Genomic DNA, 56,411 nt, shown 5'->3' on the forward strand with positions numbered 1-56,411 from the left:
TGAGAATATTGCGTTCGTCCGCTCGATAAATTCCCGTATTCCCACTTTTTAGGCGATAAGAAGGCTTATACTGGCAGGGTTGGATGGTCAAAGTATGGAAGATGGAAACCAACTGACAAATATCGTCACAATCATTGGCAAAGGAGTTCCAGCGAATTACGAAATCAGTGTTGATGGCAACATTGAAATGGTAGACGCTGATCCACTCGAGAAGACAACAATCGTCTCAGAGCATGCCGTAGAGGGAGCGATCGAAACCGGGGTACAACGATTCCGGTTTTCCGGCCAGATGGCGAACGTGCACCTTGTCGATTGGAACGGGGTCGCCGCGCCAAAGTCATCGAGTACACCGGAAGTCCACATCGATTACGGTGTATCTGGCCGGAAGAATAGCCGCTAGATCGGCAACGCGGTCTCGGTTCACTGACCTTCTGCAATCGCGGTGGTGAATCAGCTGCTATCGTTGGTTTCGAGTTTCGTCATCCGTGACCACCGGTCGATCCTCGGTCGAAGAGGACGTCATCACTGCATATTTACCCCGCTGTTCGATCGAACGGTGACGCTTCGGGAGAAGACAGTCTGAGAGACGGACCGGACGCCCACCGGGTGATGCGAACCCTGCTGAGCGACGCCGACCGCTACAGCGACAGCGCGTCGAACCGGTCGGGGACGACAATCCGGCCGTCGAATTCGGCTTCCGCCTGTCGTCGAAGCCGCTGGGGATCCTCGTACCGATCGGCGACATGAACGAGCCACAGTTCGTCGGCATCGGTTGCCGCCGCGAACACCCCTGCTTCGCGGGCAGTTCCGTGGCCAAGGTCGGCGGCAAGTTCGGCCCCGTCGTCGGCGTACATCGCCTCGTGGATCACGACGTCGCATGTCTCGACGTGGTCGCGGAGTGCGGGCATCGCCGTCGTGTCCGCGGTGTAAACGATCCGGCGACCGCCGTCGAAGACGAGCCCCTGCGTCGGTACCGTGTGCTCGGCGGGAGCGACCTCGACTGTTACATCTCCGACCGAGAATGTATCTCCAACGTCAGTTTCACGCACCTTGTCTTCCTCAGAGAGGACGTCCTCGAGCCCGGGCGTTACGATGTCCATGAGCGCCCGGAGGTCAGAAACGGTATCTTGACTTCCACGAATCGTCAACGGCTGGGTTGGCGGCGTTGCGCGGATCGCGCCGATCCGCGCGAAAAACCGGCCGAGGAGGACGTTCGGAACGCCGAGCAGGTGGTCGGCGTGGGAGTGCGTACAGAAGAGGTCGGTCACGTCGCCCGGCGAGTGGCCAAGCTCCTCAAGCGTCGCGGGAACGGCGGTGCCGGCGTCGACGAGCAGGCAGCCCTCGTCCGTTTCGAGCAGGAGGTGGACCGTTTCACCGATCCGCGGATACGCTGCGGTACCGAGCAGTCGAAGCGTCGCCATACCTCGCGTTTTTCGTCACCCCGGATTCGTGTTACGGATCGCGTCTGTCGGTCAGGCGGGCGGCTCAAACAGTGTCGGGTCGTCGTGCTCGAACGTCGCAACGGGTGTTCCGTCGAGCCGTTGCAGGTAAGTGGCGATCGTTCCTTCGCGGGCTGCCTCGTCGAAACAGTCCCGTGCGTGGTCGTATGCGACGGCGCTGGCGATCAGTACGGCCCTACACTCGCCTGGGTCTTTGAGGACCGTCACGGCGTACTCGGTGTCGCCGGCGACGGCGACGTACGCCTCCGATGTGGAGAACGAGCCGTCCTCGACGAGCGGGTCGAGGCGGTCGGCGTCATCGCCCTGGATCACGTGGACAAGCCCGAGCCGGTTGTCGGAGTCGGTTCCGGCGTCGCGGGTGACGGCTCCGGTATCGCCTGCGACGACCGTGAGCGTCTCCCAGCCGCCGCTCGCGAGGTCGTCGGCCATCATGTGCATGTCCTCGAGCGTCGCTTCCCACGGTGTTCCGTCGGCCATACCCGAGTGATGCCACTGCAGGCACGAAAACATCCCGAACTACCGGTCGGATTCGCGGCGGGACTATCGGTCGAAATCGTGTTCAGACGCCGACGCCAAAGATGGCTTCGAGCAGGTACGAGACGAGCAGGACTCCCAGTCCCGCGACGCCGAGTTTCGTCGCGTCGGAACAGCGGTCATTCGGTGGGAGGAGCCACGGATCCGGCAGCAGCCGTTCGAGGAGCGGACGCAGGTGCGAGGTGCGTTCGTCGGGTGGCGACATCGTCTGCCGGTCCTCCTTGTCCGGATGACGGGTGACGGCCGTTCTGAGCTGAACGGCGGCGGTGCCCGTTACGAGCAACCCAAGAACGAACAGCGCATGTTTGACCGCGACGAACCCATACCCGAGTCCGAACGCCGCGACCGTCGTCGTTCCGACGGCGAGAATAACAAGGATCGCGGCGGCGACGACCAGATCGAGGGCGACGAGCGCGAGTCGCATTCTACCGGTCGGGACGGGCTGAGGTGGGTTCGTCCAGTCCTGCGACGTCCTCGCGGTGGTGATGACAGCGACTCGTTCGGCCGCTGTCGTCGACGACGTGGGCTGCGGGGAGGTTGGTGTCGCAGTCGCTGCCGAACCGGTCCTGTAGATATGCGAGTGCGGCGGGTTCGCCGCCGTCGGCCAGTCGTCGCTCCGTCTCGTCGACTTCAACTGCAACCGCTTCGGGAACGGTCACGTCCCCGAACGTCGACTCGCGAATCTCCTCGAAGTCGGCGGCCGGGTCGTCGAGTCCGATCGTCCGGCGAACCCGGGTTCCGAGGGTATCCGCGCCGCGAGCGCGTTCGCGGAGCACGGTCCGAAAGAGATCGATCCGATCCCAGAGTTCCTCGGAGAGGTCGTCCCACTCTTCGGGGCGAACAGTCATCGGACAGCGCGTCGAGAACGGACAGCCGCTGGGCGGATCCTGCGGACTCGGCGGCGAGCCCCGAAGCGGGATCCGCTCGCGGTCGGCCGTTGGATCCGGCGTTGGGATCGCTGATAGCAGCGTTCGCGTGTAGGGGTTCGCGGGGTCGGTGAACAGCCGCTCGGTGTCACCGATCTCCATGATGTTGCCGAGGTACATCACGGCGATGCGGTCGCAGGCGTGACGAACTACTGAAAGGTCGTGGGCGATCAGCAGGTAGGTGAGCCCGAGTTCGTCCTGAAGGTCCTCGAGCAAGTTGAGGATCTTTGCCTGCACCGAGACGTCAAGTGCGCTCGTGGGCTCGTCGAGGACGACGAAGTCGGGGTTCAGCGCGAGCGCCCGGGCAATCCCGATGCGTTGGCGCTGCCCGCCGGAAAACTGGTGGGGGTAGCGGTAATAATGCTCCGATCGGAGCCCGACGAGATCGAGCAGTTCTCGGACGCGAGCCCGACGCTCTCGCGGCGTTTTCCACTCGTAGGAGTCGAGCGGTTCCCGAATGATTTTCCCGACCGTCAGTCGGTCGTTCATGCTCGATTCAGGGTCTTGAAACACGATCTGTGCGTTCTGGCGCCATGCTTTGAGATCGTCGCCCGACAGCGTCGAGACGTCGGTACCGTCGAACGAAACCTGCCCGTCGGTCGGCGTCTCGAGTCGGACGAGCGTTCGTCCGAGCGTCGTCTTTCCACAGCCGCTCTCGCCGACCAGCCCGAGCGTCTCGCCGCGTTCGATCTCGAAACTGACGCCGTCGACGGCCTTGACGGGGTCGTTTGAGCGGAGGCCGTCGGTTTCGTAGTACGTCTTTAGGTTCTCGACGGCGATCAGCGTCTCGTCGTCCGTTGCGGCGCCGGCCGTCGGGGCCTCGGTTGCGCCGGTTTGTGAGTGTGCTTGCTCGCTCATTCGTCAGTCACCTCGGTCGGTTTGTCCCCGTCCGCGGGCTCGTTCTCGTGGCCGCCATCGGTTCGCGGCTCGTTGTTCGCGTCATCGATGGTCTCCTGGCTTTCGTGGGCGTCGAGACGCCACTCCTCGGAACGGTTCTCGGGGTACAGTAGACAGGAGACGACGTGGTTGCCATCGTCGCCCTCGTTGACCGGTACCGCCGCGGGTCGGATCCGTTCGCAGCCTCCGAGCGCTTTCGGACACCGGGGTGCGAACCGACAGGACCGAGCCGGGCCGGTCGCCGTTGGGACGTTGCCTTCGATCGTGTGCAGGCGCGCTGCGTGCGGGTTGCGTCCAGGAATGCTCTCGAGTAAGCCCCGCGTGTACGGGTGTTTCGGGTCGGCGAACAGTGGTTCGACGGGCGCTCGCTCGATGATTTCGCCGGCGTACATGACGGCGACGCGGTCGGCGATTTCGGCTATCACGCCCATGTCGTGGGTGATGAAAATCATTGCGAGATCCCGCTCGCGCTGGATCTCCTCGAGGAGGTCCAGGATCTGGGCCTGTGTCGTCACGTCGAGTGCGGTCGTCGGCTCGTCACAGATCAGGAGATCGGGATCACAGGCGAGTGCCATCGCGATCAGCGCGCGCTGGCGCATCCCGCCCGAGAACTCGTGCGGGTACGATTTGAGGCGACGGCGTGCGTCGGGGATGTTGACCGATTCGAGCAACTCCGCGGCCTCGTCGGTTGCTTCCGAACCGCTCAGATCCTGGTGTAGTTCCAGGGCTTCCTTGATCTGGTTGCCGACCGTATACACCGGGTTCAGGCTCGTCATTGGATCCTGGAAGATCATCGCGATGTCGCTACCACGGTATGCTCGGAGTTCGGCGTCGGACTTACCGACGAGGTTTTCGCCGCGATAGCGGACGCTACCGCCGACGATGTGGCCGGGAGATTTGATCAGTCCCATGATCGAGCGCGCGGTGACGCTCTTGCCTGATCCCGACTCGCCGACGATACCGAGTGTCTCGCCGGGGTACACCTCGAAGTCGATCCCGTCGACGGCGTGGATCTCTTCCTTATCGGTGTAGAATACCGTCCGGAGTTCCTCGACGGCTAGCAGGGGTTCGATATCGTCGTCGGCTCGCTTCGCTCGCGGGGCAGCCATAGCATCGCTCATGCGCCCGTCCCTCCGGCGGCAGCCTCGTCGGCGTCGCCGCCACCGTCACTCTGTGGGTCGATCGCGTCTCGGATGCCGTCGCCGAGCGCGTTGAACGCCGTGACGACGAGCACGATGAAGATACCTGGCATCAGGGAGATATGCCACGACGACGTCGTGACGTAGTCCTGGCCGGCGTTGATCGCTCTGCCCCACTCGGGCGTCGGTGAGTCGACGCCGAGTCCGAGGAACGAGAGCCCGGCGACGCCGACGATGATCCCGCCCAGCGTCATCGAGGCATAGATCAGCAGGTAGCCGAGGATATACGGGAGCATGTGCCGGCGCATCGTTGTCGTCGACGCCTGCCCGTAGCTGCGCGCGGCATCGATCCATTCGCGGTCGGCGACCTGAAGTGCGGGACCGCGGACCGCCCGCCAGAGCGCAGGCCACCCTGTCGCGCCGAAGATCAACGCGAGGACGACCGCGCCGCTGTACAGGCCTCCGATCCAAGTGTTCGCCAGCACCACCGACAGCAACACCAGTAAGAGTAGTCTGGGCATCGCCTGCACGGAGTCGCTGATGAGGACGAACGAGAGGTCGAGTTTCCCTTTGTAGTAGGCACCGAATAGGGCGAGGGCGGCGGCCGCAACGCTGCTAATCGCGAGGCTCAACAGTCCGATCAGTAGCGAGACGCGCGCCCCGAACACCATGAACGTAAACAGGTCCTGGCCGGATGGCATCGTTCCCAGTGGGTGGAACCGGTCGTAGTTGTCGTAGCTCATCGGGCCGACGTTGGAATCTCCGCCTCGGGAGGCCGACTCTCGGTTGGCATCGCCCGCGGTCGTCTCGACGACCTCGCCGGCGCCGTTGTCGTAGTATTCGATTGTATTCGAGTACGGATCGACGATGTTCTGCTCGAGCGGTGCGGTCGCGAGTACCGGTGCGAACAGCGCCATTACGACGAACGCGAGGACGATCACGAGCCCGAACTGGCCCCACCGGTGGGTTCGAAGCCGGGCGACGACGTCGTCTCGGGGTGTCCAGTCGGCGTAGCGGTAGTGGCGCCGGAACAGGACGTACGCATACCAGATCCACGCGACGAAGGCGGCGGCGTAGGCGTAGACGAGAACGACGCGGAACGCCCACGCAAGCGCCGGAGAGAGTCCGAGGAACGTCTCCTGCCAGCCCTCACCCGGAACGTAGTACCCTTCGTTCGGGACCAGTTCCCGCGAGAGCAGCGTCGGCAGGTCCGCGACCCACTGGCCGGCGGCGTTGACTGAGCCCGACCCGGGGATAGGCGGGAACGGTCCGAGGAGCGTACCCCACGGGATCGAGTTGACGAGGACACCAGCGATCGCGCCGAACTGGACGGCGACGAGCGCCGCAAAACCGAGCGCCCAGATCGCCGCCGGGCGCGGGTTCTCCGCGATCCGCTCGCGGATCGGGCGGTCCTCAAAGTCCTCAACGAGCACTGCGCCAGCGTCATCTGTATTGTCTGTCGACATTAAGCACCACCCTCCTCGAGTCCCACGCGGGGATCGATGATCGTATACAGGACGTCCTGCAGGATGTTCACGCCCACGAGCACGAGGATGAACACGTACATGAGCGAGGCGACGAGCGGCAGATCGCCGTTAATAACAGCCTGGAAGAACAGGTAGCCGAGTCCGTTGATTCCGAAGACGACCTCGACTAGCACTGCGCCGCCGATCAGCAGGAACGCCTCGCTCGTGATCACGGGCACCAACGGGATGAGCGCATTCCGGAAGACGTGCTTCCAGACGATCTTCTTTGCCGAGACGCCCTTGGCCTTGGCCGTCTCAACGTAGTTCGAGTTGATCGTCTCGAGGACGGCGGTGCGGCCGATTCGCACCTCGTTACCCATCGACGCTGAGCCGAGGACGAGCGCGGCCGGGAACACTCGCTTGAACTCGCGGACGAATCCGTCCCAGGTCGTAATGTCGCTGAAGTCGTAGGCGCCGGTGACTTCGCTCTCGACGAGAAACCCGCTCCAGTTGAAGCCGAAGAAGTACTGCTGGGACTGGGCGAACAGCGCGAGCAGGATAATCGCGAGCCAGAAGTTCGGCATCGCGCGCCAAACGATTCCGCCGAAAGAAACGAGGTAGTCCGCCCGCGTGTTCGGGTTGAGCCCGGCGTAGAAGCCGAGCGGGATACCGAGACAGACCGCGATCAGAATCGACCAGAAACCGAGCCAGAGCGTCCGCGGCGCGTACGTCAGAATCAGGTCGTACGTTCCAGCACCTGGACTCAACACCCACGACTGACCGAGGTTGAACAGGAGCAGATCGGTCATGAATTCGATGTACTGTTCCCACAGCGGTTGGGTGAGTCCGAGCTGTTCGCGGGTCTCCTCATACTGGGCCTGGGCCGACGGCGTGTCCGGTGAGCCGACGATCGCGGCCGCCGGGTCGATCGGGCCGAGCCGGATGATCAGGAACGTCAGCGAAGTGCCGAAGATGACGACCGGGATGGCGAGCAGTATCCGCCGGAGCAAGTAGCCGAGACGACTCATCGACTCGCCTCGTCCTGTCCGCTATCGATTCGGCGAAGACCCGTCCGGATCGCTCCCAGCGTGCGTCGCTCGCGCGAGGAGTTCGATTGCGGCTGCCGGTTCATATGGATGCACTCTGCATCGTCTCAGGGCTGGTCGTCGATTGAGACGGTGTTATACTGCTGGTACTCCATGACGCCGTGCATCGAGATATCGACCCAGTCGTAGATGAACCGGTGAACGCGTTCGTGGAGCAGCGGGAGCTGTGCGACCATCTCTAGATTCGCTGCCTCGATCCGCTCGAACGCCTCGTTCCGAGCCTCTTCTTCTTCGTCGGTCTCGCCGCGGTTTTCAAGGTACTGTTCCCACGCGTCCTCGGCCTCGTCGGCGTACTCCGCGTCGACGCCCTGGGAGATCCGGGTGAACTGGGGTGCATCGGGTGTCGGGTGGAGGAAGCGGTGGAAGATGTCTGGCCCGGGGTAGTCCATCCGGTCCCAGAGGGTAAACGCGTCCATCGTTCCCTCGATCGCGCGGTCGATAATCGTCGCGAACGGGGCCTCCTCGACGTCGATCTCGATGTGGGCCGCGCGAGCTTGCGAGGCCAGTAGCTCGCCGAAGTCCTGCCAGATGCTGTCGGGCATCACCGTAAGCGTCATTTCGTACCGGTCGTCCTCGCCGTAGCCGGCCTCTTCCATGATCGAGGCCGCCTCCTCGATCTGGCTTTCGGCGTATCCGTACGGGTACTCGTTCTCAGCCATCTCATGATACCGGTCCTCGCCACCTGGGAACGTCGACGGCGTGACGATGTGGTAGGCCGGGTCGTACATCTCGTTGAACTCGTTTTCGGCGAGACGGTGCTGGTCAATCACGTGAGCGATGGCGCGCCTCGCTGCCAGTTCGTCGACATTTGCCGTGTTGAACACGATATAGTGTGAGATGAGCACCTCCGAGGACTGGTACTGCACTGTCTCCTCGTTGTCGAGCGGGCCGTACGTTCCGATCTCCCGGCCCTCTTCGTCGGTGTCTTCGATCTCGAGCAGGTCGGGATCGAACTGCGAAGGCTCCATGGTGAACACGTCGAGGTTACGGTTCAGCGCACGGTTCAGCCGCGCGTTCGAGTCATCCATGATCGACCAGTGGACGCCGTCGATCTCGGCCACCTCACCGTGGTAATCATCGAAGCGTTCGATCGAGAGGTGACTCCCCTCTTGCCAGTCCTCGAACTGGAATGGACCGGTCCCGATCGGGTTCTCCGTACCGAACTCCGACTGGTCCATCTCGCCGTCGTAGCCCTCGATGTCGCCGACGACGCCCTCAGGCGTGGCGGCAAAGGAGATGTTCGCGAGCTGGTCTAGGGTCATGTAGAACGGCCGCGCGAGCTCGACCCTAAGCGTGTGGTCGTCGACGGCCTCAACCGCCAGCGAGTCTGGCACGAGTTCGCCCTCGTCGTCGCGCTCGTGAGCGATCTCGAACGTATCAAAGAGGTCGTCGGCGTTTCGCGTGTCTGGCGACTCTGCCATCCGCCGCCACGAGTAGACGAAGTCGTCGGCGGTCAGCTCGCTGCCGTCGTGAAACTGCACGCCCTCTTTGAGTTCGAACTCGTAGACCGCGCCGTCCTCCTCGGTCGTCCAGTCCTCGGCGAGCTGGCCCTCCGCCGGCAGTCGGCCGTCGGTGTGGGTCGTAAGCCGTTCGTAGATGTTGTATTCGCCGACGCTGTCGAGCTGGATGATGACCGGATCCATCGAACTGATCGAGTCGACCGCCATCCGGAGGTAGGTGCCGTCGACGTCACCATCGCCGCCCTCGCCGTTCTCATCGATCTCCTCGCCGCCCCCGCAGCCCGCGACCGTGGTCGCCGCCGCGACCCCACCCGCCGCGAGAAACGATCGGCGCGAGAAACGCTCGTCGGTACTGCTCCCGTCAGCCCCCCCTGAACTGGTCATGAAGTTACTCGATACAGTGTGTAAGCGAAGCAAAAGTGTTTCGAAATCTTTCATAAAATCGATGTATTGACACAATAGCGAGACGTTCCCGTACATATTGGTATGGCGTCTGGACAATTCGTGTGTCGAGGGGTCCGGTGTGCCGTCGTCCCAATCCACCGCGTCCTCGGAACGGCGGGTTAGAGGCCGTCGACGGTCCCCTTGAGCCGGTAGGCGTCGATCGCTGCGGCGACCGGCAGTTCGAGCGAGTCGCCGTCGTCCTCGTATCCGAACGCCTCGTCATCCGGTTCGTAGTCGCCGAAAATCCGCAGATCGGTATCGGGTCGGTTCGCCGCGCTCGTGAGCGCGCCGGTATCGGTCCGGTCGAACGCGACGCGGAGTTCCGCCGCCTCCTCGTCAAGCGCGACGTCCACCGCCTCGGCAACGACCCCCGTCTGCGTGACGGCGACAAACGTTTCCGGGACGACGTCGACCGCCGTCACCGGGGCGTCGAATACGAACGTCAGTTGGCCGCGGGTCCGATCGACATCTCTGCTCTCACCGACGTCCTCGTCGACCCGGAGCATCCGTTCGTCAGTCCGTGGCGAGACCTGACCCGCCTCCTCGAGGGCGTCGAGGACGATCTGGCCAACGAACTCATCGGACTCGGAGACGACTTCGGCATCCGCGAGGACATCGCGCGCTCCGAGGAGGAAATCGAGCGTGGCGAGTTCGTACGTTTCCTCGGGGTCGAGCGGTTCGTCGCCGACGTAGAAGTTCTCGGCGACGGCGTCGCCGTCGTGACCACGCCACTCGTACTGCACTCCCGAGACCTGTTTGCCCGGTTGGGCGCCGAAGCTCGACCAAGGGAGGGCCGAGACTTGACTGGAGAGGTACTCAATGATGGTCTCGCCGGTGACCTCGGCGACGACGAGTCGGTTCGGGAACGGCAGGATGTTGAGCACGTCGAGCCCGTCGATCTCGCCGGGGCCGTAGACGTCGTTCGTTCGGATGCCGCCTGGGTTCAAGATTGCGAGGTCGGCGTCCGCGTACTCGCGCATTGCGTCGGTTGCGAGGTTCCCGAACGCGCTCTCGGTACCGTAGTTCGTATCGACGCGAACGTCGAGGGGGACGTCGGTCTCGAAGAACGGGTGTCCGTACTCGTCCTCGAGGTCGCCGCGCCACTCCTCGACGATCGCTTCCATGCCGGCGTCGGGCTCGATGTCGGTCGTTACTTCGACCAGTTCGTAGTCGACCAGTTCGCCCGCCGCGTCGAAGGTCAACGCGCCGAGGTAGCCGAACTCCTTGCCGACTCGGCTGACGACCGAGCCGTCGATGATCGTCGGCGGTTCCGGTGTCTCGTCCACGACATCGTCCGGCAGGTCATCGATTCCATCGACGTCGCCCGAGGAGCCGACGAACGCGTCGACCCCGGCGACTTCGGTCGGCACGTCGAACTTATCACCCTGGGGCACGCGGCCGGCACAGACGATGAGGTCCGCACCCTCGTCGTCGAGCGCGGCGACGGCCTCCTCGGCGGCCTCGGTCTGGCCGAGCACCTGCCAATCATCGGGGTAGTCGGTCGTCGAGGTGAAGTCCTCTCGGGCGAGCGAAAAGAACCCAATCGTAAACTCGCCGACGTCGACGGTCGTCCAGCGTTCGGTACCGGGAACCGGCTCGCCGTCGTCGGTAAGCAACTGGGCGTTCACCCACGGGAACTCGCTGTCCTCGAAACGGTCGGCGGCGATGTCGGCACCGAAATCGAAGTCGTGATGGCTGACGCCGTTGACGACCGGGTCGAGTTTGTTGAGCGCCGGCACCATGTGCTCGCCCTCGTAGACGAGGCTGAGCACCGACGGCGAGAGGTCGTCGCCGCCGCCGACAAACACGGCATTGTCGTGTTCCTCGAGTAGGTCGCTCACGGCAGTCGCGTAGCGTGCGATGTTCGGCTCGTCGTCGTCGCCGAACCGGCCGTCAAAGTGCGTATCGTAGACGAGCGTGACCGTCTCGTCGTCGACTGCGGCGGTGGCTGAGGTCACGGCACCGGTAGTGCCGAGTACCGAAAGGCCAGCTGTCGTCTGCAGAAGTCGTCGTCGCGTTCCATCGACCCGTGTGTGATCTTCTGACATACAGATCCAGGGTAGGAGGGATAGGTGTTAACTCCTTATAATTCCGTTTCTCATGAAACAGCATCTCGCCCGACACTGTCTGCTTGAGTCAATTAAGGAACAAGGAGTGATGGGAATATAACATACTCTAGGGTGACTGAGGGTAATAGAGGCGCGTACCTTAGACCACAACCACCATGATATACCCTGTCGAAGGGAAATTCACCTCTCTTCGGTCTGAGTTACCTGCAAATTCTACTAGGTAGTCGCATTACTCGACGGTTCAAAACTGACAACCAATTACCCAGAGTGAAGGGTAGTCGACTAATCTTAGTTTGTCTGAGGAGTAGACTAAACGGGAAGACTGTTCTGATTCATACCCGATATTTTTGAGACTAGCCTCGGTCACTATCGTTCTCAATGTAATTCCCAGGCAGAGAACGTGGCTATTCGCAAACTTCTAGTGGCGAGTGTGAGTTACATTGTCTGATGGCCTACGAAAATCTCGACACAGATTTGATCAATGAACTTCTCGGTGATGGTCGCGCTAGTCTTCGAAGTCTAGCGGAGGAACTCGATGTGTCCGTGACGACGGTCTCGAATCACCTTTCTGATCTCGAGGAGAACGGCGTTATCCAAGGGTACACACCAGTCGTCGACTACGACGCTCTCGGTTACGATGTGACCGCTGTGATGCAGCTCAAAGCTGAAGGCGATGCACTCGCTGAAATCACGGAGACGCTGCAAGATCACGACCAGATGATATCTATCTACGAGGTCACTGGCGACTACGATATCGTCGTGATCGGTAAGTTCAGAGATACTGATGATATGAACGACCAGATCAAAGCCCTAATTACGGATCCCAATATCACACAGTCGAACACCAGTATCGTTCTTGAAAGCGTCGCTGAGAACGGGCAGTTCAAGCTCGAGAGCTGACAACCCCTCTTCTGAGGGATGAAGCGAGTCCAACGGTCGGATGCGAAGGCCGTCGAATTGTTCGATATGTTCGTCCAGCAGCATTCTTACATTCCGTTTCCCGAATTGCTCGACGGTGCGACGCTTCGCGTGCTCTACTATGGGATGAACAGGCGCAAAACCTCGCCGTTTACGGCGGGAATACGCGCCGTCACTGAACGACACAAACCACCGATGACAGCAGTGCTGGATATTCCACACCCCAATTCAAATAATTACAACATATCGTCTCATAACCAGTTATGGAAACGCTCCACGAATGCACGTCCACCGCACACAACGAGCGAGAATCCGCACCCACTCGCAAGTGGCGCGGATGCTCGACCTGCACGCGTGGAGTGCCAGTAAGATGTTGCGAACTATCACGGGCGTGCTCGACCAACGGGCACGGGACGAACCCTTCGGGGATTCGCGTTCACCACGTTGATGGTTCGTATATTGTCTTCCGAGAGACGAAGTCTCTCCTGATCACGAAAATCTCCGACTTTCGAACCACTGACCCCCAAGGCAGTTCACTCGTCTTCCGCGCCTGTGAGCCGTCTGAGAGCGACGTAGAGGACGACGAACATCACGGCGAAGACGATGAGACCCTGTACCGCCTTGGCAACTCCGCTCTTTTCGGTGCTATCGGCCGGGCCATCCGCCGCCGGTTCCTCGCTTTGATCGTCCGCCGTTCGGTCGTCCTCGGTCGTTTCGGCTGCGTCTTCGGTCGCCTCGGCGGTTGTTGTCTCCTCTGTCGTCTCGGGAGTCGCGACTCCGGTCGTCTCTTCGACCGCCTCGCGGATCGGATCGCGAAGCGGCGAAGACATGCCGGCGCGGACGGCCTCCTTGACGACCAGTTGGACCAGTTCGTGCTCGAGGTCGAGGTCCTCGAGCGTCGACGCTATCAATGGATCGCTGTTTTCAGTCTGAGACATGGCGATTCCGTAGCGGACGATACAATCTACAGTCGGATAACTCTTCTAGAAGAGCGATAGTGACCACGGGACGAGACACAGTCGTTCGGGTGATTGTTCCGGGAAGAGCGCGAGACCCAGCGGACCCGCGAAAGCGAACGCGCATCGGCTTCGGGTTCGTCCAATGAGACTCGCGAGCGAACGTGGCGAAGATGGTTGCGAGCGATCCAAAAGTCGGTACAGACCGGAATCCTCATCGTGTCGTACTCGCCGAGTCGATCCAGCACGTCGGGAACCTCCTCGAGCGAGCAGGTTTCGGTGACGATCGTTCCGGGATCGATCTCGCCGCCGTCGATCATCTTGAAGATCTCCTCGTACTCGTTCGGTGGCATGCCATAGGTGCCGTAGAACTCGCGTTCGTCGGTGACCATGGTATCGACCGGGATGGATACCTCGCCGCCCTCGTCGGAGGTCGTCATTCCGATGCTGAAATCCTGAGAAGCTCGAGGAATTCACTTGCCTTCTGTGCGACGTTGCCGCCGGCGCGGTCTCATCGATGGTCGTGGCATTGTCGTCCAAGCTGACGTCGCCAATGAGATCGGGACGGTTCAATCGCTGTCAACGATCGACGGGCCGCTCGAGCCAGTCTTCCCAGAGTTCTGTTTTTGTATATCTCATCGCCTCTGTTGAAATCCTCTTCTCTAGACACCTATTTTGTGAGAATACTGTTCACTACACCTGCAGGCTAACCGATTTTCACAGGTGATTCTGGATAGAGGAGCGAAAGGAGCCACGTTACCAACTGTTAGTAGAAAATCGTCTGTGATTGTAGAATTCAGTAGTCCAGTAGTGCCAACCTGACGGCATCGGACATCTCACTAACCCGAGCTGCGTGTTCCCATGATTCCTCGCGAATGCCGTTTGTGACATAGGCGAACCCCACGGTTAGTTCCGGGTCACCCCAGCCAAAGATACTCCCTAGTCCAGCATGGCCGAACATTCGTTCTCGACTGAATGAGCCAAACATGTCGTTGGCCAGCCCACCAGTCCAGAACCCTAGGGCATATCGCGCTGGCCGTGACAGCGTGCCGTCTGATTCCGTCTCAGCGTGGGTCTGGGTCGCTTCGGCGACCGTTTCTTCGTCGAGAAGGCGGGTTCCATCGAGTTCGCCACCGTTAGCAATGCAGGCATAGAACCGGGCCATGTCTCGGGCAGTCCCGATGCCGTTGGCAGCCGGGATCACCGCCCGACGAACAGTCTCGTCGTTGAACGCCTCAGCCGACTCGGAGGCAGGGATACCGAGTCCCTCGCTGGGGTCACGACAGCGATCGAACATCTCAAACCCGGACAACGTCGCAACATCGTCCTCCTCGTCTTCGTCTAACCCGATCGCTGACTCCTCCATGTCCAGCGGGTCGAAGACGTTCTCGGCGACGTACTCGTCGACATGTTGTCCGCTGATGCGACGGATGAGTTCGCCGACGAGCCAGCCGTAGTTGAACGTGTGGTACGCCGGTTGTTCGCCGGGCTTGAAGACCGGTTCGATCTCCTCCATTGCTTCGACGACGGCGTCCCAATCGCCCCACTTCTCGGCTTTGTCATCGAACTCGCCGTACGGGATCCCGGCGGTGTGACCGAGCACTTGCCGGATCGTGATCTCGGATTTCTCCGTGTCGGCGTCGGCGAACTCCGGCCAGTGATCGACCACGGGGTCGTCGTAGTCGGCTCTCCCATCCTCGATGAGTTGGTGCAGCCCAACTCCCGCGTACGGTTTCGTACACGAAAAAATGAGATGTCGCGTTTCCGATGTGGTCTCGCCGCCCTCCGGGCCAGTCGTTCCGCCTGCGAAATCCACCACGAGTTCCCCATCGACGTAGACAGCCAATTGGGCACCGTGATGCAACCCGACATCGAGATGCCGGTCGAACTCCGCTTTGAGTTGTTGTCGATCGCTCTCGGTGATCTGTGCCATGCCCTGATCAGGACACATGGAGATAAATATTTTAGTAAAATGAAAAAACTGCAAAGATCAGCTGTGGTTACTACCTCATCTGTCCTGATCGTTGGAGGGATCGGTCGAGATCGTGGACGAGGCAGGCGAGGGCCAAGGTCACGAAACTGTTTCCACCAGCGTCGTGAACGTTACGCGATAGGTTTCTTAGAAGCGCGTTTCGAGACTCTCCCGGTTACTTCTTTCAGTCTGCTTAGACTTGGAACCTATACATCATAGTTCCATCTTCGCAACATCAGTTTTGAACGAGTTGATGAGCTTCGTCATGTCGGTCGTCGGCTTCGCGGTGAATAGGAAGAGGTTCTCTTGTGATTATTAGCTTATCTGTTGTTCCAGCACTCGAGCGAAAGTTCGTACTCATAGCGAGCCGATCCATAGCTACTAACCCAGATGGTATAGGTGCCAGTTTTTGGAAGACGGTACTCTGAGAGAACGAATTCCTCCCCCGTGAACGTAGTCTCGGCCCCGGGGACGTACGTTCCGTCTGGCTCGAACCGGGAGCCATCGTATCGGCCATCAGGATCGAACAGTCGTGGCCTCGGTCGCGCCGGTTCCTCAGCACTTCGCGTAGTGATCGTTACGCTGTCCCCGCACTTACCCTCGAAAGTATACACATCGTAGAGTTGGGAGGAGTTGTCACGATAGCGGACGTCATCATCGGTGAATTCGCCGACGATTGTTTCACCGCACTCAATGGGGACTAACTCCGGAGAGCGGTCAGTGACGGGGGTCCGATCGCTGCAGTACGCTTCGAGCACATACTCGAAAGTCGGGTCGGCTTTAAACGCCGCCGTAGCGACGAGCCGATACGTCCCGTCGGACGGAAGTCGCGCGGCGACGTGCGCACCGCCCCAGTACCCAGCCTCTGGATCGTAACCGATGAGTTCGTCGCCGTCGAACAGAAACAGCGCAGGGTCGCCTTTGTAGTAGACCGGATCATCACCGTAACCGGGTTCGTAGTTGGGGTTCGGAACGCTGTCGGTATACGCAGAGAAATAAACCCGCTCGTTGGCGTACCCGTCGAAATGATACTCGTGGTATCGATATCCCCCTCGAGCGCCGTTCATCGCGTCCTCACCCGTCGGCGTGCGCGGGTCGTCTTCGGTGAACTGGGCACTCACCAGTTCCCCACATTCAAGCGGGCGTGACTCCGTGCTCTCGTCATCTATCTCGTTCGTTCCGCTGCCCTGATCAGCACTTGCCGCTGTGCTGAGCGCGATCCCCCCGCCGACGAGTGGCACACTGCCAATCCCTTTGAGTATGGCTCGTCGACCCAACGGTCTCTCGTTAAGTGGATCAGTCATTCCGATCTTCTCATACAGTACCACTTGTATACTTATCGAGGCTATAATGTCGATCTTTCGAGTATCGCGCTTGTTTCGAACTTGGTACCGCGTTTATCGTTCAGATCAACAACATTCGCACTGTTGGGACTATCATCGTTAGAACTTCTGAGAAGTACATGATTCAATTGTATGCCTCTGATACGGTCCTCACTGAATTTTTTACGTGAGTGTTAGCTGAGTTGATCCCGAGCATCTGTTTTGTCACTGCAGCGCCGCTGGGGTGAGAACTGGATGGGGCTTGAGTGGTCCGTGCCGTATCGACTCGAGTACTGTGCGGAGCAAGACCTCCCTGGCTGGCCTACTCTGACTCGCAAATCACGATCTCGTCACCATCATTGACAGTGATCTGTAGCCCCTCGTAAGAAAAAGTAATCGTGACGTCGTTCCCTTTCTCGATGAGCGTCTCGAGTGCATCAGCCGAAATCGTCTCCCCCAGCGGCGGCAGATCCAGCGGATCAGTATCCTGAACAGTAGCGACCGCGTCGACCAGTGCGACTACTGTCGGTTCTTCTTCTGAATATTCAGACTGATACTCGATCCGAGTGTTATCATCAATCATATCACTAATAGAGGACGTGTCTGTGTCACTCAGTGCCTTTAGATGGACTGAGATGGTAAAAACACCATGTGTGTTCTCGTTAAATGTGGTCTCAAAAGGGACAAAAACGGGAGAGGGGAACTCTCAATGTTCAAGCCCATCTCTGACGCTTGCACGACTGCCCACCCACGAGTTATGAAAACGGTCAACGTGCATTTGAAAGTATGAAGCCACTTTTCGATACGGTTTCGGTCAACGTAATCGAGCCGACCGCTCAATCCCAATCGAAAGAGGGCAGTCAGATACTCGTAGTCATCGACGAGAAACACAGTGTCGGAGAAATCGTGTTTCCCGGTCAATCGATATAGGGATGCAGCGGCTGGATCAGTGCCTCGCCGTCCAGAGACTGCGACGTCGAGAATCAACCGAGAGTCGGTAGCTATTGCAACGTACACCCAAAACCATTCGCCAGTGACCTTAACAGAAGTCTCATCAATTGCGACCCACGACGGCGACACCATCCTCAGAACGCGTTGCGTTCTGCTGTCGAGGCGAATCAGTAATTCGCCGACCATTGGAGAGCGATGCTCTCCAAGAGGCCGCACGAGAGCTTCGCTCTTATGAACGTCGCCGCCCGCTCACGCTCCCATGCTTCATCAAATTCCGCCGTATAGCACTCGCTGAGCAGGTCTGCGAGCGACATAGCCAAACTAACTCAACGACCTGCTCGCTTCTCAAACTGCGCTAACTAGATGACACCGAATCACGTTAGAACCGCGATATTGTGTCAGTTATGATCGCTGGTGAATACGGATTGGCTCCAGCGAGACTGCTCGGTCACTCGAGTTCGCTATTCTCGGTTTTCTCTAAATACACACGAGCATAACATCACTGTGATTGGCATATCTTTTAATAAGAGGGCTATCATCATTATCTATGGAACGTCGCACATTTATTGTTAGCACTGGTGCTGGTGCAGGAGCCGTCCTCGCCGGTTGCGCGGATGCCGAAGAGGAAAACGGCAACGTGAACGAAGACGATGATGGAACCGGCGGGGCAGAGGGGAGCGACGATGGTGAGTCCGAGTCAGAAGAGGAGACAGACGACAGTACGGAGCCAGATGAGGAGAGCGAGGGTGAAGAGCAAGATGGCGAGACTGAAGGCGAGGACGAGGCGGCTGAATCCGAAGGGGATGAAGACGAGGGTGCGAGCGAAGAGGAGGACGCGGCGGACGAAGAGGAGGCCGAGAAGCCACCGACCTCCGAAATTACGATCTCGGTCACCGATACAGAGGGCGAGTCGATCGCGGGCGTGGAAGTCCACGGCGAGGGCGAACCGCACGAGGCCGATATCCCCCTCGAATTTGACGCAGAAACGGACGAGGATGGAGTTGCCTCAACTCCGATCTACGAGAACGAATACACGATCGAGGTTGATCATCCTGATTACGACGCCGAGACGGTTGAGCACGCTCATGAGGGCGAAACCGAGGTCTCCGTCGAACTCGAGGCCGACAAACCCGATCCCGACGAGTACGAAAACGAGATTCTGAACGAAACGCCGCTTGAGGTCGAGAAATTCGAGATGTACGACGGGTATGGTGTTTCGGGATGTGTGGTGAGGGTCCCGATTGCCAACGAGGGAGAGGAACAGTTGCAGTTCGATTACACGTTTACTGCCCACTACGGTGACGACGTGCTAGCTGAATTCTCGTCTCCCGAGACGATAGACACACATACCGAGCGGGACCTCTCGGCGCAGTTCAGTGACATCGATACGTGCAATGAGGCGACACATTTCACGCTCGAACTGGGGAACTATCAGGAGGTCGATCACGAGGACGGTGACGTCGAAGGCGAGATCACGACGGACTCCGAGGCGGAGGGGGTCTTCGTGGTCGAAGACCACGAGTTCGACAACTCGGAGTGTCGCATCTCTGTCGATGCCGTGAACGAATCCGACGAAACGATAACCGGACTCCTCGAGATCGTTATGTACGGTGCCGGCGTGACGGAGATCGACGAAGCACAGACGCAATCGAACTCGTTTGATTCTGAACTCGAACCAGGAGAAACCCGATCGTTTCACGTCGGGAGCAGCATCTGTGCCGAACTCGAATCGTACGAGGTACGGGTTGACGTCGAATAACACGACTGTCTCGGTGGTGTGACCCAATCGCTGTTCTTGCTTTCGTGCCCTCCAGAGGGCGCAGCAGATGCCAGTTCCCGACTCGATCCTTGGAGGGGGAGCCAAGCGAGCAGACCGACACCATGTTGAAGGGTGTCTCTAGTATCCGGTTTGGGTCTGTTCAATATTGCAGACCGCTACCTCAGCGGAGAGAGCCTTTCAAGAGAATACACGGATGGCGATGACTCGGCTGAGGACGGGGGTCGGTTGACCGGCCCGCAAGACTCCCAAGCCGATGCTGAAGCCCAGCAAGTGACGCGTGGAGCGTATGCGTCTTGAAACCTTAGGGTCGAGCCGGTCGGCCTGAAATCCCATGGTGGGATTCCCGCGATTTTAGGCGCGGGAGGAGGTCAACTGTTACTGCTGACCGTGATCGGCTCTCCAATTGGCTTCATGACCGCTGAAATTACGATATCAAAGTCGGGGAGATCGTCGTCCTCACACCGATGATCCCATCCGCCTTCGATGGAAACGTCGTTTTCAGTGGCACTCGTGATGAGATCGCACAGTGCTGTATGGAATTCTGATTCGGACGTAATGGGCAGGTCGATCGATGCCTGGTTTTCCATGTGATATCACCTAGGGGCCTGATTTGCTACAGTATAGCATACTCTCCCTGTGTTAATATACAAATTGATGTATCCAAACTGATGAAAATCTTGACAGAAGATGGGGGTGCTGAACACAGCGCCCACTACCCACTGCACTAAAACCGATGTTCTCGCGGGGCTTTCCGGTGTGGAATGCCACGTTGACAGCGACGTTGCGCCCCTTCTCTTCGAGTTTCTCGAGGACCAAGAAGTCAGTTAGTTGTCGTAACCTCATAATCAGCTACACTTGTATCCATAACTTATGATCTATGAAAATCACCCTCTCGTCACTCTCCCCTCTTTTTACTCTCGAGCCGACCGACGTCACACATATGCCATACGAACTGTCCAGTGACACTCGGGGAGTTATAACATTCTATGAAACTCCGAAGACAGGGGAGAGACTTCGGAGGGGATGCTCAAGACACTGTGCAAGTGGCTACAGAGACAGACACCCTGCCACTGTCCACCACTCCACTAATTTCTACAAGGTAAGACATCTTAAGTTTTACCTACTCTCTCAATGGAAGAGCAATACCGTCTCAAGGGTCGTGGATGGAATAGCCGACTCACGACACAGACGATGGAAGGTCCTTAGCCGTGGAAGGTACTACGGTGGGCGTTGCTGCTCTGTTCGATACCTCTACTTTCCACCTTCTCGAGGACGATTCATCCCAATTTGATCAGCGCGCTGTCGGAGGGATCAGAGCGGCGCCGGTACTCGTAATTGGTGGCCAGACAACAGGAATCAATTCGATTCAATCGGGACCACGTAGCTAGAATAGAGAAGTGAGACCGTAGCATAGATCAAAGGTATCTCAGTCAGTGTTGTTGGGTCTGTGAGCGACTGTATTTGTATGGGCACTCATACAGGGGGGATAGATTTCACGTATAGAGCATAACTCTTCTCGAGTCACTGACGTTGGACTCGGTCTCATGATTTCCGCTTGCGGACCTGCGCCAGCTGATCTCGAGTTCGGCGGCCTGTAGAACTTTGCTCTCACTATCTGCTTGCTCTTCGAGCGACGCAGTCTCTCGTTGCAGGTCTTGTCGGTCTTCTGTAGAGCTGTGGTACGCCCTAACCAACTTCTGAGGCCGATCGGGAGCTACTGCTACCCCTGGCGTGTTAATCGTTCACACTATCGTTCGGTCGAGCGATCCGACAGCGAACTATATTGTGGAGAGCAACGTTAGTGCCGTAGTGGGTGATGCGGTGTTCGCGCTGCCAGGACGTCCCCAGAGGTCCGTGGAGACGCACACGCCCGTTTGTGCGGCATTCCTCGGCGACTCCCGCATTCACGTCCCCGCTCGCAGGCCATGATCACGCTCCGAATCGACGAGATCCATATCAACGGCGGGCTTCACCGAAATCGACGGCGCTTCCAGCCCATCCTCGACCTGATCGCGGAGACCGACCCCTCGATTCTCGCGATCGAGTACGACCCGCCACGGTTCGAGCGGTTCGTCGACAACGTCCTCGTGGATCGCACCCACTGCGAACCAACGGACGTCTTTCTCGCGATCTTCGCGAGCAAGGCCCTCGACATCCCGCTGGCCCTGATCGACACCGGCCACACCGAGGCGGCCGTCGCTGCCGAAGCACGGTATCGACGCGAAATCAGTCCGGAGCGCATCGACCCGGCCGGACGCCTTCGAGAGGCGGATTCGCTGGCCACCGTTCACCGCGATCTCCGCAGGCTCGAAACCCGGGCGCCCGACGCCTACCGCGCGCTCGTCCACGACCGTGATCGGACGATGGCCGGCCATCTCCGTGCGCTTCAACAGCGCGACGAACGGGTCGTGGCCATCGTCGGCGAAAACCACACCGTTGGGCTGCGGTCGTATCTGATGCCCCCCTCGACACTCGCTGACGCGCACGTCGAACGCCCGCCGATCCGTGAGCCGCCTCGCGGGCCGTTCGAACCCTGGGCGGCTCGCCACCTCTCGTACCACCCGGCGATGCCGAACGTGACCGAGACCGTTTGAGCGAGCAGTTCCTCCGTCGCCTGCCGGACTGTTGCGTCGCGTTCGTCCGCCGGGGCTCGTCCCACGCCTGGCTTCTGACCGAGCGATGAACGGAAACGCAGTCGCTCACTCGAGGCCGGGAACGACAGAGATCGCGAGACGACGTCCCCGAAGGGGGACGCCTGGCAGTCCACACCGAGATCCTCGAACTGTGCCGGGTCGCTCCCGACCACCACGTCGGACTGCCGGCCGTGACTTCGAAGAGAAGCCGCCGACTCACTTTTCGGGAGCAGTGCCGACAACCCGGGCTACCTTCAACAGCGAGAGAGTCCCGCCCTTCCCGTGAGGCGAGAGCGTTCCGACACTCGCTGTCGGAACCGAGCGCCGAACAGGGCGGGCGTGAATCGCGTCCACTTCATGACACAGTCAATCAACTACTGCCCGCGGAGAGTCTCCTCCGATCGAATCAAAGTAATTACAATTCTCCCCGCCGTACCGTCTCACGATGAAGCGCGCCAACACGTTCGAAGTCCGCCCCCTCTCCCCAACTGGCGAGGAGATCCTTCGGCGCCTGTTGGACGCTTCTGCCGCGCTCTGGAACGAAACCAACTACCAGCGCCTCATCCGATACACCGACGACGACGGCTACGAAGACGACGACGTCTGGGACGCCGACACCGGCGCCCTCGAAGGCCGATACAAAAGCGTCCTCGGCGCCTCCACCGCCCAGCAAGTCATCCGCCAGAACACCCACGCATGGCAGAACTTCTTTCGCGCGGAAGCAAAATACTACGATGAGTCAAACGCGACCGTCACCGAAAAGCCCAACCCGCCGGGCTTCCGCGGCAACAAAGACGACGGGCGCGAACTCAAAACCGTCATCCGCAACACGTCGTACTCTATCGACTGGGGCGAGAGAAGCCGACTCGAACTCCTCATCGGTCAAGACCTGAAAGACGAGTACGACCACACGGGGCGCCTCCGCTTAGAAGTGTGCGGTGAGCCAAACTGGCCCGAGTACGAGTCGCAAGGTCGATTGAACGTGCAGTACGACGAGGTCGACGGCGTGTACAGAGCTTCGCAGCCTGTGACTCTTTCCGACGATATACAGGCAACTCCACTGGCCGATGAAACGGCCGCTCTGGACATCGGCGCGAACAACCTCGTCGCCTGCACCACGACCACAGGGAAGCAGTACTTGTACTCGGGTCGGAACCTCTTCCGGCGGTTCCGCGAGACGACGCGACGCATCGCCGAGTTGCAATCCAAACTGGAAGACGGCCAGTACTCCAGCAAGCGCATCCGGCACTTGTATCGGAAACGAACGGAGCGTCGGGACCACGCACAAGACGCGTTGTGTCGGGACCTCGTCGAGCGATTGTACGAGGAGGGTGTGTCCGAGATATACGTCGGCGGGTTGACCGACGTGTTGGAGACGCACTGGTCGGTGGAGACGAACGCGAAAACCCACAACTTCTGGGCGTTCGCTCAGTTCGTGAAACGGGTGACGTGCACGGCCGAAGAGTATGGGGTCGGCGTGAACGTGCGTTCGGAGGCGTGGACGAGTCGGGAGTGTCCGAACTGCGGGTCGCGCGAGGAGACGACGCGTCACCGGGACACGATGACGTGCGTCTGCGGGTTCGAGGGCCACGCGGATCTCGTAGCATCTCGAACGTTCTTGGAGCGACAGACTGGCAGTGCAGTACGGCTGATGGCGCAGCCCGAGCGGTTCGAGTGGGACGACCATTCGTGGTCGGAGTCTCCATGCTCTCGTGAAAGTCCCAAAGAATTGCGCTCACACCAGAGTACCACGCGAAAGCGTGGGAATGTTGCCCCCGAGGAGTCAGCAGAGCCGAGACTCCCGTGACGGGGAAACCTCGCCGTTCACGGCGAGGAGGACGTCATTGAGCAGGAAACACGAGCGAACGACGTCCCGTCGTAGCCCGTCCCGTGACCAGAATCGCGTAAAGACGAGACGGAATCCGTTGGACCCACCCGTCAGTTGCGCCCGTGGTGAGGCGAAGATAGCGCGAAATACAGTTGCGGAGCCGTGAGGAGCGATCCCAGTTTATCGCAGTTCGCCGTAGGTGCCGACCAGTGCTCCGTCGGTGTATCGCCGCTGTTCGAACCCGAGTGCATTGCAGATCAGCGTGTGACCGAAGAACGACAGGGCGTAGTCCGCCATCCCGAAGGGGTGCAGTTCCCGCTGATTTGCTGGTGGGAGAAGCGACCCGATGACAGCGATCTCCGAGTCGCCAGCGTCGAGCGTCCCGACCGCAACACCCGCATCGGTAAGCTCCGGATCCCACCAGGGTCCCTCCCACTGGTCCATCCGGCCAGCACTGTCGACACCAGCGGCTTCGGCTGCCTCGTCGTCGATGATGGTGGCTGGAGAATCGTTGCCGGTAGTATAACCGACCTGAGAGACCTTCCAGACCTCCTGCTGGATCTCTCGGACGTCCGCGAGTAGCGGGTGGTCGAGGTCTCTGTCCACGAGGTTGGGGATCTGCATCTCGAGCGATCTGAGGTCGTCCGCGTCGATACTCGCTGCACCACCGACCTCGAGTTCCGCAAGCAGGTTCAGACCGGTATCAGTCAGCACGAGATCGCCACCGTTCTCGACGAACGTCTCGATCGCCGAGACGTACTGCGAGTCATCGCTGTCGACATCGTGGGAGATCACGAGTTTGTCGTACCGGCGGCGGCCGGAGTTGCCACGCATCAGCCGACCGATCTTGATGTCGTGGACTCGCAGCCCATCGATAGAGCCGTCCTCGAGGAACGGCTCGAGGTCCTCGAAGAACTGCATGGGATTGACGACATACTCGCGCTGGGAGTAGCCGAACACGTCCTCGGGATCGGGATGCGCCTCGTCGGTTTCGAGCGAGACGAAGTCGACCTCGACCGCGCCGTCACCGTCGTACTCGACGGTCCAGTCTCCGACTTCGGGAGCGGGAACGTAGAGATGGTCGCGTCCGCTCATACAGCAGGCGTCCTCGTCGAGTTCGGAGAGATCGACTTCGTGGACGACCTGCCCACCCGGATTCGTCACCCGAACGATGCCGTCCTGAACGCCGTGGGTGTGGAGTTGGAGAGCCAGTGAGTGCGTTCGCTGGCTCGACGAGACAGTCGCCGCGCCGTCCGGGCCGGGCTGGACTGATTCGTGGCGGCTCTGCACCTCGGTTGCACGGTCCTGACCGGGGCCCTGACCCTGGCCGGGCCGTTCGTCGGTATGTGAGAGATCTGCGGAAGAGCGCGTCAACTCGTCGGTCGCAACGTATGCGGTGTCCTGTCCGCCGGTGACCACCGTTGCCTCGTTCTCGGCGGCCGCCATCTCAGCATACTCTCGCATCGAGATGCGGTAGGCGGTCGTCTGGTGGCGGGCGATGTACGGCTTCCACGTCTTTTCCGCATAGGTCGCGTTGTTCGCCCAGGACATCTCCGGTGCAACCGTGCGTGCACCGAGACCACCCCACTCTTCGGGCATTCCGGCCCAGCCAAGGAAGGCGCCGGTCACCTGGTAGCTGATCGAATCATAGATCGTTCCCCAGTTGAACAACCCTTCTGGGTTGTACGGCGCCCCCTCCGGATCGTAGCCGTATCGGTCAGTGGCGACACGGTCGACGTCCTCCTGGATCGCCTCCATGCCACCCCAGTAGTCTTCCATTCCGTCACCGATGCGGACGTTGACCTGATCGAGTTCATGCGTTCCATCGTGGTCGAACGGCGCGTTCGTCTCCAGGTTCAGCACGAACCAGTCCGACGCGTACATCCCGTGATAGTCACAGAGGAAGGTGACGTTGTCGTAGCCACGGAGATGCTCGACGTTGGCCAGTGCGTCCGGGACCATATCCTCGTATCCCACCTCGTAGCCGGGGCGCACCTCGGGTGCATCCGCCGGCTCGGCGGGCCAGAACGCCGGGTTCGCCCAGCCGATCGTCGGATACTGGCGGTTCGTATCCAGTCCGGATGCGTTCCCCCGCTGGAAATTGTACACCTGCTCGCCAGTCGACGGATGGACGAACTCGTGCTGGGGTTTGCGCACGACCCAGCCGTCCGGATTGACGAACATGAACACCAGCACGACGTCGTCGAGCAGGGGATTGAAGTCGTCGGCGTCACCTTTTGCAGCCTGCTCGATAATGCGACAGCCTGCCTCCACACCCTGGCGTTCGTCGCCGTGAATGCCGACCAGGTAGACGGCTTTCTCCTTCTCTCGGAACGCCGCTTCATCCCGAATATCGTTCGTGACCTCGACGACGTAGACGTCTCGTGGGTCCGGATCCTCGCCCGTATAGCGGTTGGTGTGGCCCGGACTGTGCCCGATAACCTCGAAGTTCACCATCTCCGGATACTCCGCTTCGAGGTGGCTCATCGCCGCATCAGTTTCCCGGTGTGAAATGTAGTCTCGTGCGTCCTCGACCGGCGGGAAGACGCCATCCGCATACGGGCTCTCGAGTTTCCAGAACGGGTTCGAACCCGGCGAGAACTCCATCAGTTCAACACCACCTCCCGAGAGGACGTCCGCGACTTCCTCCGCGGTAAGATGGGCGTGGGCGGCAGGTGTCGGCTCCTCGCGCGTCACCGCCTGTGGTGCCCGCGAAAGATCCTCGTCGATCGGCTCCTCGTACTCGTCGGCAAAGGTTGCAAGTGCGTCGGTATCGGCGAATTCGAGAACCGTCGGTGCAGCGTAATCGTCCCGCGAGTAATTGACGACGAACTCGTACTCGTCCGTCATCACCTCGTCGGTAACCCCTTCGGCTACGGCGGTGCCCGGTAACGCGAAAGCCGCGCCGGACGCAGCGGCAACACTGAGGAAGGTCCGCCGGGTGATCGTGGCGTCCCCGAACGCGCTCTCATCGAGCGCTGCAGCTTCGTCGGCCGTGAATCGGTCCGGGTCGGTACTCGGGTCAGGTGACTCCGTTTGCTGGTCGTGGCTGGTCATGGTCACACAATGTGTTAGGTAAACACACACTTACACTAGCAGTAATCTCATAAGGTCGTGACTAACGTTCTCACAATTGTTTACACACCACAACCTATATCGGAGTATCAGCTCCGAGAACTCCGGCGAGGAGAAGCAATCCGTCGGCTTCTTGGAAGAGTGCTGACCGCCGGGCGAGTGGGTCGTCCTACGGATGGGTCACGCGATCCCAGTCGATACACTGGGCGACGCCCTCGCGCGGGTCGTCGGCTCGGTCCGCAGCAGGGCGTTCGCCTTCGAGATCTCGGCGGGGGTGTGGTCGGCGTCGCCCTCGTGGGAGTCGCCGACCGCGAGTGCGAATGTGGGATCGACCGCGTCGCGGCCGCCTGCGCCGAGCGGCCGGCAGCCGATTTGGCAATTCTATGCGCTCTGCCACCTAGAGTTATGCTTGTCGCTGATACGGGATGTGATAATGAGCAACGAACCGGCTGCTCCCGACGATATTCGGGCTCGACTCCAGGACCTCCTCGACGGCGTTCGAACAGTGGATAACCAACTCCCCGAGTCGCTGTCACTAAACGAGTCGATCAACGAACTCGAAACGACGCTTGCACTCTACGACCGCCTCGAGTCGCAGGAGGAGTGAGAAGCCTGATCGAGAGGCTGCACTTCGAACCGAAGACCCATCTTTAATCAGCGAGGGAACCCTGGCCTTTAGGCCGGGTGGGGAATCGCGTCACTTGGCTACGCTGTCCACCAATCATTCGCCCCTTTTGGAATCCAACTGTTCTTGTGCGTAGAGCATCATTCCTTTCCAAGTCAGTCCATGACGTTTCTTTGTCTCTTTCAACTGTTCGTACTGGTCGTCGTCTACCTCGAAGTTGATGTTTGGCATACTGTATTCTCGAATCCCGATATGATTAAGCTTGTCTAAGTTATATCTAAGTGTGTGTCCGAGACGGTGACGAAGACGCTACAGGCAACACTCGCCACACCCACTACGGGCAAGGAGCAACGCCTACAGCGACTCTTGGACACCTACAGAGACGCACTCCACGACGCATTCGACGCGAGGGCAAACACGATGTCTGCCGTCAACGATATCATCACACCCTACGATCTACCGTACCAAGCCAAAGACGCGCTCAAGTCCTACGTTCCGAAGCTTCGAAAGACGTACGACGCCCGTGAGATCGATGACGAGCATCCGCTTCGACTCGTTAACCGGGCCGCAAGGTTCGACTACTCCGACGAGCGTGAGCACGGCTTCGTGTGGCAGGTTCCGATGCCGGGACGTGGGACGAACTTCTGGATTCCGATTCAGATCAACCCCGAACAGGAATCCCTGTGGTTCGACCTACTCAACGACGACGCGAAAGCTGGCGAACTCCGTTTGCAGCGTCACCGGACGTCGTGGGAGTTGCACGTCACCGTTGAGTTCTCGGTCGATGAACCGACCGAACCGGACGATCCAACGTACATCGGTTTCGACGTCGGCGAGAGCGCGTTGATTACGGGCTGTGCCCTCAAACGCGACGTGCCACGGGAACCGATGCTCGAGAGTGGCAGTCGGGCGCGACACCTCCGCAAAGAGATGTTCACGACGCTGAAGCGTCTGCAAGAACGCGACGCTGCCGAGTGGCGGATTGACGAGCGATTCAATTACTACCAGAACGCCTTGACAGATATCGTCGAGAAGGCGTCGCTGGAAGCCGTCGAGTACGCCCAACAGTTCGACGATCCGGTGATCGTGCTCGAGGACTTATCGTACATCCGTGAGCAGTTAGACTACGGCAAGTTCATGAACCGTCGCCTTCATGCGTGGGCGTTCGCCCGACTTCAAGGACGCATCGAGGACAAGGCGGCCGAGGTAGGTATTCCAGTCGAGTCCGTTAACGCAGCGTACACCTCGAAAACGTGCCACGCTTGCGATCGTCTTGGGCGTCGCGACGAGCAGGCAGAGTTTGTCTGCCCACACGACGACTGCCACATAACTAAGTTCCAAGCAGATATCAACGCAGCGGCGAACATCGCTGCTCGCGTCGATCCGTGGGGAGAGAGCGTTCCTTGGGAACCGGAACGTGATGACTCGCCTCGGAACGGGAGCGCCAGTGACAGCGCCACAGTCCACCGTGAGACGAGCGAGAAATCCTCGCAGATGACGTTCGCGTCCTACACGGACTGAAACCTGCCAGATTGGATTCCCCTCGTAGGGGAAGCCCCGCCGTTCACGGCGGGGAGGATGTCACGAGAGTCGATTAGGGATCAGTGCCGGGAAGCATTTCCTCCGTGAGGTTCAGCAGGTCGCTTCTGACGGTTTCCGAGTGAATTGCCTCGGGGTCAAGCCGAGGCACTCGCCTCGCTCATCTGTAGATGACGAGAAAGTTAGCGGAAGCCTCGCCCTTCAGGGCGGGGTCTAAGCGATAGGCCCGCCAACTCAACCCACCGGCCTACGACCCGGCGCGTGATTCTCACATTGCTACTCGTCGATGGGCCACCACACCACTGCATTCGATCCGACCTCCTTCCGCTCAACCCGCCCCTCCTTGCGCAACTCATCAAGTCGGCGGAGCGTCGTCGCTCGATTCACATCCAAATCTTCCGCTAACTCCGTCGCAGTCGCCACCGGCTCGTCAACCGACCGTAACGCTTCGAAGACATCTTCGGTCGAAGCCGCCCGCGGTCGCCCACGTCCATCTTTGGTCATACCGCGTCATTGTTGCTGCTCTCGCATAACGTTTCGACCGCTCACCCAAACCTACTTATTATAGAAACACGTGTTGTTAAATGATGGAGCGCACCAACACGTTCGACGCACGACCGCTCTCGCACAGAGACCGGTTGCTGCTCCTCGAACTGTTGGACGCCTCCGCCGCCTGTAACAACCAAATCAACTACGAACGCAGACAAGCCTACTTCCACGCCCGAAACAACGGCAGCCACACCACGTCCGAACTCAAAGACATCGTGTGGAACGCCACCACCCAAGAAAAATACCGCCAACGCTACATCCAACAACTCGGCAGCAGCACGCCACAACAACTCTACCGCAAAAACAACGAAGCGTGGCGAAGCTTCTTCGAACTCCTCTCGAAATACCGCGACCCCGACGACGACACCGTCACAGACGAACCGAGCCCACCCGGATACTGGAAGGACGACGACAAACGCCGACTCCATACCTGCATCCGACAGGACGGTTATACCGTCCAATGGGGCGAACGCAGCCGCCTCGAAATCGTCGTCGGAACCGGGTTGAAAGAGAAGTACGGCCTCGGCTACCACGACCGCCTTCGACTCGAAATCCGCGGTGATCCGCGTTGGCGGGGGAAGCAGCGTCGCCTCGAACTCACGTACAATAGAGATGCCGAATCGTTCACTGCACACCAACCCGTCGAACGCGCCGAGCCGCGCTCTCGGCACCGGCGGGACTATTCTACCACACTGGCCGCCACTCCCGGCGAGGAAGGAGTGGTGGCAGCGGTGGACATCGGCGCGAACAACCTCGCCGCTGTCGCAACGAGCGAGGGCGACACCCGCCTGTACCACGGCAGACCCGAATTCGACCGGTTCCGAGAGTGTTCGGAGGAGATCGATCACCTGCAATCCGAGTTGGCGTACGGGGAGTGGTCGAGTCGACGCATCCGCGAGTTGTATCAACTACGTGGCGACCGACGCGATCACGCGATGGACGCCTTGGTGCGCGACCTCGCCGGGTGGCTCGCCGAGCACGACGTTCGGAAGTTGTTCGTCGGCGACCTTTCGGGTGTACTTCGATCGCATTGGAGCGCGCGGGTGAACGAGAAGACGCACCTGTTCTGGGCGCACGGTCGGTTCCGCGAGCGCCTCGAGCACGTCCTCGAAGGCGAGTACGGCATCGAGGTGGAGGAGGAGTCCGAAGGTAGGTCGTCTTCGCGGTGCCCCGAGTGCGATAGTGAGGTCGTGAATCGCGGCGGCGACCTGTTGCAGTGCCTTGAATGCGGATTCGAGGGGCACAGCGACGTTGCGGGTGCGGTGAACTTCCTCCAAGCGCAGGTGCAGGCGGAAAAGGAGGTAGACGCGTTAAGTGGGTCGATGGCTCGACCCGCGGTCTCCGGTCAGAACAGGCCTTGCGAGAAGGGACACCGGTTGGTGCCCTGCCTCGAGTGGAATGATCACGAGTGGCGACGCTCGGATCGCTCGACCAAAGAGGAATCCGCAAACCGGAGTACCCGCGAGGGGAAACTTGCCTCCGGGGAGTCGGCGTAGGCCGAATCTCCCGCGGAGGAATCCTCGCCGTTCACGGCGGGGAGGGAGTCAAGTTGGACTAGTCAAGCCTGCCAAGGAGTTTACTTCGTCGATACACTATCCGTGACGATGAGCGAGCAGGAAAACACCTCTGGCCCCCCGTTTCGAAATACTCGGGATGAGACCGAGGCACTCCAGCGCTCTCTTACGCTTCTGAACAGCGTCGACGATGGCATCTACCAGCTAGACGCTGAGGGGCGGTTCATCGCCGTAAACGACGCCATTACCGAAATAACAGGCTACACGCAGGACGAACTCCTCGGCGAGCACGTTTCAGTTCTCGTTGAAGATGCGGATGTGAGACGTCTTGAACGCGAAATTCGAGCCCGAGTCGAAACTGGCGAAGATCCGAACACGACGTTCAATCTCGCGATCGAGACTGCTACTGGTGAGCGCGTCCCCTGTGAGCTTCGATTCAGCCTCCTTGGAGACGAGAGTGAGGTGGAGGGAACCGTCGGTGTTGTTCGGCAGGTTGAGGACCACGACCGGACGAACGATCAACTGCCGTCGATCTGGGAAACCTACGAATCGATCTCGTCCGTTATCGATGAAGCTGACATCGGTGTGTTCGTCCTCGACGAAGCGTTCGATGTCGTGTGGATCGACGAAACGGCCGAGGAATTCTTTGGTGTCGACCGAACCGAGCTCATCGGTCGGGACAAACGGACGCTGATTCAGGAGCGGATCCGCGATCGATTTGCCGATCCCGATTCGTTTGTGGAGACGGTCCTGGCGACCTACGATGACAATACCTACGTCGAGCAGTTCGAGTGTCGGATTACCGCGTCTGGCGACCGCGAAGAACGCTGGCTCGAACACCGAAGCAAGCCGATCGAGTCCGGTCGATATACGGGTGGACGGGTCGAACTCTACTACGATATCACCGACCGGAAAGCGGCTGAACATGCGAGACGGACCAGTGAGCAGCGGCTGCGACAGGAATACGAACTCACGGAACTCATTCTGGAGACGAGTCCCGTCGGAATCGCCGTCGTGAATCGAGATGGATCAACCGCCCGTGTAAACGAACGGATGACGGACCTGCTCGATTTGCCGGCGGACAGCGAGTCGTACACCACGGATCAACGAGACATGTACGACGAGAGCGGTGCGTTCATTCCGGAGGAAGACCGTCCCGTGTCTCGCGTGTTCGAGATCGGGGAGTCCGTAACCAATCGGGAGATACTCCTCAAACGGTCAGATGGACAGCGCCGGTGGCTCTCGATAACTGCGAGACCGATCACCGACGAACAGGGTGAACTTGACCGGGTCGTCGAGACTGCAACAGAGATCACCGATCTGAAAGAATTAGCAGACCGGCGCAAGCGGGCGCTGGACGAACGGGAGAAGGAGCTTGCCGCCGTGCAACTCGCGACGAACCTGCTCGAATCCGGCGACCAACCGGTCGACCAACTCATTCAAGAGTTCGTGACCGTACTCCCGCAATTTTTCCAATATCCGGAGCGAACAGACGCACGGGTCTCGATCGGCAGCGCCGTGGCTACCACGGACGAATACGACCTGCTCGACGACCGGATCACGTCTCGTACTTCCACGGTCAACGGGACGCCGATCACGATCGACATCGTCCTCCACGAGACGGCCGATATCTCCGGGGCCGAGACGCAAGAATTTCTCCACGAGGAACAGGAGTTGATCGACACGCTCGCGATGCTTTTGAAGTTATATTTCGATCGACGGGAGTATATCGACGATCTCCGGGAGTCGAACAAGCGCCTCGAACAGTTCGCGTACGCCGCCTCACACGACCTCCAAGAACCACTGCGGATGGTCTCCAGTTACTTGCAACTCATCGATCATCGGTACGCTGACGAACTCGATACCGACGGCGAAGAATTCCTTACGTACGCCATCAACGGCGCCGACCGAATGCGAGAGATGATCGACAGCTTACTCCAGTACTCTCGCGTCGAAAGCCGAGGTGACCCCTTCGAAGCGGTCGATCTTGACGCAGTGCTCGCTGACGTACTGGGAGATTACCAACTCTCGATCGAAGAACACGATGCAGAACTCTCTTCGGAGCCATTACCGACCGTCGAAGGCGACGCCAGTCAACTCCGACAGGTCTTTCAGAATCTTATTGACAACGCGATCGAATACAGCGGTCCCGACCCCCCGTGTGTGCACGTCTCTGCCGAACGCACCGGAGACGAATGGGTAATCACCGTTACTGACGAGGGGATCGGTATCGATCCCGACAACGCGGATCGCGTCTTCGAGGTGTTCGAGCGGCTCCATACACGTGACGAGCACGCCGGAACCGGCATCGGGCTCGCACTTTGTCGTCGCATCATCGAGCGCCACGGCGGCGAGATCTGGGTCGACTCCGAACCGGGCGAGGGATCGGCGTTCTCGTTTACGCTCCCGGCCACCCGGTAACATCCCGGCCCGCTCGCTATGTTACCCCACCCTACTCGCTCACGGCTTGCGCCGTTCGCTCCGTGAGAGTGGGGTTTCCTGTTTCCACGACGCGCTTTGCAGATACGGGTGTATCCCCTCATCGTCGTGAGTAAGTACCTCGCGGCCGGGCTGAGCGTCGGCGTCGCGCTGAAGGAGGAGTCCAGACCGGCACCACGGTTTTTTGCCACCGCTTGCTTCGGCGGGACGCCTCTCTTGTTCCCGCCGCCCGCTGTCTGCCAGGATCTCGGTGCCGGGGGCGCGATCAAGACGGGATATCTGGCGGCGCTCGCGGACGGGGTCGATATTACGGCGACCCTCGACGGTGACGGTCAGATGGACCACTCCCAGCTGCCGCGGCTGCTGGATTCCGATCGTCGACGATGAGGCCGACTACGCGAAGGCCAATCGCTTGCTGTACCCTGATACGAGAGTGCCTCGAGGCCGGCGAACGCGATCGGCAGTGAGACGAGCGCGCAGTGCGGTGTATACGCCCCCGAGTACGCTTTTTTCTCCTCGTGTCGTCTACCGAATATGGGACTTCTCGATTGACATCCTCCCCGCCCTGATGGGTGAGGATTCCCATGTGGGCGACACAGCCAAGAGTCGCTTCGTGGTGAACTTACGGGTTCACTGACGCCTCGTTGGTCGACTGACCACCGCGTTCCCCGCTACCGACGGGTGTCCACGAGTGATCGTTCCACTGGAGGTGCGTGACCCCAAGATTGGGATCATCGCCCCGCGTGCGTTCAGCACCACGGGCAGTGGGCCGTGCCATCGGCCCGAATACGTCTGCAAACGACGCCTGTGATTGTTCGACGAGCAGGTTCACCGCCCCAACCACGTCCGCGTGACCATCGAACTCACAGTCCAAACAACGGATATCGTCGCCATCGCGATCGACGGCTTCGCCAGTCGCTCCACAACACGGACAAGTCGAACTCGACCCCGCCTCCGACTCCTCCCGAAGCCGCATTCCATCGACTTCCTCGAACACGTCCGAAAGTCGCTTACAGAGTACCCCGTGACTCCAAAACGCATGGGTCTTCGTGTTGACGGTGACCGACCAGTGCGTTGAGAGAACGTCGGTCAGATCACCGACGATCACCTCTTCGACACCACGTTCGTCGAGCCACTCCACGAGATGTCTCACTGCGGCGTCGTGGTGGTGATCCCGGCGGTTGCGTCGGTCGTCGTACCGGCGTTCGATCCGCTCGCTGGTATAGACGCCGTCGGGAAGGTTCGATTGCAGGTCTGCGATATGCGTGGAGATTGACTGGAAGCGGGTGAACTCGCTGCGGGCGTTGAAGACGAGGGCGTCTCCGGCGTCGGTGACGACGCTGAAGGTGTTGTTGGCTCCGACGTCGATTGCGGCGGTGGTCGCCTGAGATGGCGTGGTTGCGTTCCCGGAGGGTGTGTAAGTCTGTCCACCCGCGTGAACGGTAAGAGTTGGCTGTTTCACGGGGTGCCTGACGCGAACCACGTCGTACGTCTCATCGTACCACAATTGCAACTGACAGTCTTTGCCCTGCCATCGTTGAACGCCCTTGAGATTGAGTCGAAGGCGCTGATTGCCGCCGTAGTCGTACTTCTCTTTGAGTGCCTTTCCGATAGTGAACTGGATGGTAGAACGGTCGCCGTCCCACTCGATTTCGTACAGGTCGTTCCGAATCAATGTGAACAGGGGATAGCCGTCCGATCGGTTCCCCCAGTACCCCGGTAATCCGGGTTCGTCCGCGAGTTCTCCGCGTTCGTATTTCCCATCGAGGTCGAAGTACGATCGCCATTGCCCTCGGTTTTTGCGTTCGAGTTGGTCGAACGTGCCACTGCCGATGACGGGAACGTACTTCTCTCGAAGGTCGCGGAGATCGACTTTGTACACGTTGCCGTTGGGGTCGAAGTAGGCTTCGTGGCGGCGGTAGTTGATTTCGTTGTAGCAGGCATCGCTGGACGCGGCGAACTCACAGTAGATGCGTTTCTCCTCAGGTGAGGGAAACGTCGCCACGTATGAGTTCGTTCGGTCGTCCATTACGTCTACCATTCACACGCGGTTATTTAAAGCGGGTGTCGCAGCCTGTTGATTTTGGTGTATGAGTAAGCAGTGTCGGCTTACCCCGCCCTAAAGGGACGGGGCTTGCGCCTCGCTATTCTCCGTCAGATAGAGAGGTCCGGATCGCAGCAGGGCGTTGGCTTCGAGCTCTCGGCGGGGGTGTGGTCGGCGTCGCCCTCGCGAGGCTCACCGAACTCGCCCTCGAGCGCGGGATCGATCGCGTCGCGGCCGCCTGCGGTGAGCGGCCGGCTGTCGCTGGTGGCCGTCGAGCCGCCAGTGAGGATCGTGTTGCTGACGCTCGAGGCGGACGCGGTGACTCAGAGCGAAAGCAGAACCGGTCAGTACGGACGCCCATGGACACATCCGCCACGGCAGCGACTGACGACCGCTGTTGCGGTGGCACACACGGTGTGTTTGGACGATACAAACGCAGCCAGGCGGGTCTTGTCCCCCAGCAATGGTAACTACTAACACTGCACACACCGAAGCTCTACACATGGAGACGACGGAACGGACCATCCAGGCATCGATACGGACGGACGTAGAGCATCTGCTGTCACACCATCCGCGACATAGAAACTCCGCCGGTACCTGACGCCGTGACCTTCCCCGACCTTGCGGTGAATCTCATCTATACCGTCCTCTGTTTAGTGCCGGGGTTCATCAGCCTGCAGACGGTGATCTACACCGCGAACCTCGAGGTAGACCTGAGCGAATTCGAGAAGTCGACGTGGAGTCTCGTCGGGAGCGGCGTCTCCTTGTCGGTATTGTACTTCTTGTACGTCGGTTGGATGGGCATCGCGACGGGACACTTCGTGCTCGTTCGCCCGCTCGACATTGGCTGGGTCGAACTCGTCGCCGTCTATCCACTCCTTCTCGCCGTGGCAGTCCTGGTGGGATACGCCAGCGCGAAGATCATCGTTCGGACGCGGGAGACACCGATGGATTCCCAACTCGAGACGAGCCAGTGACGGCAAGGAGTGACAGGATGGGCTGGCCACAGATTGGAGTTCCACCCGCACGAGACAGCGCTCATCGCCAGAGACGGCGGCGTGTCCGTTCACGGCGTCGTTGCCGATGGCTCGGTCGACCGTCGCTTCCGTGACTCCGTTGATTCGGTCGCTGTCGACTGCTGTAGTGATGCCGTCGACGATATTCGCGGCCGTCGTCTTCGGCGCTGTGAGGGCGAGTGCTGACAGCGCAACTCGGTCACCGATCGCATAAGTGCGGGGAATGTCCGGCTCGGCCGTTCTGTCGAGCACCCATTGCATCCGGGAACACGTTCACTCTACCACGGCGAGTTCGTACTCGATCCCGTGGTCGTCCAACAGGGATTTCAGAAGCGCTGCACCTTCCTCATAGTCTGCAGGGCCGATGAGGTGTTCGGTCGGATGTTCCTTCGGCTCCGGTTCGACGTGCCACGTCAGCTCGATTGCCTCACCGCCGTCCGTTTCGGTACTGTATCCGCGGACGTGTGACTGCCACCATTTCGCCTTCCCGGGCTCGATCACCCGATGTTCGGGGCGCCGCATATTGAGTTCCTCCCCCCGAAAACTGTACGACAGCCACCAGCCCGGTTCGAAGTGATGCTCTGAGAGCATCGCTTCCGCTTGCTGGGCCGAGAGTGGAACGACAACGGAGTCAGCGCCCGAGCGCTCCCGTGTGAAAAACACCTGTCGCACCTCCCACAGCGTGAACCGGATCGTCGCGAACAAACTGTCCTTGACGTCCCACAACAACTCGACAGTGATGTCGACCCGTTCTTTATCCGCCGCCAGCCGGTCGAGTAGCCCCCTCACTGGATTCATCGTTGGTGATTAGTCGACGCTACCGCAGATAGCTCTTGACATTAGGCTGCCATAATGAATTTCTACCTATTGGTCAGATAGAGTGGTCCGGATCGCAGCAGGGCGTTGGCTTCGAGCTCTCGGCGGGGGTGTGGTCGGCGTCGTCCCCGCGAGGGTCGCCGAACTCGTGAAACGGAGGGCTAGCGCGGCGGTCGGAGGAAGAAGCCGACGATGCCGGCTGCCACCGCGAGCATCCCGCCGAGCAGGAAGGTGAGGTCCCAGCCGAGGACGCCGACGAGCCAGCCGACGACCCCGCCGCCGAACACGCCGCCCCACATTTTGCCGGAGTAGACGATCGAGTAGTTCGCCGAGGAGTGTTTCCCGCCGTAATAGTCGCCGACGAGGCTCGGGAACAACGAGAACTGGGAACTCCAGAAAAACACCGCGACGGAGACCATGACGATGTAGCCGAGTCCGGACTCGAAGCCGGCGAACAGCACGATCGCGAGCGTCGCGACGCCACAGGCGAAAAACGAGACGGCGGTGATCCGTTCGCGGTCGAAGTAATCAGAGATGCCGCCGACGACCAACCGACCGCCGGCCGACGCCAGCGGCAGGATCGTCGCCGCCGCGGTGACGGCTGTCGCCGTGAGATTCGCGTGCTCGGCATACAGGACGACTCTGGCCGTAATCATCAGTCCGGCTGCGCTCACGGCGAAGAACATGAAGTACATCACCCAGAACTGCCACGTCCGGACCATCTCTCGCCAGGTGAACGACCGGCGCCCGCCGTCGGACAGCCGCTCGGTGTCGCCACGGTCGACACGCTCGCTCTCCGTCGGTCCGGCGTCCTCTGTGGACTCGGTCGCCGTCTCCTCCGCTTCGGCCCCGGTTTCGTGGGCGTCGAACTGATGCCACGACGCCGGCGGATCCCGCAGGATGACCGTCCCGACGACGATCCCGAGTGCGATCAGGATCCCCATGTTCGAGAGCGCGCTCGCGAGCGCGCCATCGGCGACGGCCATCCGAACGTAGGGAACGAACGCGGCGCTGCCGGCCGCGAACGCCATCGTCCCGATCCCGGTTGTGAGGCCGCGACGGTCGGGGAACCACTTGATCGCGGTGTTCACGGCGACCGTATACACCATCCCGACGCCCATCGCGCCCAGCGAGTAGACGACGTAGACGTGCCAGATCTCGGTCGCAAACGAGAGGGCGACGTAGCCCCCGCCGGCGAGGATGCCGGCAGCGAAGGTGACCGCCCGCGGCCCGTACCGGTCCCGCCACCAGCCCGCCGGAAACTGGACGAGGGCCATGACGACGACGTAGGCGGTGAAGACGAATCCCAGCGCCGAGAGCGACGCGTTCAACTCGCCCGCCAGCGGGCCCTCGATCGAGGCCCAGACGTACTGGTAGGGGCTGACGAGCGCCATCATCACCGCGGCGGCGACGATCTGCCACCACCGCGAGTAGCCGAGGATCCGTTTCGCCTCGCTCCCCGGATCGGTGGTCGTCGTCTCAGCTGTCACGGTTCGGGACACCCCGTCGCTCGCTCGGTTCCTCGTTCCACCATGCCGTTCGTTGTGTCGGGGTATCGCGTTCCTTGTGTCGGGCTAGCGGCTGTAGCGGGTCGCTGTCGGTTCCCGAGGGCGGTCACCGGCGGTTCGCTTCGATCTCCGTTCCGAAGTAGGTCACACATGAGTCGATGAGGGCTGCACCCTGTTCGGCTGTCGCTTTCGTCGCGGCACCGATAAGAGCGTTGTCCTTACTGGAGTGGACTCGCGAGCGGCCCGTCTGGCGCTCATTTTGGATCTTGTGGTGATCTCGGGCACGCCCGCCTTCCGACGCTGTCGAACTGTCCGCGGCCGCCGTCGCAGCCACCGACGCCACGTTTTATATCGTCGTATGTTGGCAACTCACACGAGGTGATCCGAATGGCGAGTACCGAAACGATACTGGAGCACCACTTGACGACGTTCGGGGAGCAGGATCTGTCGGGCATTATGGAAGACTACACGGAGGAGTCGGTCATCGTGACGAACATGGGGACGTTCCGCGGACTCGACGAGATCGAGGGCCTCTTCGAGGAGTTCTTCGCGGAGTTCGCCCAGGACGACGCCACGATTGACATGCAACAGGAGACCGTCGAGGACGAGTTCGCCTACATCGTCTGGCAGGCAGAATCACCGGAGAACGTCTACAAGTTCGCGACGGACACGTTCTACATCCCCGACGACGCGATCCTGTTCCAGACCTTCGCCGGGTACATTTCACCGAAGGACTAGCGGACGGCACAGCCAGGTCCACCGCTTGCCTGGTTCGGTCCGGTCGTCCGCGCCACTCGGTCGGGGACCCACGACTACCGCTTGGCGGCGGACACCCCTGACCACGGGCCGTGGGCGGCGACGCCTCGCCGGTCGCGTTCGCGCTGTCGGCGTGGGTGTGGTCACCGTCGCCTTCGCGGGGGTCGCCGAACTCGAACTCGAGGTCGAGCGAAGGATCGAGTTCGTCGCGGCCGCCCGCGGCGAGCGTCCGGATACCGGTATGTCGAGCTGCGACCCTCCCGCTCTCTGTCTCTCTGCTATTGATACTGAGAGCAGAACCGTGCTGAATACAGGGTGCGAACGTGGCACGGTCTGAGAACCGAGCTGTCAAAACACGTGATCGGTCAGTACAGGGCGTTTGGCAAACCGCTACTCGAGTGATTTCGCCCGGTTCTGGAACTCACCGTCACAGTCGGAACACTCTCCGGGGTGGGTATCGGCCGTGACGATCTTCCCACACTGCAAACACTCAAACTCAGACGCTATTTCCGCGGTATCACCTTCGACATCCTGGTCGTGAGGCATACTCACATCTTGGTGTGCCAACCACAAATACTCCCCGCACACGCCCATCTGGTGTCCGCAGTGTTCGTTCCGCTAGCGCCTCAATTCAGCTAATTTGGCGGTGTTCGATACCACTGCCTATGTGCTATTGCATGACACTACCGGTCACTTCGCAGGTCGACTGACCAGCCAATGCACTTCGAATCGGTTGGACGAAACGAGGCCGGGTTGGTGCATCCCTTCTCTACATTCTGCACACTGATCTTGCCAGGTGTCAGTGATCAGGAGGTCCCCAGCCGCGTTGGTGGCCCGGCGATAAGGCCGCTGTGCACGGGACCGACTGAGCCTCGGCTCCGTTACGGAAGTCGGTCCGGACCCACTACCAGCCGCGTCTCCATCGGCTACGACTGGCGGACGAGCGGGTCGTCCCACGCCTGGGTGGCGCGGTCCCAGTCGATGAACTTCGCGACCCCCTTCCGGATGTCGGTCGTCGGCTCGTAGCCGAGGAGGTCGTTGGCTTTCGAGATATCGGCGTGGGTGTGCTCGGCGTCGCCCTCACGGGGTCGCCGTACTCGAGCTCGAGCGAGGGATCGATCTCGTCGCGAACCACTTCGGCGAGCGTCTTGATGTCGATATTGTCGGTGGAGCCGACGTTCATGATCTCGCCGTCGGTGTGTGAGCTGTACGCGTGACTGCTGTCTCATAGGCTTACTCGCCTATCGGCACGCCGACCGTTACCGGCCCGCGCCTCTCGTTGCGTGAAGTACCTCGGGGGCGAGCCCCGAGGCACTCGCCCTCCATCACTGGAGAACTGCGAACGGCAAGACTCATCGACAGATACAGGGGATACAGTGAACGGGCAGTCTTTCTGCCGTTGTTCTTGGTCATTGATTCACCAGCTATCTATCTGGAAATCGGTCGAGTCGCACTCACATTTCACTTGTCCAATGAGATTGATTGCACCATCTGACCACTCTTCTGCCACATATCCTCTCCCGCATGTAACACACACAACAGGAACTCTCCGTTCTCGCTCCTCCCGCTCTTTTTGGGGCGCCATATATAATTATCTATAATGCACAACGATCAGTGTTTCTAAATGGAAAGTTGACCGTTCAGTAAGCGTACCTCTCTACTAACGGGTTCTATTCAGTTCTGGGTGAAAGAACACTCTCTGATCAAATCACCTTCCGCAGTTCTACGGAGTGGATCCCAAGACGGACAAAACGGTTAAGCCGTTACTGCACACATATGTGTGCATGGGGAACACTGAGTACCGCAACATTCGGCTCACCGAGGACGCATATCAGCGCCTCAAACGTCGCAAGCAGCCGGGCGAATCGTTCTCCGACACGGTCGAACGAATCGCTGGTGAGCGATCGCTTCTCGATCTCGCGGGGATTCTCGCCGACGAGGAGGCCGACGCGATGCGCGAGGCGATCCGCGAGCAGGACGAGCGATCGCGCGACCGGCTCGACCGGGTCACCGACCAGCTGGACTCAGAACCGTGATCGTCGACACCGACGTGCTCATCCACCTGATGCAGGGGAACGAGCAGGCGACGCGAAAGATCGCCGCGCTCGAAAACCAACACGTCCCGCTCCATATCTCATCGATCACGCAGTTCGAGCTCTACCATAGCCTCGAGCGAGTGGACGATACATCGAACCGCCGGCGACAAATCGAAGCCGTGCTCGACTCGAAGCCGGTTTATCCGGCGGATAGCCCGGTCATGAAGAAGGCTGGGCGAATCGACGGGCGGCTCACTGCGAACGGAAACGCGATCGGGATCGGTGATACGATTATCGCCGCGACGGCGCTCGTCCATGAAGAACCCGTCCTGACGAAGAACGTCGCGCACTTCGAGCGAATCGACGGGCTCGAGCTCGACTCGTTCTGATCGGCCGTCGCTGCGACGGCTGCCGGCTCGGCGGGCGTGCTGTCGTGATCAGTACTCGTCCATGCGTCTCGAGTGACTCACTCTCCGAACGTCTGGGCTAGCAGCTCGCGAGAGCGGGGCCCAGTCGATTCCCGTCTGTACGTCTGCCTGTGGGTGTCTCTCGCCGCCGGCGTCGAACGGCAGCGACTCGAGTCGACACGCGGTCCCTGGCCGACGGGTTGCTTCGTCGCCGTGAGACCGGTTTCGAGTGCAGACCCGCGTCGTTAGGCGCGGAAGGAGGTCAAACAGCTACGACTGCCGGACGAGCGGATCGTCCCACTCCTGGTTAGTGCGGTCCCAGTCGATGAACTGCGCGACACACTCGCGGATGTCGGTCGTCGGCTCGTAGCCCAGTAACTCGTTGGCTTTCGAGATGTCGGCGTGGGTGTGTTCGGCGTCGCCCTCGCGGGGGTCGCCGAACTCGAGGTCGAGCTTCGTTCAGCCCGAGAGATGCGTTACGGAATCTGCCGTGCATCTCCGATTCGAACGTTTCAGCCGGTATTGGTTAGTAAACCGTGCCATGGTATTTTACTCGCGAACGTGGTCCGAACACGTAGCAGGTTGCGAAAACGAGGTGTGTGACTGACAGAATACGATCGGAGAAATCATGGGCGACAAGATCCCGGGTCAGATCGTCGAATGAGGGGACCGTGGGCGCTCTCCCGTACTGATCTTCTTCTCATATCTGGGATACCGGTGCTCGCGATAGCCGCTGGCGTGATATTTTCACTGGTCGCCGACCACGGGACGCTCCCTCTCGTCGGGCGGGGGACGAGCGTTCTCGTCGGCGGGGTGATTCTCGTGACGTTAGTGCCGCTACTTCGAGCGAGTCAACACTGGGGCGGGGAGATCGGTCGGAACCTTCAGCTCATCGCACTCGGCCTCCTCTTTTTTATGGCCGCTATCGTCCCACACATCGAGTGGCACATTCGAGGCGCACCGGAGCCGCTCGGCCCTCCCATGTTGGGGTTGAGTTCGGCGTGGTGGGGTGGGTTTTTCCACGTGTTCACCATCATCAGTTGGGTCATCATCATCTACGGGTTTTACCGGTTCTGGCGGCTCGCCCGGCCCAGACCGAGACACGACGAGCAGTCACGATCCAAGTAATGAACTCTCAGGATGGGGATACGTACGTTCGAGCGATGAACCAGTTGATCCAGCAGGCGATCGATTACATGGGTCGCGACCGAGCCGTCGCGATAGCGAACTCGGCGCCGGTTCACGTCGACGAGAACGGCGAAATCCGGGAGTTCCAGTTCGGCGAGACCGAGGAGTCGAAGCGAGCCGTCGCTCAACTCCTGCTGGAAGCCTACGTGCAGGTCGTCGGCCGACAACTGGTGATCAACATGCTTCAGGCATCGATATCCGGGCAACAGCTCCGAACCCTCGAAAACCTCTGTCCGTCCGACGGGACCGTCATGGAGCGTCGATCAGTATGATAGTCACCCATCTCGAGAGGCGGGATTACTATATCGCGACCGGAGGAATCCTCGTTTCGGTCGGCGCCGGCATCATCGTCGCGTCCGTCCCGGACAAGGCGCCGCTCATCGATTTGGCGACGAACGTCATCCCCACCCTGGTGATGCTGCTCGGACTCGTCTTTATTTTCCTCGGACGGCGCCACTACGCGGGACAGATCGCACGGGCCCTGGAGGTTGTGGGGGTCGCGACGGCCATCCTGATGCTCAGTTGGATCCCCCAGTTCATCTGGTACGTCACGGGGATGCCGCCGCTGCTCTCGATGGATCCGGCCTTCTGGCTCGGGTTCTTCCACGTCCTCACCGCGGGCGCGTTTCTCGTCTACTTCCACGGGTTCTATCTCTTCTACCGGGCCGGCAAACCCGACGTCGATCCCATCACCGTCGAGTCCGGGGTGGGCGAGAGCGAGTCGAGAAAATGACCCAAGATCGTCTCTCCCACAGATTACGCGGGGTGCTGTCCCGACTCCCGGTAGGCCTGCTGGCGCTCAGTATCGGCATCCTCGGCGGCGCGCTCGCGATAAGCGTCACCCCGTACGCGATCTACGTTCCGGCCACGGTCGGAGAGTTCATCGGGACCTTAGCGGTCGCCCAGGCCAGCGTTCTGGCGATCGTCTTTTCGGTCGTTATTCTCGCAGTCCAGCTCACGGCGAGCAAGTACTCCACCCAGATAACCGAGTTTTACGTCAAATCCCCCGTCTTCATCGTGACGTTCGGGCTCTTTCTCGTCTCGATCAGCTTCGACATGGCCCTGCTCTACAGTTATCCGCTCCTCTCGGAGAGCGCCGTGAGAACGATGGTCTACGTGGCAGCGGGTCTGGGGCTGGTCGTCGCGATCTGGCTCGTCTACTTCATCCGGTTTACGTTCACACAACTGACGCCGAAAGGGATCGTCTCGATGTTCGAGCGGGAACTGACGCCGGCGCGGAGTCGCAGACTGCTCCGTGCTAATCAGGGTGACAACCCCGTGGAGACGGAGATGGATCACCCGTTGCTCCCGTTGCACTCGCTGACCGTGCAGGCGATCCAGAACGAAGAACGGTTCATGGCGTTCAGGGCGCTCCGAGAGCTGGGGAGCCAGATGGTGCAGTTCCTCGAGGACGGAGAGCGTTCGGTGGATACGGACCTGCTCGAGTCGATGTACCTGCCCGTTTTGACGGTGTACGTCCCGGAGATCATCGAGATCGGCCACGAGAGAAAAATGGAGGAAATCGCGGAGCACGGCTTCGAGTGGATGTCCCGGATCGGACGCGCCGGGACGCAAACCTCGCAGGATCGGGTCGCGCGAATCGCCTCGGACGGGTTCGAGGGGATCATCGATCGGTACGCGACCGATCCGACGAAACACCAGCCGTTGGTCACCGCCTGGGAGAAGTGGGGACAGCTCGTCAAAGAGCTCTGTCTCGACGCCGAGACCGACACGATCCAGCACGTCTTTTCCGGACTCGAACAGCAACTGAATCGAATCGAGAATCAGGAGTACGAAGCGTGGGTCCGCCAGCAGATCCTGTTCTCCTTTTTCACCGACATCAAACGGTGTCACGAAACGCTCCTCGAGCGGTTCGGGCCGACGGTCGCCGCCCTCGACGTCTCGTGGGACCGGCGATTTCTCCCGATGAACGGCGATCGGGCAAGGCTGGCGGCACAGCTCCTTCTCAAGTGTCGGAATCTCTTCGTCGTCTTCAGTTCGATCGTGCTCGCTCATCGGATAGAGACCGACGACTACCCGATACGGGCGCCCAGCTTTCAGGGGATCTGGGCGGATATCTGTTCGGCGACGGCTCGTCACGCTTCTCGCGGGTATACGCGGACGATATACGAAATCTACATCGAGGTGGCGGTCATCGCCATCCTCGCCGAGCGAACGGCTGAGGACCCGACCGTCGATGTGGGAGAGCAAATCGAGATGTGGGCTGCAACCCTCGCTCGAATCGCCCGCGCCGAGGAGAAGGAACCGCTGGTCGCGGCATTCGATGCCGTTCTCGACGACGACACCATGCGGTATCTCTCGGTCGGTACCCACACGCCCATCGCGGACACCGACGGCTACCCCGAACTCGTCGAACGACTGCGGACGGTCGCCGAAGCGTGATCGAACGCACCAGCGGCGAGCCGTTCCCCTGAGAAGCGCTCGCGTCGGCGACGCCGTCGTTCAAAGTTGCCCTCCTCCCGCGACGTTAGACGCGGGAATCCCACTATGGATTTCAGACCGACCGATTCGATTCGAAGAGATCACGGCTCGGTTCCGGACGCGCGAAGCTCTCGCAGGCCCACCACCAGCTGCAAGCGCGCGAGCTGGCGCCGACCGTTCGGAGCGTTGTCGACAGCGCCGACGAGAGCACCGGTCGACGCGGGCTTACGACACCCCAGCGAGAGGCGTTGGCCTGTGCGGTCCGACACGGCTACTTCGAGATCCCCCGCCGGATCTCGCTGGAGGAGCTCGCCGCCGAACTGGGGGTCACCCACCAGGCGCTGTCGGAACGGCTCCGGCGGGCCTCCGACACGCTGGCCGCTGCCGAACTCGGCGTCGACGCGGACTCGAGCGCGCGCTGAGCCGAGATCGACGGTCGAGCGGGCGGCGGTCACCTCGCCGCCGATGTGCAGCCAGTGGCCGTCGAGGGAACGGGGTGCGGCCCGCGGCACGTGGCTCGAAGGCTTGGCGAGCGACGGACAGCACGGTCTGTCGGAAAGCGATGACGCGCTGCGCTACGAACGTAGCCCCTGCTAGGGAGGTGCGTAGCCGAGCCGCTCGAGCAGCGCGCTCACCAGTTCGAAATAGCCGAGTAGGCCGAGGAGGACGGTGATGGCGGCGAGGACGAACGGGAGAACCCGCCGGAGGGGAAACGCCAGCATGGGCATTGGTACCACAGCACACGAATTATAAACTCCACTGGCGCGACACAGCAGCTGAGAACGACCCGCGAGCACCCACCCGGCGCCCCACTCGGGTCTCGGTGCCGGCCTTCCGGACGGAACGGCGACCGGGGTTTCGGCCGCTCGAACGGTCCCACCCCGTAGGTGCCTGCAACAGTCGTGACTCTGCTCCGGTGCAGTGCGTGGGGAGCCCGACCGAGTTTCCGCACGCGGCGGCGAGCGTGACCACCTCCGCCAGCCTGCCGGCTCGGTCGCCTAGTCTCCCACGCCGTGCCGGGTGTGCCACCGACCCGTTCGTCTGCCCGTCGACGATCCAGCGGCGGAGTGAACTGTTCCGGAATCGCCACTCTTATGCGTGGCTGACTCACCCACATGAAGTGTGACCGAATGACACGAAGCCACTCCGATGCGGATCAGTACTTCTCTGCACTGGCACACCCGCGTCGTCGCTCTGTACTGTCTTGCTTGCACCGCCACCACGTCGTGACGCTCGCTGACCTTGCCGACGAACTCGCAGTGAAAGAACACGGGATGACGATCGATGGAATTCCGGCGGACGCCGTTACCGAGATCTATCTGAGCCTGTATCACTGTCACGTTCCGAAGCTAGTGGACGCGAACATCGTCGAGTACGACCAGGACCAGGATCTCGTCAGCATCACGGCCGATGGCACCGCCGCGCACGGATGGTTCGAGGAGGAAATATTTGACTTCAGTGAGCGACCTTCCCCTAGTCGCCTCACCTGTACGGATGAGCGATAGCGGTGTAGTTGAGCCGCACGTGACTGGCAGAAGCCACAGCGTTCTCTTCGAATTTAGTCCTCTTTCCAGGCGCCTGGTTCTTGACCATAGACTTCGCCTTTTGCTCTCCGCCGGCGCGGCCACTGTCCAAGTACGAGTAGACAGACCAAAAACAGTCCGACGAGAAAGAGGACAGTCCGCCCGTGAATTCCGGGTAGTTCCGCTGCCTCCGTCCATTGGGCTTCCGGCGTAAACAGTGTTATTTTCACACCCCAAGCTGTGCCCAAAACGACGAACAGAAGCCCATAGATCCGCCGGATTCGGCGAGAGAGCGCTTCCCAGAGGCTACTCTTAAACGTCGCTTCTCGAAGATCGTTGCTCAACTCCTCGCGCCACCGCGGATGTTCGGCACCAACGGGTTCCAAGGCGTTTGCGAACACGTTTTCTTGAAAGAACCGGACCCGGGGCCGGTACAGATCATAAAAGCGATACCGCCGAGCTTCGAACCAGAGGAAGATAGGTATGCGGGCGTGTCTGGGTTCGCAAAGACGAGCGAGAGAAGCGCTGCCATGACCGTGATCGCCCAGTTGGTTGTCTGATCGATCCGATCTTGAGCATTGTTTGCCTGGCTGATTTCGCCCCGGTAATAATGGGGAAGCGCAGAGAGAAGCGCGTCCTCGTCCTCAGCAATCTCGGCTGCGATCTCCTGGTCTTGTCGGTCGAGCGGGCTATCCGCGTGCTCATCGTGATCGGTCATGCGATTATATGCGGAGCAGGCGCAATACCACGTCCTTCAGGGCGTGGATACGCGCCGTCACTCCTGAAGCACTCCACGCCCCATTCAGGGCCGGATATTCCACGAATCCAAGCCATAGCCAGCACAGGCACGGTCTAGTTTAGCACCTCCGCTGGCGTTTGTCCGTTGAGTGATTGGTGCGGGCGTTGTGTGTTATAATAGTGTGCGAACTGCTCAAGCCATTCCCTGACGCTTGCCCGACTGCCCACCCACGAGTTATGGAAGCGGTCAACTCGCATCTTGAAGGTGTGAAACCACTTTTCGATCAGGTTTCGATCAACGTAGTCGAGCTGACCGTTCAATCCTAATCGAGCGAGGGCAGTCAAATAGCCGTAGCCATCGACGAGAAATACCGTCTCGGAGAGATCGTGTTTCTCGGTTAATCGATGCAGGAACGCAGCGGCTGGATCGGTGCCTCGTCGTCCGAACACTGCGACATCAAGGACGAGTCTAGAGTCTACGTCTATTGCAGCGTACACCCAAGACCAGTCACCATTAATCCTGACAGCGGTTTCATCAATGGCGACCCGCGACGGCTTCGCCGTCGGCGGGTCTGAAACGCTGTCAGCCAGCCGATGTACCCAGTGCCAGATTGCTTGATGAGATCGTTTGACGCCGATCAACCGAAGAATCGCTTGTGTCTCTCGAAGTGAACACCCGGTCGCGTGGAGACGGACGGCGAACACCCTGACGGGCGTGCCGTCCGCTCCCGCTCCCAAGATTCATCAAATTCCGCCGCGTAACACTCGCTGAGCAGGTCTGCGAGCATCATTCCAAACTAACTCCACGACCTGCTCGTTCCTCAAACTGCGCTAACTAGACGGTGCCCCAGCACATTTACAGTAAGCCACAACTAATTGAGGTGTATGGCGAGTGACCCAGTGCGTCTCACTCACGAAGCGAGTATTCAAAACTACTCGCAAATGGAAGAGCCACTGGACTCGCACGGGTTTGCCGCCAGCAAACTCTGGAACGTCGCCCGGTGGACATGCGACCGCATCTGGAGCGAAACTGGAGAGATCCCCGGGGAAGACGCTCTCAAGGCGTACCTGAAGAACCACGAACGCTATGGTGACCTGCACTCGCAGTCGAGTCAGCGAGTCTTAGAAGAACTCGCTGAGGCGTTCGCCGGTTGGTACGCCAAGCGTCAAAACGGGGACGACCGCGCAAACCCGCCCGGCTACCGCAAACACGGCGACGACCACCCGCGCAGCACTGTCACGTGGAAAAACAAGGGGTTCAAACTCGACACCGAGAACAATCGCGTCCGCCTCTCGAAAGGCCGCAACCACAAAGAGTACCCGTCAGAACCCGATTACATCCTTTGCGAGTACAACCTCCCGCCGGAAATCAACCTGTCTAAGGATACCCTGCAACAAGTGCGAGCCGTGTACAAACACGGTGAATGGCGCTTGCAGTTCGTCTGCAAGTACGAGATCACTGTCGACGAGACAGGAGAGCAAACGGCGGGCGTCGACCTTGGCATTGTCAACTTCGCCGCCGTCTCGTACTCGTCCGGCGACACGGAGCTGTACCCGGGTCACGCGCTGAAAGAGGACGAGTACTACTTCCTCAGACATATCGCCAAGTGCAACGACCCGCAGTCGAACAAGGCTACGAGATTGCACGAAAAACGGTCCGAACGCCGCTCACACTACATCCACGCGGCGACGAACGGCATCATCCACACCTGCCTCGAAAACGACGTTGGAGAGTTGTTTGTCGGCAGTGTCCGCGGGATTCGTGACGCGGAAGATGAGGACGGCAACAAGATTGCGGTGAGCTGGGGGTCGCACGGGAACCTCGATCTGTACTCGTGGCCGTTCGACCTCGTGGTAACCGTGCTGAAGTACAAGGGCGCGCTCAACGGCATTCGCGTGACTGAGGTGGACGAACGTGACACGTCGAAGACGTGTTGCTCGTGCGGGCATCGTGATGATTCGCAGCGCGTTGAGCGCGGGTTGTACGTGTGTGAGGAGTGTTTCGTAGTTGCCCAGAGCGACGTGGGTGGAGCGGAGAATATCCGGTTGAAGGGTGTTGGAGAGTTTGAAAGTACCTCTGAGTCTACGTCTGTTGACGTGGATAGGAGTAACGGCTGTTTGGCGCAGCCAGTCGTCAACCTGTTCCGGCGTGGAGAACACGTCCCGAGTTGTGGACAGGGGACGCTCGTCCAACAGACGAGCATCGCCAAACCTTAATATCTCAATCCAGCGGCTGCGGTGCCGTGGGATTCCCGCGCGTTTAGGCGCGGGAGGACGTCAAGCCACGATGCCGCTGCACATAGTCCCTCCACCGTTCGTCTTTAGCTAATTCAAGTCGACGCTAGTCCAACTGTTCAACGAGTTCGACCACGTAGCCGTCGGGGCCCTCGATGAACGAGACGTGAGCGTTTGCCGCGTCGATGGTCAGTGGCCCGTCGATGACGTCACAGCCGGTTTCCTCGACCATCCGCTCCGTCTCGGCGTCGGCATCGTCGACGGACACCGCGATGTGGTCGATCGTCTCGCGGTCGGGATCAGGGCCGTCGTGGTCGGAGGCAGAGCGGAGCTGGATTTCACCGTGCTCGCCGCCGACGTATACGTTCTCGACGCCGTCGAGTGTGAACGACCAGTTCTCTTCGAGTCCGAGTGCGTCCACGAAGAAGGCGCGTGCCTCTTCGAGGTCCGACACCCAGATTGCGGTATGGATGATGTCCATACCTCCCGCTCGGCGTCGCCCGTAGTAAACCCTAGTACGCGGACAGGTACTGCCGGGCTCCCGTGACTGCCCGGGCGGTGTCGATGTCGCTGTCACGTATCATCCACATGAACAGTGCTGCGACCCAGAACGCGGTGTCTCCGCTGGACTGACCGATTAGACCCGTTGTACTGCTGACGCTACGCTTGCGACGCAGCACTTCTGTTTGGTTTCGTGGTGCTCGCAGCATGGTCAGTGCGCACAATGCGTGCACAGACGGGTCACAGCATCCTCCCTCGACTGAAAGGGGTACCGAGCGTTGACCAGTGTGTCGGGGCACGCTCCGCATTCGGAGGGCGAGCCACCGGCCCCGTAGCAGACGGGCAGGCTCGAGCGTTCGGATATCGTGAAACCACAACTTGCCGGCAAGAGCGACGTCATGGCTAGAGACCACTGACCGACGGCCTGAGCCCACGTAACCGGCGGGTCCAGGTGGCCGTGTGGAAAGTCGCCGTCCCGAACGCTGCTGATCGACCAGCGCGGCCAACACCGAAGCGGACATACGGCGGACCGGTACTACCGGACTCCCGGCTCGTTGCTCGGCGCGCAGAGCGTGACCGGCTTTGCGACGCCGAGATTCATCGATCAGTTCCCGCCTCGCCCGTCGTACCGCTGTCGCTCTCGGACGCCGGTTGCCAGCCGAGCACGTCGCGTGTCTCGAGTGAGCGGCGCATTGTCGGGACGTCGCCGGTCCAGCTCCGGTCGCCACCCGTATTCTGGTTCGAGTCCCGATTCATTGCTGATGTCCCTGAAGACGACCACACAACTACGACTCCCGGACGAGTGGATCGTACCACTCCTGGTTGGCGCGGTACCAGTCGATGAACTTCGCGACGCCCTCGCGGTTGTCGGTCGTCGGCTCGTCGCCCAGCAGGTCGTTGGCTTTCGAGATATCGGCGTGGGTGTGTTCGGCGTCGCCCTCGCGGGGGTCGCCAAATTCTAATTCCAGGGAGGGATCGATCTCATCGCGGCCGACCTCGGCGAGCGTTCGACTATCGATGGTGTCGGTCGACCCCACATTGAGGATCTCGCCGTCGGCGCTATCGTCCGTAAGTAGTTGGGCAGGAACGCGTTCGACGTCGCACCCCGTCCAACTGCTCCTTGCGGCCGGTCCCACAGATCAGCGCCGTTTCCGGGGTCGTGTACACAGTTGCAGTAAAATCGGCGAGCACCGCGCTCTGCAGGCGGGAGCCGACGATGTTCGCGAAGCGGAACGTCCGGACGGTCAGCTCGTGGGAGTGGGCGTAGGTCGAACACAGCCCTTCGTCGGCGAGTTTGCTCGCCCCATAGGCGCTGATCGGTTCGAGCGGTGCATAGTCTTCGGGAGTCGGCCGCGGCGCCTCGCCGTACACCGTCGACGTCGACGTGTACGCGAGCTCCGAGACGCCGACCGCCTGCATCGTCTCGAGGATATTGGAGAAGAGTGCGGTTGCCTCGACTAGGTACGCAGGCGGCCGGATTACGATTGGAGATCGGCCACAAGCGACTCGATTGCCTCCGTGACGGGCCGTTCCTCGAGTCGGCCTTGCCAATAGTCGATATCATCGCTGGCGATCGACTGTACGCCCCAGGGAACGATGCGACTGTCAGCAGGGGTCCCGCCACGGATCCACTCGTCGGGGTCGATCTCGATGAGCCCGTCCATCCAGGTTCGAGTCGTAAGCGAGAGGACAATATACTGCTCGCCGTGAAACGGTCGGCCTTCGTGGTTGGAGATGATCAGCCACGGTCGGGCGGCCTCGTCGCCTTTGTACGGATCGTCGCCGTAGACGACATCACCGGGTTCGTATATCGGCGGTTCGCCACCGGTCACGCCTTATCATCCGTCTGACTCGGATGGGGCTCATCGGGGGCGTGCGCTCGCCACTCCTCGCGGTCTTCCGCGCCGAACCGGTCGTTGAACAGCGCCGTTGCACGGGCGTAGCCGTCGTAGGTGTCGAGCCGCCGCTCGTCGGTCGTGATCGCCCAGTATCGGCCCTTATGCTCGACGAGGTTCCGCTGTTTCAGGCGGGTGAGGGCCGTACTCACGGCTCCGTCGTCCAGGTCGGTCTGGCGCGCGATCTCGTGGGCCTTGAACGCCCGGTCGTCGTTGGCAGCGAGGAATCCAAGGACGTGGTCCGTCGTCGAGAGGTCCTCGAGTTCCTCCTCGCTCGCTCGGTCGAAGGTTTCCCGGTCGATCGACATCCGTGGCTAGACGTAGCGGCCGTAGTGTTATAGCTGTTACCGCTGAAAGGACTGTGATTCGCTGCTGTTCGCGATACTGTTCGATATGTGGGTCAGCGAGGGGCAGGAAGTCCAGATTCGCGAGTGAGAGGACGGGCGAGGCTGTCCAACAATTGGCAGCCGCCCACGCTCGAGACGGGTATCAGCACCACCTCTCACAGTTGACTGACCTAATCACCAGTCTTCTCTGGTAGATGGGTCGTCGACTTTGATCTACCGACCGGATACTTAGTCCAGCCGGCCTCTCACACAACGATGAATTTCGAACGAGCGGGTCGTCCCACGCCTGGGTGGCACGGTACCAGTCGATGAACTGCGCGACGCCCTCGCGAATATCAGTCGTCGGCTCGTAACCCAACGGTTCGTTAGCCGTCGAGTTGTCGGCATGGGTGTGCTCGGCGTCGCCTTCGCGGGGCTCGCCGAACTCGAGTTCAAGGGAAGGATCGATCTCGTCGCGGCCGACCTCGGCGAGCGTCTTGATGTCGATGGTGTCGGTCGACCCCACATTGAGGATCTCGCCGTCGGCGCTGTCGTCGGTCAATAACTGCTGGTTCACACGAACGACATCGTTGACGTAGCAGTTGGTAGTTCGATCGCTTTAGTCAGTCTGGAACGCGCGGCGAGAGCGTCCGAGCGTAATTACGGGATCAATCTGAAAGAAATCCCTGCCGGTAGATGAAGTCCCGGATCTGGGTGGCGTCACCGTCAATGGGGGCTCGCCGTGGCGACACCGAGGACTGCCCAGGCTGGAGCGACGAGTGGCTCGGGAGCGTTCGTGAGACGGGTGCTCAGGTGATCTCCTCGATCAGTTCGAACCCGTTTTTGAAATGGACTCGGTCCTCGAATCCGTGGGCCTCGAGCGCTGAGACGACCCCGTCACCAGCGTCGAGATCCGTCGTCACGACACACACGACCGTTGCATCGTTGCCGAGGAGCTGCGCAGCAACGCCGGCAAGCGCCGTATCCGCTTTTTCGATCTGATCCTCGTTCCGGTTCGATTGCGTGGCGATGAACGTCCGAACTGCATCCATCGTGGCAGCGACAACCCGGTTCGTGTAGTCGAGTTCGTCGGCAACCGCCACCCAGCCCGCATCGATCGCACTCTCGACCGGGGTTTGGCCGGGCGTACTCCGATCCGGCGCGCCACCGAGTTCGTCGTAGACACGCTGGGGGATCACGAACGTGATCTCGTTTTGCCGTGCGAATCGTTCGAGAGCAGTGTACTTGTTGTTCTGTTGTCGGCCGCAGGCAACGAACAGCCCTGTATCTGCGACCCACGCGTCCGCATCCCGAACGGGGTCAAACGACTCACTCATTCAACTCTCAGAATTTGCCGCGGGTGAACGCTCGCGAGCGTTGCGGATCTCGTCGAAGTACGGATCGACCGGTTCCATCTCGAGGACGACATCCCGAAGCGCGTGCAGCACGGCGACCGCAAACGCGTGCTGGAGGTCGAGTTCGCGGGCGGCAACCCGTTCGGACATCTGCCCCTCGGCGTACGGTATTGCGTACGTGAGCGCCGCGGCCAGCTTCCCGAGGCCGTCTCTCTCGATCAGTAAATCCAGGTCCTGGTCCTGGGGTGACCGACCAAACGCGTCGATGAGTGTCGGCGTGATCGTGTATGCGTTCCCGTCAAGATCAGCAGTGAGCGTGATCGGGGCTGCCGAATACGTGTGCGTCTTCTGATCCTCGTCTCGGGCTAGCACACCCAGTTCCACAAGGGTGCCCGCGTCCGAGTACGCCGTCGTTCGCGGTGTCTCGAGTTCGTCGACGATCTCGTCGATGGTGACCTCCCCTTCTCGAAGAACGAACGTATACAGGCGCGCCAGCCGCGGCTCTTCGAGGAGCTGTGCGACCGACAGGAGCCCATTGATGGCCCGCTCGGGTTCGCCGGCGGCTTTCGACATACAATTCATAATTCGTGTACTGTGTGATAACGGTTGGGGTCCCGAAGGGAGCATTGTGGGTGTGAGACGTCGGCGAATCGCGTCGAACAGGGATTTACGTCTGCGACGTCTGCGGGTTGGTGGCGAATGCCGATCTGAATGCGACGGAGAGTATGCGAGCGACGGTAACTCCGAACTCCTCCAGGGATAAGACCAACGGTGGTCTGGCACAGCCTTCGGTACACCCGTTCGACAAATCCATGGATCGAGTGACCTGCCGAGAACGGGTCGTATCGTAGACCGATAAATTGTCGATCGCGTGCTCGGTAGTGACCGTCTTGTCGGCTGCAGCGTGATCGATCGAGAGCGGCACATCAGTGACGGCAAGAAAAAGAACCGAATCTATTGATGTGACGCTCAGCACGCACATCACACGCAGATTCTGGCTGAGGGATTCAACTTCCGTAATACCGTCTAGGAAACAGGGTACTAGTTCGATACTTCGCTGAATAAGATATTTTAGCTGCCCAACACCAACAGTAGTTCAATGGCCACCGTGAATAGGGGAGATTCGGTTAAGATACCTGGCTACAGACTGAAGTGGATCGTTTCCTTCAGCGCTATATGGGTCTCGCTGTACATTGGAGCGGAATTGGCAATCTTCTTTGGAAAGTACTCGTCTGAACTGTCTAACTCCACTATTCAGGTGCTCGAAGCCGTCGAGGTCCTACCGCTTCTATTAGCGTGGGGGTTCATGATTCGTTACTCTGCTCAGTGGCTCATGCATATTCCACGGCTGTCCAGCGACACGATCATTCAATACGAGAAGAGTACCGTTCGGGGCACGTTCAGTCTCTTTATCTCAGCCTTGGGTCTCATATGGTGGGCTGAACGCCTGGTGACGGGAGAGTTGCTAACACACGCAATATTCACGTGGCCGTTCCTCATCACCGCACGTGGCCGTTCCTCATCACCGTGCTCGGACTCTCTTACAGCAGCTGGTACTACTCCAAAATGAACGCGTATCGAAGGGCCGTGTCCGAGGGTCAACCAACCCCTGGTCGGGCGGAAAGTCAACTGCCTACGCCCATCGAGTTTCTTACTGGTATTAAAGAGGGGGAGGTAACCATTGAGAAGGTCGGTCTCGACCGAGGACTTCCCACGCTCCTGTTCAAAATTGAATCCGACGATGGTGATGAGACGGTCCTAAACTTCGGCGTAGAGCGGCTTCTCCCGACTGCCCTGTTCAAGCAGGCCGATGGGAGCTGAACACTGAGGACGGGCCGTGTTTAGACGCGGTGACAATCGTCTCTCACGCGTTGATCGCTCCATACAAAACTGGACCGTGAGGCGGTCACTACCGTATTCTGGGTCGTCGAAGGGACGCCTGACTCGTCCAATCAGAGGCGTCTAAACGAGGCCCTGAGGACGTATTCAGCACGCGAGTCGGAGCAGAAATGGGGTCCATCAC

At 60.2% G+C, this 56,411-nt stretch carries 50 protein-coding genes and 12 pseudogenes; 25 read left to right on the forward strand and 37 right to left on the reverse strand.

Going from position 1 to position 56,411, the window contains the following annotated elements; all coding sequences use genetic code 11:
• Window positions 1–94: 94 nt before the first annotated feature.
• Window positions 95–400 (forward strand): hypothetical protein, encoded by a 306-nt coding sequence (locus CV102_RS17665; RefSeq protein ID WP_148859323.1) that lies wholly within the window; start codon window positions 95–97, stop codon window positions 398–400.
• Between the two features lie 238 nt (window positions 401–638).
• Here the strand turns inward: CV102_RS17665 and CV102_RS17670 are convergent, their stop codons facing one another.
• From CV102_RS17670 to CV102_RS17710, 9 genes are all read right to left on the reverse strand, one after another.
• A complete protein-coding gene (locus CV102_RS17670) occupies window positions 639–1,421 on the reverse strand; it encodes an MBL fold metallo-hydrolase (protein WP_148859324.1) in 783 nt (260 codons plus the stop codon).
• Between the two features lie 51 nt (window positions 1,422–1,472).
• Window positions 1,473–1,937 (reverse strand): DUF7529 family protein, encoded by a 465-nt coding sequence (locus tag CV102_RS17675; RefSeq protein WP_148859325.1) that lies wholly within the window; start codon window positions 1,935–1,937, stop codon window positions 1,473–1,475.
• 82 nt (window positions 1,938–2,019) lie between these two features.
• A complete protein-coding gene (locus tag CV102_RS17680) occupies window positions 2,020–2,418 on the reverse strand; it encodes a DUF7555 family protein (protein WP_148859326.1) in 399 nt (132 codons plus the stop codon).
• 1 nt (window position 2,419) lies between these two features.
• Complete coding sequence (locus CV102_RS17685) at window positions 2,420–3,778, reverse strand: ABC transporter ATP-binding protein (protein WP_148859327.1); 1,359 nt, start codon at window positions 3,776–3,778, stop codon at window positions 2,420–2,422.
• Complete coding sequence (locus tag CV102_RS17690; protein WP_148859438.1) at window positions 3,775–4,926, reverse strand: ABC transporter ATP-binding protein; 1,152 nt, start codon at window positions 4,924–4,926, stop codon at window positions 3,775–3,777. The genes CV102_RS17685 and CV102_RS17690 overlap by 4 nt, the downstream gene beginning before the upstream one ends.
• An 8-nt stretch (window positions 4,927–4,934) precedes the next feature.
• Complete coding sequence (locus CV102_RS17695) at window positions 4,935–6,422, reverse strand: ABC transporter permease (RefSeq protein ID WP_148859328.1); 1,488 nt, start codon at window positions 6,420–6,422, stop codon at window positions 4,935–4,937.
• Window positions 6,422–7,450 carry an ABC transporter permease gene (locus CV102_RS17700; protein WP_148859329.1) on the reverse strand — a complete coding sequence of 343 codons (1,029 nt, stop codon included), beginning with the start codon at window positions 7,448–7,450 and terminating at the stop codon, window positions 6,422–6,424. The genes CV102_RS17695 and CV102_RS17700 overlap by 1 nt, the downstream gene beginning before the upstream one ends.
• Window positions 7,451–7,575: 125 nt before the next feature.
• Window positions 7,576–9,372 carry an ABC transporter substrate-binding protein gene (locus CV102_RS17705; protein WP_187433026.1) on the reverse strand — a complete coding sequence of 599 codons (1,797 nt, stop codon included), beginning with the start codon at window positions 9,370–9,372 and terminating at the stop codon, window positions 7,576–7,578.
• A 179-nt stretch (window positions 9,373–9,551) separates the two neighbouring features.
• A complete protein-coding gene (locus CV102_RS17710) occupies window positions 9,552–11,480 on the reverse strand; it encodes a bifunctional metallophosphatase/5'-nucleotidase (protein ID WP_148859331.1) in 1,929 nt (642 codons plus the stop codon).
• Window positions 11,481–11,948: 468 nt separating this feature from the next.
• Here CV102_RS17710 and lrp point away from each other — a divergent pair, with 468 nt between their 5' ends.
• Window positions 11,949–12,401 carry an HTH-type transcriptional regulator Lrp gene (gene lrp, locus CV102_RS17715; RefSeq protein WP_148859332.1) on the forward strand — a complete coding sequence of 151 codons (453 nt, stop codon included), beginning with the start codon at window positions 11,949–11,951 and terminating at the stop codon, window positions 12,399–12,401.
• Window positions 12,402–12,422: 21 nt separating this feature from the next.
• Window positions 12,423–12,542 (forward strand): annotated as a pseudogene (locus CV102_RS27260) (transcriptional regulator TrmB); the annotation flags it as partial.
• A gap of 410 nt (window positions 12,543–12,952) precedes the next feature.
• Here CV102_RS27260 and CV102_RS17725 read toward each other — a convergent pair.
• The 6 genes and pseudogenes from CV102_RS17725 to CV102_RS26720 all read right to left on the reverse strand — a co-directional run bounded on the left by CV102_RS17725 (window position 12,953) and on the right by CV102_RS26720 (window position 17,934).
• Window positions 12,953–13,357: a hypothetical protein gene (locus CV102_RS17725; protein ID WP_148859333.1), complete on the reverse strand. Its 405-nt coding sequence runs from the start codon at window positions 13,355–13,357 to the stop codon at window positions 12,953–12,955.
• 26 nt (window positions 13,358–13,383) lie between these two features.
• On the reverse strand, window positions 13,384–13,815 hold the full coding sequence (locus CV102_RS26715; RefSeq protein ID WP_233710730.1) for a hypothetical protein: 432 nt from the start codon (window positions 13,813–13,815) through the stop codon (window positions 13,384–13,386).
• 356 nt (window positions 13,816–14,171) lie between these two features.
• Window positions 14,172–15,308, reverse strand: coding sequence for a serine hydrolase domain-containing protein (locus CV102_RS17735; protein WP_148859334.1), 1,137 nt, complete (start codon window positions 15,306–15,308; stop codon window positions 14,172–14,174).
• Between the two features lie 359 nt (window positions 15,309–15,667).
• Window positions 15,668–16,651, reverse strand: coding sequence for a hypothetical protein (locus tag CV102_RS17740; RefSeq protein ID WP_148859335.1), 984 nt, complete (start codon window positions 16,649–16,651; stop codon window positions 15,668–15,670).
• Window positions 16,652–16,991: 340 nt separating this feature from the next.
• Window positions 16,992–17,252 carry a HalOD1 output domain-containing protein gene (locus CV102_RS17745; RefSeq protein WP_148859336.1) on the reverse strand — a complete coding sequence of 87 codons (261 nt, stop codon included), beginning with the start codon at window positions 17,250–17,252 and terminating at the stop codon, window positions 16,992–16,994.
• A gap of 123 nt (window positions 17,253–17,375) precedes the next feature.
• Window positions 17,376–17,934: pseudogene (locus CV102_RS26720) on the reverse strand (DDE-type integrase/transposase/recombinase).
• Between the two features lie 233 nt (window positions 17,935–18,167).
• Here CV102_RS26720 and CV102_RS17760 point away from each other — a divergent pair.
• Together CV102_RS17760 and CV102_RS26725 are read left to right on the forward strand one after the other, a co-directional pair.
• Complete coding sequence (locus CV102_RS17760; RefSeq protein WP_148859337.1) at window positions 18,168–19,379, forward strand: hypothetical protein; 1,212 nt, start codon at window positions 18,168–18,170, stop codon at window positions 19,377–19,379.
• 162 nt (window positions 19,380–19,541) lie between these two features.
• A pseudogene (locus tag CV102_RS26725) lies at window positions 19,542–19,697 on the forward strand (RNA-guided endonuclease TnpB family protein); the annotation flags it as partial.
• Between the two features lie 71 nt (window positions 19,698–19,768).
• Here CV102_RS26725 and CV102_RS17770 read toward each other — a convergent pair.
• Together CV102_RS17770 and CV102_RS26730 are read right to left on the reverse strand one after the other, a co-directional pair.
• Entirely contained in the window at window positions 19,769–19,987 is a 219-nt protein-coding gene (locus CV102_RS17770) for a hypothetical protein (protein ID WP_148859338.1), read from the reverse strand.
• Between the two features lie 145 nt (window positions 19,988–20,132).
• Window positions 20,133–20,243 (reverse strand): annotated as a pseudogene (locus tag CV102_RS26730) (ArsR family transcriptional regulator); the annotation flags it as partial.
• 1,082 nt (window positions 20,244–21,325) lie between these two features.
• On the opposite strand from CV102_RS26730, the gene CV102_RS17780 reads away from it, so the two are divergent.
• Together CV102_RS17780 and CV102_RS17785 are read left to right on the forward strand one after the other, a co-directional pair.
• Window positions 21,326–21,994 carry a TraB/GumN family protein gene (locus tag CV102_RS17780; RefSeq protein WP_148859339.1) on the forward strand — a complete coding sequence of 223 codons (669 nt, stop codon included), beginning with the start codon at window positions 21,326–21,328 and terminating at the stop codon, window positions 21,992–21,994.
• A gap of 484 nt (window positions 21,995–22,478) precedes the next feature.
• Window positions 22,479–23,840 carry an RNA-guided endonuclease InsQ/TnpB family protein gene (locus CV102_RS17785; protein ID WP_148859340.1) on the forward strand — a complete coding sequence of 454 codons (1,362 nt, stop codon included), beginning with the start codon at window positions 22,479–22,481 and terminating at the stop codon, window positions 23,838–23,840.
• A gap of 201 nt (window positions 23,841–24,041) precedes the next feature.
• Here CV102_RS17785 and CV102_RS17790 read toward each other — a convergent pair whose 3' ends face one another.
• Entirely contained in the window at window positions 24,042–26,918 is a 2,877-nt protein-coding gene (locus CV102_RS17790) for a M14 family zinc carboxypeptidase (protein ID WP_148859341.1), read from the reverse strand.
• Between the two features lie 451 nt (window positions 26,919–27,369).
• Here CV102_RS17790 and CV102_RS26110 point away from each other — a divergent pair, with 451 nt between their 5' ends.
• A complete protein-coding gene (locus tag CV102_RS26110; RefSeq protein ID WP_187433027.1) occupies window positions 27,370–27,543 on the forward strand; it encodes a hypothetical protein in 174 nt (57 codons plus the stop codon).
• A 114-nt stretch (window positions 27,544–27,657) separates the two neighbouring features.
• Here the strand turns inward: CV102_RS26110 and CV102_RS27050 are convergent, their stop codons facing one another.
• Complete coding sequence (locus CV102_RS27050; RefSeq protein WP_267903130.1) at window positions 27,658–27,792, reverse strand: hypothetical protein; 135 nt, start codon at window positions 27,790–27,792, stop codon at window positions 27,658–27,660.
• Window positions 27,793–27,846: 54 nt separating this feature from the next.
• On the opposite strand from CV102_RS27050, the gene CV102_RS17795 reads away from it, so the two are divergent.
• A complete protein-coding gene (locus tag CV102_RS17795) occupies window positions 27,847–29,082 on the forward strand; it encodes an RNA-guided endonuclease TnpB family protein (protein ID WP_148859342.1) in 1,236 nt (411 codons plus the stop codon).
• A gap of 294 nt (window positions 29,083–29,376) precedes the next feature.
• Here CV102_RS17795 and CV102_RS17800 read toward each other — a convergent pair whose 3' ends face one another.
• Window positions 29,377–29,604, reverse strand: coding sequence for an HTH domain-containing protein (locus CV102_RS17800; protein WP_148859343.1), 228 nt, complete (start codon window positions 29,602–29,604; stop codon window positions 29,377–29,379).
• 83 nt (window positions 29,605–29,687) lie between these two features.
• On the opposite strand from CV102_RS17800, the gene CV102_RS17805 reads away from it, so the two are divergent.
• The 3 genes and pseudogenes from CV102_RS17805 to CV102_RS17815 all read left to right on the forward strand — a co-directional run.
• Window positions 29,688–31,145, forward strand: coding sequence for an RNA-guided endonuclease TnpB family protein (locus CV102_RS17805; protein WP_148859344.1), 1,458 nt, complete (start codon window positions 29,688–29,690; stop codon window positions 31,143–31,145).
• 108 nt (window positions 31,146–31,253) lie between these two features.
• The gene (locus tag CV102_RS17810) at window positions 31,254–33,584 is read left to right on the forward strand and encodes a PAS domain-containing sensor histidine kinase (protein WP_148859345.1); all 2,331 of its coding nucleotides are present in this window, start codon (window positions 31,254–31,256) and stop codon (window positions 33,582–33,584) included.
• A gap of 258 nt (window positions 33,585–33,842) precedes the next feature.
• Window positions 33,843–34,050, forward strand: a pseudogene (locus tag CV102_RS17815) (glycosyltransferase); the annotation flags it as partial.
• 174 nt (window positions 34,051–34,224) lie between these two features.
• Here CV102_RS17815 and CV102_RS17820 read toward each other — a convergent pair.
• Window positions 34,225–35,631 (reverse strand): transposase, encoded by a 1,407-nt coding sequence (locus CV102_RS17820; protein ID WP_187433028.1) that lies wholly within the window; start codon window positions 35,629–35,631, stop codon window positions 34,225–34,227.
• Between the two features lie 620 nt (window positions 35,632–36,251).
• On the opposite strand from CV102_RS17820, the gene CV102_RS17825 reads away from it, so the two are divergent.
• The gene (locus CV102_RS17825; protein WP_148859347.1) at window positions 36,252–36,623 is read left to right on the forward strand and encodes a hypothetical protein; all 372 of its coding nucleotides are present in this window, start codon (window positions 36,252–36,254) and stop codon (window positions 36,621–36,623) included.
• A 312-nt stretch (window positions 36,624–36,935) separates the two neighbouring features.
• Here CV102_RS17825 and CV102_RS17830 read toward each other — a convergent pair whose 3' ends face one another.
• Together CV102_RS17830 and CV102_RS17835 are read right to left on the reverse strand one after the other, a co-directional pair.
• Entirely contained in the window at window positions 36,936–37,460 is a 525-nt protein-coding gene (locus tag CV102_RS17830; RefSeq protein WP_148859348.1) for a hypothetical protein, read from the reverse strand.
• 179 nt (window positions 37,461–37,639) lie between these two features.
• Window positions 37,640–38,875 carry an MFS transporter gene (locus tag CV102_RS17835; RefSeq protein ID WP_148859439.1) on the reverse strand — a complete coding sequence of 412 codons (1,236 nt, stop codon included), beginning with the start codon at window positions 38,873–38,875 and terminating at the stop codon, window positions 37,640–37,642.
• Between the two features lie 498 nt (window positions 38,876–39,373).
• On the opposite strand from CV102_RS17835, the gene CV102_RS17840 reads away from it, so the two are divergent.
• Together CV102_RS17840 and CV102_RS17845 are read left to right on the forward strand one after the other, a co-directional pair.
• Window positions 39,374–39,724, forward strand: a complete 351-nt coding sequence (locus CV102_RS17840; RefSeq protein WP_148859349.1) for a nuclear transport factor 2 family protein — start codon at window positions 39,374–39,376, stop codon at window positions 39,722–39,724.
• 157 nt (window positions 39,725–39,881) lie between these two features.
• The gene (locus tag CV102_RS17845) at window positions 39,882–40,079 is read left to right on the forward strand and encodes a hypothetical protein (protein WP_148859350.1); all 198 of its coding nucleotides are present in this window, start codon (window positions 39,882–39,884) and stop codon (window positions 40,077–40,079) included.
• A gap of 53 nt (window positions 40,080–40,132) precedes the next feature.
• On the opposite strand, the gene CV102_RS17850 is transcribed toward CV102_RS17845, so the two are convergent.
• Both CV102_RS17850 and CV102_RS17855 read right to left on the reverse strand, forming a co-directional pair.
• The gene (locus CV102_RS17850; RefSeq protein ID WP_148859351.1) at window positions 40,133–40,288 is read right to left on the reverse strand and encodes a rubrerythrin-like domain-containing protein; all 156 of its coding nucleotides are present in this window, start codon (window positions 40,286–40,288) and stop codon (window positions 40,133–40,135) included.
• A gap of 380 nt (window positions 40,289–40,668) precedes the next feature.
• Window positions 40,669–40,937 (reverse strand): annotated as a pseudogene (locus CV102_RS17855) (UDP-glucose 4-epimerase); the annotation flags it as partial.
• 589 nt (window positions 40,938–41,526) lie between these two features.
• Between CV102_RS17855 and CV102_RS17860 the strand changes: the two are divergent.
• Both CV102_RS17860 and CV102_RS17865 read left to right on the forward strand, forming a co-directional pair.
• Entirely contained in the window at window positions 41,527–41,778 is a 252-nt protein-coding gene (locus CV102_RS17860) for an antitoxin VapB family protein (protein ID WP_148859352.1), read from the forward strand.
• Entirely contained in the window at window positions 41,775–42,167 is a 393-nt protein-coding gene (locus CV102_RS17865; RefSeq protein ID WP_148859353.1) for a type II toxin-antitoxin system VapC family toxin, read from the forward strand. The genes CV102_RS17860 and CV102_RS17865 overlap by 4 nt, the downstream gene beginning before the upstream one ends.
• A gap of 288 nt (window positions 42,168–42,455) precedes the next feature.
• On the opposite strand, the pseudogene CV102_RS26735 reads toward CV102_RS17865, so the two are convergent.
• Window positions 42,456–42,638: pseudogene (locus CV102_RS26735) on the reverse strand (UDP-glucose 4-epimerase); the annotation flags it as partial.
• Window positions 42,639–42,845: 207 nt separating this feature from the next.
• Here CV102_RS26735 and CV102_RS17875 point away from each other — a divergent pair.
• The 5 genes from CV102_RS17875 to CV102_RS26405 all read left to right on the forward strand — a co-directional run bounded on the left by CV102_RS17875 (window position 42,846) and on the right by CV102_RS26405 (window position 46,237).
• On the forward strand, window positions 42,846–43,313 hold the full coding sequence (locus CV102_RS17875; RefSeq protein ID WP_148859354.1) for a hypothetical protein: 468 nt from the start codon (window positions 42,846–42,848) through the stop codon (window positions 43,311–43,313).
• Window positions 43,313–43,645 (forward strand): hypothetical protein, encoded by a 333-nt coding sequence (locus CV102_RS17880; protein ID WP_148859355.1) that lies wholly within the window; start codon window positions 43,313–43,315, stop codon window positions 43,643–43,645. The genes CV102_RS17875 and CV102_RS17880 overlap by 1 nt, the downstream gene beginning before the upstream one ends.
• The gene (locus CV102_RS17885) at window positions 43,642–44,106 is read left to right on the forward strand and encodes a hypothetical protein (RefSeq protein ID WP_148859356.1); all 465 of its coding nucleotides are present in this window, start codon (window positions 43,642–43,644) and stop codon (window positions 44,104–44,106) included. Before CV102_RS17880 ends, CV102_RS17885 begins: the two co-directional genes overlap by 4 nt.
• Complete coding sequence (locus CV102_RS17890) at window positions 44,103–45,776, forward strand: DUF2254 family protein (protein ID WP_148859357.1); 1,674 nt, start codon at window positions 44,103–44,105, stop codon at window positions 45,774–45,776. The genes CV102_RS17885 and CV102_RS17890 overlap by 4 nt, the downstream gene beginning before the upstream one ends.
• Before the next feature lie 203 nt (window positions 45,777–45,979).
• Window positions 45,980–46,237, forward strand: coding sequence for a helix-turn-helix domain-containing protein (locus CV102_RS26405; RefSeq protein WP_394349503.1), 258 nt, complete (start codon window positions 45,980–45,982; stop codon window positions 46,235–46,237).
• A gap of 171 nt (window positions 46,238–46,408) precedes the next feature.
• Here the strand turns inward: CV102_RS26405 and CV102_RS27055 are convergent, their stop codons facing one another.
• Window positions 46,409–46,537, reverse strand: a complete 129-nt coding sequence (locus tag CV102_RS27055; protein WP_267903131.1) for a hypothetical protein — start codon at window positions 46,535–46,537, stop codon at window positions 46,409–46,411.
• A 408-nt stretch (window positions 46,538–46,945) separates the two neighbouring features.
• Here CV102_RS27055 and CV102_RS17900 point away from each other — a divergent pair, with 408 nt between their 5' ends.
• Window positions 46,946–47,320, forward strand: coding sequence for a winged helix-turn-helix domain-containing protein (locus tag CV102_RS17900; protein WP_187433029.1), 375 nt, complete (start codon window positions 46,946–46,948; stop codon window positions 47,318–47,320).
• Window positions 47,321–47,373: 53 nt separating this feature from the next.
• Here CV102_RS17900 and CV102_RS17905 read toward each other — a convergent pair.
• Window positions 47,374–48,056, reverse strand: a pseudogene (locus CV102_RS17905) (DUF2270 domain-containing protein).
• A gap of 134 nt (window positions 48,057–48,190) precedes the next feature.
• A pseudogene (locus CV102_RS17910) lies at window positions 48,191–48,867 on the reverse strand (IS6 family transposase).
• A gap of 94 nt (window positions 48,868–48,961) precedes the next feature.
• On the opposite strand from CV102_RS17910, the gene CV102_RS17915 reads away from it, so the two are divergent.
• The gene (locus CV102_RS17915) at window positions 48,962–50,293 is read left to right on the forward strand and encodes an RNA-guided endonuclease InsQ/TnpB family protein (protein ID WP_222863712.1); all 1,332 of its coding nucleotides are present in this window, start codon (window positions 48,962–48,964) and stop codon (window positions 50,291–50,293) included.
• A 124-nt stretch (window positions 50,294–50,417) separates the two neighbouring features.
• Here the strand turns inward: CV102_RS17915 and CV102_RS17920 are convergent, their stop codons facing one another.
• The 8 genes and pseudogenes from CV102_RS17920 to CV102_RS17955 form a co-directional block, all read right to left on the reverse strand.
• Window positions 50,418–50,792: a VOC family protein gene (locus tag CV102_RS17920; protein ID WP_148859361.1), complete on the reverse strand. Its 375-nt coding sequence runs from the start codon at window positions 50,790–50,792 to the stop codon at window positions 50,418–50,420.
• 616 nt (window positions 50,793–51,408) lie between these two features.
• Window positions 51,409–51,544, reverse strand: a pseudogene (locus tag CV102_RS26115) (UDP-glucose 4-epimerase); the annotation flags it as partial.
• 53 nt (window positions 51,545–51,597) lie between these two features.
• A pseudogene (locus CV102_RS27415) lies at window positions 51,598–52,246 on the reverse strand (GDP-mannose 4,6-dehydratase); the annotation flags it as partial.
• 44 nt (window positions 52,247–52,290) lie between these two features.
• A complete protein-coding gene (locus CV102_RS17935) occupies window positions 52,291–52,644 on the reverse strand; it encodes a type II toxin-antitoxin system PemK/MazF family toxin (protein WP_148859364.1) in 354 nt (117 codons plus the stop codon).
• Window positions 52,641–53,015 (reverse strand): MarR family transcriptional regulator, encoded by a 375-nt coding sequence (locus tag CV102_RS17940; RefSeq protein ID WP_148859365.1) that lies wholly within the window; start codon window positions 53,013–53,015, stop codon window positions 52,641–52,643. The genes CV102_RS17935 and CV102_RS17940 overlap by 4 nt, the downstream gene beginning before the upstream one ends.
• Window positions 53,016–53,310: 295 nt before the next feature.
• Window positions 53,311–53,631, reverse strand: a pseudogene (locus CV102_RS17945) (UDP-glucose 4-epimerase); the annotation flags it as partial.
• Between the two features lie 211 nt (window positions 53,632–53,842).
• On the reverse strand, window positions 53,843–54,370 hold the full coding sequence (locus tag CV102_RS17950; RefSeq protein ID WP_148859366.1) for a hypothetical protein: 528 nt from the start codon (window positions 54,368–54,370) through the stop codon (window positions 53,843–53,845).
• Window positions 54,371–54,961 (reverse strand): DUF7437 domain-containing protein, encoded by a 591-nt coding sequence (locus CV102_RS17955; RefSeq protein WP_148859367.1) that lies wholly within the window; start codon window positions 54,959–54,961, stop codon window positions 54,371–54,373.
• 526 nt (window positions 54,962–55,487) lie between these two features.
• Between CV102_RS17955 and CV102_RS17960 the strand changes: the two genes are divergently transcribed.
• On the forward strand, window positions 55,488–55,958 hold the full coding sequence (locus CV102_RS17960; RefSeq protein ID WP_148859368.1) for a hypothetical protein: 471 nt from the start codon (window positions 55,488–55,490) through the stop codon (window positions 55,956–55,958).
• Window positions 55,959–56,411: the final 453 nt, after the last annotated feature.

Origin of the sequence: Natronococcus pandeyae (genome assembly GCF_008122205.1) — an archaeon.
Lineage (GTDB): Archaea > Halobacteriota > Halobacteria > Halobacteriales > Natrialbaceae > Natronococcus > Natronococcus pandeyae.

What these genes read in the sequence shown, in the direction of transcription:
- CV102_RS17840 (WP_148859349.1), top strand. Translation starts at nt 39,374, where the DNA reads ATGGCGAGTACCGAAACGATACTGGAGCACCACTTGACGACGTTCGGG.
- CV102_RS17805 (WP_148859344.1), top strand. Translation starts at nt 29,688, where the DNA reads ATGGAGCGCACCAACACGTTCGACGCACGACCGCTCTCGCACAGAGAC.
- CV102_RS17960 (WP_148859368.1), top strand. Translation starts at nt 55,488, where the DNA reads ATGGCCACCGTGAATAGGGGAGATTCGGTTAAGATACCTGGCTACAGA.
- CV102_RS17725 (WP_148859333.1), bottom strand. Translation starts at nt 13,357, where the DNA reads ATGTCTCAGACTGAAAACAGCGATCCATTGATAGCGTCGACGCTCGAG.
- CV102_RS17675 (WP_148859325.1), bottom strand. Translation starts at nt 1,937, where the DNA reads ATGGCCGACGGAACACCGTGGGAAGCGACGCTCGAGGACATGCACATG.
- CV102_RS17885 (WP_148859356.1), top strand. Translation starts at nt 43,642, where the DNA reads ATGATAGTCACCCATCTCGAGAGGCGGGATTACTATATCGCGACCGGA.
- CV102_RS26715 (WP_233710730.1), bottom strand. Translation starts at nt 13,815, where the DNA reads ATGACGACCTCCGACGAGGGCGGCGAGGTATCCATCCCGGTCGATACC.
- CV102_RS17915 (WP_222863712.1), top strand. Translation starts at nt 48,962, where the DNA reads ATGGCGAGTGACCCAGTGCGTCTCACTCACGAAGCGAGTATTCAAAAC.
- CV102_RS17920 (WP_148859361.1), bottom strand. Translation starts at nt 50,792, where the DNA reads ATGGACATCATCCATACCGCAATCTGGGTGTCGGACCTCGAAGAGGCA.
- CV102_RS17835 (WP_148859439.1), bottom strand. Translation starts at nt 38,875, where the DNA reads ATGATGGCGCTCGTCAGCCCCTACCAGTACGTCTGGGCCTCGATCGAG.
- CV102_RS17695 (WP_148859328.1), bottom strand. Translation starts at nt 6,422, where the DNA reads ATGTCGACAGACAATACAGATGACGCTGGCGCAGTGCTCGTTGAGGAC.
- CV102_RS17685 (WP_148859327.1), bottom strand. Translation starts at nt 3,778, where the DNA reads ATGAGCGAGCAAGCACACTCACAAACCGGCGCAACCGAGGCCCCGACG.
- CV102_RS26110 (WP_187433027.1), top strand. Translation starts at nt 27,370, where the DNA reads ATGAGCAACGAACCGGCTGCTCCCGACGATATTCGGGCTCGACTCCAG.
- CV102_RS17705 (WP_187433026.1), bottom strand. Translation starts at nt 9,372, where the DNA reads ATGACCAGTTCAGGGGGGGCTGACGGGAGCAGTACCGACGAGCGTTTC.
- CV102_RS17690 (WP_148859438.1), bottom strand. Translation starts at nt 4,926, where the DNA reads ATGGCTGCCCCGCGAGCGAAGCGAGCCGACGACGATATCGAACCCCTG.
- CV102_RS17955 (WP_148859367.1), bottom strand. Translation starts at nt 54,961, where the DNA reads ATGTCGAAAGCCGCCGGCGAACCCGAGCGGGCCATCAATGGGCTCCTG.
- CV102_RS17740 (WP_148859335.1), bottom strand. Translation starts at nt 16,651, where the DNA reads ATGACTGATCCACTTAACGAGAGACCGTTGGGTCGACGAGCCATACTC.
- CV102_RS27050 (WP_267903130.1), bottom strand. Translation starts at nt 27,792, where the DNA reads ATGCCAAACATCAACTTCGAGGTAGACGACGACCAGTACGAACAGTTG.
- CV102_RS17850 (WP_148859351.1), bottom strand. Translation starts at nt 40,288, where the DNA reads ATGCCTCACGACCAGGATGTCGAAGGTGATACCGCGGAAATAGCGTCT.
- CV102_RS27055 (WP_267903131.1), bottom strand. Translation starts at nt 46,537, where the DNA reads ATGCTGGCGTTTCCCCTCCGGCGGGTTCTCCCGTTCGTCCTCGCCGCC.
- lrp (WP_148859332.1), top strand. Translation starts at nt 11,949, where the DNA reads ATGGCCTACGAAAATCTCGACACAGATTTGATCAATGAACTTCTCGGT.
- CV102_RS17950 (WP_148859366.1), bottom strand. Translation starts at nt 54,370, where the DNA reads ATGAGTGAGTCGTTTGACCCCGTTCGGGATGCGGACGCGTGGGTCGCA.
- CV102_RS17880 (WP_148859355.1), top strand. Translation starts at nt 43,313, where the DNA reads ATGAACTCTCAGGATGGGGATACGTACGTTCGAGCGATGAACCAGTTG.
- CV102_RS17735 (WP_148859334.1), bottom strand. Translation starts at nt 15,308, where the DNA reads ATGGCACAGATCACCGAGAGCGATCGACAACAACTCAAAGCGGAGTTC.
- CV102_RS17760 (WP_148859337.1), top strand. Translation starts at nt 18,168, where the DNA reads ATGGAACGTCGCACATTTATTGTTAGCACTGGTGCTGGTGCAGGAGCC.
- CV102_RS17665 (WP_148859323.1), top strand. Translation starts at nt 95, where the DNA reads ATGGAAGATGGAAACCAACTGACAAATATCGTCACAATCATTGGCAAA.
- CV102_RS17800 (WP_148859343.1), bottom strand. Translation starts at nt 29,604, where the DNA reads ATGACCAAAGATGGACGTGGGCGACCGCGGGCGGCTTCGACCGAAGAT.
- CV102_RS17700 (WP_148859329.1), bottom strand. Translation starts at nt 7,450, where the DNA reads ATGAGTCGTCTCGGCTACTTGCTCCGGCGGATACTGCTCGCCATCCCG.
- CV102_RS17790 (WP_148859341.1), bottom strand. Translation starts at nt 26,918, where the DNA reads ATGACCAGCCACGACCAGCAAACGGAGTCACCTGACCCGAGTACCGAC.
- CV102_RS17900 (WP_187433029.1), top strand. Translation starts at nt 46,946, where the DNA reads ATGACACGAAGCCACTCCGATGCGGATCAGTACTTCTCTGCACTGGCA.
- CV102_RS17785 (WP_148859340.1), top strand. Translation starts at nt 22,479, where the DNA reads ATGAAGCGCGCCAACACGTTCGAAGTCCGCCCCCTCTCCCCAACTGGC.
- CV102_RS17890 (WP_148859357.1), top strand. Translation starts at nt 44,103, where the DNA reads ATGACCCAAGATCGTCTCTCCCACAGATTACGCGGGGTGCTGTCCCGA.
- CV102_RS17670 (WP_148859324.1), bottom strand. Translation starts at nt 1,421, where the DNA reads ATGGCGACGCTTCGACTGCTCGGTACCGCAGCGTATCCGCGGATCGGT.
- CV102_RS17770 (WP_148859338.1), bottom strand. Translation starts at nt 19,987, where the DNA reads ATGGAAAACCAGGCATCGATCGACCTGCCCATTACGTCCGAATCAGAA.
- CV102_RS17830 (WP_148859348.1), bottom strand. Translation starts at nt 37,460, where the DNA reads ATGAATCCAGTGAGGGGGCTACTCGACCGGCTGGCGGCGGATAAAGAA.
- CV102_RS17810 (WP_148859345.1), top strand. Translation starts at nt 31,254, where the DNA reads ATGAGCGAGCAGGAAAACACCTCTGGCCCCCCGTTTCGAAATACTCGG.
- CV102_RS17860 (WP_148859352.1), top strand. Translation starts at nt 41,527, where the DNA reads ATGGGGAACACTGAGTACCGCAACATTCGGCTCACCGAGGACGCATAT.
- CV102_RS17820 (WP_187433028.1), bottom strand. Translation starts at nt 35,631, where the DNA reads ATGGACGACCGAACGAACTCATACGTGGCGACGTTTCCCTCACCTGAG.
- CV102_RS17680 (WP_148859326.1), bottom strand. Translation starts at nt 2,418, where the DNA reads ATGCGACTCGCGCTCGTCGCCCTCGATCTGGTCGTCGCCGCCGCGATC.
- CV102_RS17745 (WP_148859336.1), bottom strand. Translation starts at nt 17,252, where the DNA reads ATGATTGATGATAACACTCGGATCGAGTATCAGTCTGAATATTCAGAA.
- CV102_RS17780 (WP_148859339.1), top strand. Translation starts at nt 21,326, where the DNA reads ATGATCACGCTCCGAATCGACGAGATCCATATCAACGGCGGGCTTCAC.
- CV102_RS17940 (WP_148859365.1), bottom strand. Translation starts at nt 53,015, where the DNA reads ATGTCGATCGACCGGGAAACCTTCGACCGAGCGAGCGAGGAGGAACTC.
- CV102_RS17710 (WP_148859331.1), bottom strand. Translation starts at nt 11,480, where the DNA reads ATGTCAGAAGATCACACACGGGTCGATGGAACGCGACGACGACTTCTG.
- CV102_RS17875 (WP_148859354.1), top strand. Translation starts at nt 42,846, where the DNA reads ATGAGGGGACCGTGGGCGCTCTCCCGTACTGATCTTCTTCTCATATCT.